The organism is Ruegeria aquimaris (genome assembly GCF_025751555.1).
Lineage (GTDB): Bacteria > Pseudomonadota > Alphaproteobacteria > Rhodobacterales > Rhodobacteraceae > Ruegeria_B > Ruegeria_B aquimaris.
Genome location: NZ_JAOWLB010000015.1, coordinates 1 through 57,671, shown reverse-complemented (window position 1 = coordinate 57,671; position 57,671 = coordinate 1). Strand labels below are relative to the sequence as shown.

General features: G+C 63.9%; 46 protein-coding genes and 1 pseudogene (1 of these 47 running past the window's edge). 23 read left to right on the top strand and 24 right to left on the bottom strand.

Translation table 11 applies throughout. The annotated features are described in order from the left end of the window. The 4 genes from OE747_RS17745 to OE747_RS17730 form a co-directional block, all read right to left on the bottom strand. Positions 1-994: the 5' portion of an acetyl-CoA carboxylase biotin carboxylase subunit gene (locus OE747_RS17745; protein WP_263829887.1), read on the bottom strand. Its footprint begins 953 nt before the window's first position; only the first 994 of its 1,947 coding nucleotides appear in the window; it begins with the start codon at positions 992-994; its stop codon lies off the left edge, out of view. After that, on the bottom strand, positions 995-1,966 hold the full coding sequence (locus OE747_RS17740; protein WP_263829886.1) for an NAD(P)H-dependent flavin oxidoreductase: 972 nt from the start codon (positions 1,964-1,966) through the stop codon (positions 995-997). It abuts the gene before it with no gap. 115 nt (positions 1,967-2,081) lie between these two features. After that, positions 2,082-3,686 carry a carboxyl transferase domain-containing protein gene (locus tag OE747_RS17735; protein ID WP_263829885.1) on the bottom strand — a complete coding sequence of 535 codons (1,605 nt, stop codon included), beginning with the start codon at positions 3,684-3,686 and terminating at the stop codon, positions 2,082-2,084. Next, on the bottom strand, positions 3,683-5,146 hold the full coding sequence (locus tag OE747_RS17730) for an AMP-binding protein (protein WP_318527322.1): 1,464 nt from the start codon (positions 5,144-5,146) through the stop codon (positions 3,683-3,685). The genes OE747_RS17735 and OE747_RS17730 overlap by 4 nt, the downstream gene beginning before the upstream one ends. Positions 5,147-5,382: 236 nt before the next feature. On the opposite strand from OE747_RS17730, the gene OE747_RS17725 reads away from it, so the two are divergent. Continuing rightward, positions 5,383-5,988, top strand: a complete 606-nt coding sequence (locus OE747_RS17725) for an OmpW/AlkL family protein (RefSeq protein ID WP_263829884.1) — start codon at positions 5,383-5,385, stop codon at positions 5,986-5,988. Between the two features lie 60 nt (positions 5,989-6,048). Here OE747_RS17725 and OE747_RS17720 read toward each other — a convergent pair whose 3' ends face one another. The 3 genes from OE747_RS17720 to OE747_RS17710 form a co-directional block, all read right to left on the bottom strand. After that, the gene (locus OE747_RS17720; RefSeq protein ID WP_263829883.1) at positions 6,049-7,212 is read right to left on the bottom strand and encodes an isovaleryl-CoA dehydrogenase; all 1,164 of its coding nucleotides are present in this window, start codon (positions 7,210-7,212) and stop codon (positions 6,049-6,051) included. Positions 7,213-7,360: 148 nt separating this feature from the next. Beyond that, a complete protein-coding gene (locus OE747_RS17715) occupies positions 7,361-8,551 on the bottom strand; it encodes a DegT/DnrJ/EryC1/StrS family aminotransferase (RefSeq protein ID WP_263829882.1) in 1,191 nt (396 codons plus the stop codon). Positions 8,552-8,624: 73 nt separating this feature from the next. After that, positions 8,625-9,287, bottom strand: coding sequence for an HAD-IA family hydrolase (locus OE747_RS17710; protein WP_263829881.1), 663 nt, complete (start codon positions 9,285-9,287; stop codon positions 8,625-8,627). Between the two features lie 129 nt (positions 9,288-9,416). Here OE747_RS17710 and glmU point away from each other — a divergent pair, with 129 nt between their 5' ends. Genes glmU through OE747_RS17690 form a run of 4 tightly spaced genes read left to right on the top strand, consistent with a single transcriptional unit; the run spans position 9,417 to position 13,843 of the window. After that, positions 9,417-10,769 (top strand): bifunctional UDP-N-acetylglucosamine diphosphorylase/glucosamine-1-phosphate N-acetyltransferase GlmU, encoded by a 1,353-nt coding sequence (gene glmU / locus OE747_RS17705; RefSeq protein WP_263829880.1) that lies wholly within the window; start codon positions 9,417-9,419, stop codon positions 10,767-10,769. 2 nt (positions 10,770-10,771) lie between these two features. After that, positions 10,772-12,586 (top strand): glutamine--fructose-6-phosphate transaminase (isomerizing), encoded by a 1,815-nt coding sequence (gene glmS / locus OE747_RS17700; protein ID WP_263829879.1) that lies wholly within the window; start codon positions 10,772-10,774, stop codon positions 12,584-12,586. A gap of 4 nt (positions 12,587-12,590) precedes the next feature. Next, complete coding sequence (locus OE747_RS17695; RefSeq protein WP_263829878.1) at positions 12,591-13,133, top strand: pyridoxamine 5'-phosphate oxidase family protein; 543 nt, start codon at positions 12,591-12,593, stop codon at positions 13,131-13,133. Between the two features lie 23 nt (positions 13,134-13,156). After that, complete coding sequence (locus OE747_RS17690) at positions 13,157-13,843, top strand: DNA alkylation repair protein (RefSeq protein ID WP_263829877.1); 687 nt, start codon at positions 13,157-13,159, stop codon at positions 13,841-13,843. Here OE747_RS17690 and OE747_RS17685 read toward each other — a convergent pair. After that, positions 13,831-14,283 carry a hypothetical protein gene (locus tag OE747_RS17685; protein WP_263829876.1) on the bottom strand — a complete coding sequence of 151 codons (453 nt, stop codon included), beginning with the start codon at positions 14,281-14,283 and terminating at the stop codon, positions 13,831-13,833. The two genes, OE747_RS17690 and OE747_RS17685, sit on opposite strands and share 13 nt — an antisense overlap. 92 nt (positions 14,284-14,375) lie before the next feature. Here OE747_RS17685 and moaA point away from each other — a divergent pair, with 92 nt between their 5' ends. Genes moaA through OE747_RS17670 form a run of 3 tightly spaced genes read left to right on the top strand, consistent with a single transcriptional unit; the run spans position 14,376 to position 17,727 of the window. Further along, positions 14,376-15,383, top strand: coding sequence for a GTP 3',8-cyclase MoaA (moaA, locus tag OE747_RS17680; protein ID WP_263829875.1), 1,008 nt, complete (start codon positions 14,376-14,378; stop codon positions 15,381-15,383). Between the two features lie 2 nt (positions 15,384-15,385). Beyond that, the gene (locus OE747_RS17675) at positions 15,386-16,684 is read left to right on the top strand and encodes a 3-deoxy-D-manno-octulosonic acid transferase (RefSeq protein ID WP_263829874.1); all 1,299 of its coding nucleotides are present in this window, start codon (positions 15,386-15,388) and stop codon (positions 16,682-16,684) included. Further along, positions 16,684-17,727, top strand: coding sequence for a glycosyltransferase family 4 protein (locus OE747_RS17670; protein ID WP_263829873.1), 1,044 nt, complete (start codon positions 16,684-16,686; stop codon positions 17,725-17,727). The genes OE747_RS17675 and OE747_RS17670 overlap by 1 nt, the downstream gene beginning before the upstream one ends. Before the next feature lie 87 nt (positions 17,728-17,814). Here OE747_RS17670 and OE747_RS17665 read toward each other — a convergent pair whose 3' ends face one another. From OE747_RS17665 to OE747_RS17640, 6 genes are read right to left on the bottom strand one after another with little or no spacing between them, the layout of a single operon-like run. Beyond that, complete coding sequence (locus OE747_RS17665; protein WP_263829872.1) at positions 17,815-18,978, bottom strand: M20 aminoacylase family protein; 1,164 nt, start codon at positions 18,976-18,978, stop codon at positions 17,815-17,817. A gap of 21 nt (positions 18,979-18,999) precedes the next feature. After that, positions 19,000-20,169: an amidohydrolase gene (locus tag OE747_RS17660; RefSeq protein ID WP_263829871.1), complete on the bottom strand. Its 1,170-nt coding sequence runs from the start codon at positions 20,167-20,169 to the stop codon at positions 19,000-19,002. A 13-nt stretch (positions 20,170-20,182) separates the two neighbouring features. Next, the gene (locus OE747_RS17655; RefSeq protein ID WP_263829870.1) at positions 20,183-21,346 is read right to left on the bottom strand and encodes a M20 aminoacylase family protein; all 1,164 of its coding nucleotides are present in this window, start codon (positions 21,344-21,346) and stop codon (positions 20,183-20,185) included. 28 nt (positions 21,347-21,374) lie between these two features. Then, complete coding sequence (locus OE747_RS17650; protein WP_263829869.1) at positions 21,375-22,541, bottom strand: M20 aminoacylase family protein; 1,167 nt, start codon at positions 22,539-22,541, stop codon at positions 21,375-21,377. A gap of 31 nt (positions 22,542-22,572) precedes the next feature. Further along, on the bottom strand, positions 22,573-23,739 hold the full coding sequence (gene argE / locus OE747_RS17645; RefSeq protein ID WP_263829868.1) for an acetylornithine deacetylase: 1,167 nt from the start codon (positions 23,737-23,739) through the stop codon (positions 22,573-22,575). 13 nt (positions 23,740-23,752) lie between these two features. Then, positions 23,753-25,573 (bottom strand): ABC transporter ATP-binding protein, encoded by a 1,821-nt coding sequence (locus OE747_RS17640; RefSeq protein WP_263829867.1) that lies wholly within the window; start codon positions 25,571-25,573, stop codon positions 23,753-23,755. Positions 25,574-25,858: 285 nt separating this feature from the next. Between OE747_RS17640 and OE747_RS17635 the strand changes: the two genes are divergently transcribed. From OE747_RS17635 to OE747_RS17620, 4 genes are all read left to right on the top strand, one after another. Continuing rightward, positions 25,859-27,559 (top strand): peptide ABC transporter substrate-binding protein, encoded by a 1,701-nt coding sequence (locus OE747_RS17635; protein WP_263829866.1) that lies wholly within the window; start codon positions 25,859-25,861, stop codon positions 27,557-27,559. Between the two features lie 95 nt (positions 27,560-27,654). Next, positions 27,655-28,662 (top strand): ABC transporter permease, encoded by a 1,008-nt coding sequence (locus OE747_RS17630; protein WP_263829865.1) that lies wholly within the window; start codon positions 27,655-27,657, stop codon positions 28,660-28,662. Continuing rightward, complete coding sequence (locus tag OE747_RS17625; protein ID WP_263829864.1) at positions 28,655-29,566, top strand: ABC transporter permease; 912 nt, start codon at positions 28,655-28,657, stop codon at positions 29,564-29,566. The genes OE747_RS17630 and OE747_RS17625 overlap by 8 nt, the downstream gene beginning before the upstream one ends. Positions 29,567-29,775: 209 nt before the next feature. Further along, a complete protein-coding gene (locus OE747_RS17620) occupies positions 29,776-30,846 on the top strand; it encodes a YeeE/YedE family protein (RefSeq protein ID WP_263829863.1) in 1,071 nt (356 codons plus the stop codon). Here the strand turns inward: OE747_RS17620 and OE747_RS17615 are convergent. The 5 genes from OE747_RS17615 to OE747_RS17595 all read right to left on the bottom strand — a co-directional run bounded on the left by OE747_RS17615 (position 30,782) and on the right by OE747_RS17595 (position 36,984). After that, on the bottom strand, positions 30,782-32,059 hold the full coding sequence (locus tag OE747_RS17615) for a DUF3422 family protein (RefSeq protein WP_263829862.1): 1,278 nt from the start codon (positions 32,057-32,059) through the stop codon (positions 30,782-30,784). The genes OE747_RS17620 and OE747_RS17615 overlap by 65 nt on opposite strands. Positions 32,060-32,249: 190 nt before the next feature. After that, a complete protein-coding gene (locus OE747_RS17610) occupies positions 32,250-33,683 on the bottom strand; it encodes an NAD(P)(+) transhydrogenase (Re/Si-specific) subunit beta (protein ID WP_263829861.1) in 1,434 nt (477 codons plus the stop codon). A 13-nt stretch (positions 33,684-33,696) separates the two neighbouring features. Next, positions 33,697-35,268: a Re/Si-specific NAD(P)(+) transhydrogenase subunit alpha gene (locus tag OE747_RS17605; protein ID WP_263829860.1), complete on the bottom strand. Its 1,572-nt coding sequence runs from the start codon at positions 35,266-35,268 to the stop codon at positions 33,697-33,699. A gap of 130 nt (positions 35,269-35,398) precedes the next feature. After that, positions 35,399-35,848 (bottom strand): methyltransferase family protein, encoded by a 450-nt coding sequence (locus tag OE747_RS17600; RefSeq protein WP_263829859.1) that lies wholly within the window; start codon positions 35,846-35,848, stop codon positions 35,399-35,401. A gap of 188 nt (positions 35,849-36,036) precedes the next feature. Beyond that, complete coding sequence (locus OE747_RS17595) at positions 36,037-36,984, bottom strand: MBL fold metallo-hydrolase (RefSeq protein ID WP_263829858.1); 948 nt, start codon at positions 36,982-36,984, stop codon at positions 36,037-36,039. A 119-nt stretch (positions 36,985-37,103) separates the two neighbouring features. On the opposite strand from OE747_RS17595, the gene OE747_RS17590 reads away from it, so the two are divergent. Beyond that, on the top strand, positions 37,104-37,856 hold the full coding sequence (locus tag OE747_RS17590) for an SDR family NAD(P)-dependent oxidoreductase (RefSeq protein WP_263829857.1): 753 nt from the start codon (positions 37,104-37,106) through the stop codon (positions 37,854-37,856). Between the two features lie 222 nt (positions 37,857-38,078). After that, positions 38,079-39,272 carry a kynureninase gene (gene kynU / locus OE747_RS17585; RefSeq protein ID WP_263829856.1) on the top strand — a complete coding sequence of 398 codons (1,194 nt, stop codon included), beginning with the start codon at positions 38,079-38,081 and terminating at the stop codon, positions 39,270-39,272. Here kynU and OE747_RS17580 read toward each other — a convergent pair. Then, the gene (locus tag OE747_RS17580) at positions 39,269-39,844 is read right to left on the bottom strand and encodes a TetR/AcrR family transcriptional regulator (RefSeq protein ID WP_263829855.1); all 576 of its coding nucleotides are present in this window, start codon (positions 39,842-39,844) and stop codon (positions 39,269-39,271) included. The two genes, kynU and OE747_RS17580, sit on opposite strands and share 4 nt — an antisense overlap. Before the next feature lie 95 nt (positions 39,845-39,939). On the opposite strand from OE747_RS17580, the gene OE747_RS17575 reads away from it, so the two are divergent. The 3 genes from OE747_RS17575 to OE747_RS17565 all read left to right on the top strand — a co-directional run bounded on the left by OE747_RS17575 (position 39,940) and on the right by OE747_RS17565 (position 44,934). Continuing rightward, a complete protein-coding gene (locus OE747_RS17575; RefSeq protein WP_263829854.1) occupies positions 39,940-40,404 on the top strand; it encodes a (2Fe-2S)-binding protein in 465 nt (154 codons plus the stop codon). Positions 40,405-40,407: 3 nt separating this feature from the next. Beyond that, positions 40,408-42,648, top strand: coding sequence for a xanthine dehydrogenase family protein molybdopterin-binding subunit (locus OE747_RS17570; RefSeq protein WP_263829853.1), 2,241 nt, complete (start codon positions 40,408-40,410; stop codon positions 42,646-42,648). A 207-nt stretch (positions 42,649-42,855) separates the two neighbouring features. Beyond that, positions 42,856-44,934, top strand: a complete 2,079-nt coding sequence (locus OE747_RS17565; RefSeq protein ID WP_263829852.1) for a Hint domain-containing protein — start codon at positions 42,856-42,858, stop codon at positions 44,932-44,934. 9 nt (positions 44,935-44,943) lie between these two features. On the opposite strand, the gene OE747_RS17560 is transcribed toward OE747_RS17565, so the two are convergent. The 3 genes from OE747_RS17560 to OE747_RS17550 all read right to left on the bottom strand — a co-directional run bounded on the left by OE747_RS17560 (position 44,944) and on the right by OE747_RS17550 (position 48,504). Then, positions 44,944-45,723 carry a gamma-glutamyl-gamma-aminobutyrate hydrolase family protein gene (locus OE747_RS17560; RefSeq protein ID WP_263829851.1) on the bottom strand — a complete coding sequence of 260 codons (780 nt, stop codon included), beginning with the start codon at positions 45,721-45,723 and terminating at the stop codon, positions 44,944-44,946. 122 nt (positions 45,724-45,845) lie between these two features. Beyond that, entirely contained in the window at positions 45,846-46,271 is a 426-nt protein-coding gene (locus OE747_RS17555; RefSeq protein ID WP_263829850.1) for a GlcG/HbpS family heme-binding protein, read from the bottom strand. An 85-nt stretch (positions 46,272-46,356) separates the two neighbouring features. After that, complete coding sequence (locus OE747_RS17550) at positions 46,357-48,504, bottom strand: malate synthase G (protein WP_263829849.1); 2,148 nt, start codon at positions 48,502-48,504, stop codon at positions 46,357-46,359. A 461-nt stretch (positions 48,505-48,965) separates the two neighbouring features. On the opposite strand from OE747_RS17550, the pseudogene OE747_RS17545 reads away from it, so the two are divergent. From OE747_RS17545 to OE747_RS17525, 5 genes and pseudogenes are all read left to right on the top strand, one after another. Further along, a pseudogene (locus OE747_RS17545) lies at positions 48,966-49,541 on the top strand (GGDEF domain-containing protein). A gap of 143 nt (positions 49,542-49,684) precedes the next feature. Next, the gene (gene pepN / locus OE747_RS17540) at positions 49,685-52,243 is read left to right on the top strand and encodes an aminopeptidase N (RefSeq protein WP_263829848.1); all 2,559 of its coding nucleotides are present in this window, start codon (positions 49,685-49,687) and stop codon (positions 52,241-52,243) included. Positions 52,244-52,246: 3 nt separating this feature from the next. Next, the gene (locus OE747_RS17535) at positions 52,247-52,987 is read left to right on the top strand and encodes an SDR family oxidoreductase (RefSeq protein WP_263829847.1); all 741 of its coding nucleotides are present in this window, start codon (positions 52,247-52,249) and stop codon (positions 52,985-52,987) included. 53 nt (positions 52,988-53,040) lie between these two features. Further along, entirely contained in the window at positions 53,041-53,415 is a 375-nt protein-coding gene (locus OE747_RS17530; protein ID WP_263829846.1) for a hypothetical protein, read from the top strand. Positions 53,416-53,554: 139 nt separating this feature from the next. Beyond that, a complete protein-coding gene (locus OE747_RS17525) occupies positions 53,555-54,820 on the top strand; it encodes a hypothetical protein (RefSeq protein ID WP_263829845.1) in 1,266 nt (421 codons plus the stop codon). 12 nt (positions 54,821-54,832) lie between these two features. Here OE747_RS17525 and OE747_RS17520 read toward each other — a convergent pair whose 3' ends face one another. Continuing rightward, complete coding sequence (locus tag OE747_RS17520; protein WP_263829844.1) at positions 54,833-55,675, bottom strand: NAD-dependent epimerase/dehydratase family protein; 843 nt, start codon at positions 55,673-55,675, stop codon at positions 54,833-54,835. Between the two features lie 141 nt (positions 55,676-55,816). Here OE747_RS17520 and gatB point away from each other — a divergent pair, with 141 nt between their 5' ends. After that, the gene (gatB, locus tag OE747_RS17515; protein ID WP_263829843.1) at positions 55,817-57,328 is read left to right on the top strand and encodes an Asp-tRNA(Asn)/Glu-tRNA(Gln) amidotransferase subunit GatB; all 1,512 of its coding nucleotides are present in this window, start codon (positions 55,817-55,819) and stop codon (positions 57,326-57,328) included. Positions 57,329-57,671: the final 343 nt, after the last annotated feature.

Below are 57,671 nucleotides of genomic sequence, written 5' to 3'. Positions count from 1 at the left end.
AATCCTCTTGCCGGGCAGGCAGGCTCTCGCCGGCCGCCACCCGCAACTGCCATTCCACCAGATCAACGCCGGTGATCGCCTCGGTCACCGGATGTTCAACCTGAAGCCGGGTGTTCATTTCCATGAACCAGAACCGGTCAGCCCGCAGCCCGTCCGAGGCGTCGACGATAAACTCGACCGTACCGGCGCCCTTGTACCCGATGGCCTCGGCGGCGCGCACGCCTGCCTGGCCCATCGCGGCACGCATCTCCTCGGTCATACCGGGCGCGGGCGCCTCCTCGATCACCTTCTGATGACGCCGTTGCAGCGAGCAATCGCGTTCGAACAGATGCACCGCATGGGTGCCGTCGCCAAAGACCTGCACCTCGATATGCCGGGGCTTCGAGACATATTTCTCGATCAGCACGGCATCGTTACCAAAGGCGGTCTTCGCCTCGCCCCGCGCGCTGTCGAGCGCGGCGGCAAAGTCCTGCGGACGTTCGACCAGACGCATGCCCTTGCCGCCGCCGCCCGCGACTGCCTTGATCAGTACCGGATAGCCGATGGTATCAGCCGCCCCCGACAGGTGCTCGGGGTCCTGGTTGGCGCCGTGATAGCCGGGCACCACGGGAACGCCCGCCTCCTGCATCAGCGCCTTGGCCGCGTCTTTCAGACCCATGGCGCGGATCGCCTTGGCCGACGGGCCGATAAAGGTCAGGCCCGCCGCCTCGACCGCATCCACGAAACCGGGGTTCTCAGACAGGAACCCATATCCGGGGTGGATGGCCTGCGCACCGGTATCCAGCGCCGCCTGAATGATCACGTCGCCCTTCAGATAGCTGTCCGCCGGGGCCGCGCCGCCGATATGGACAGCCTGGTCCGCCATCGCCACATGCTTGGCCCCGGCATCGGCATCAGAGTAAACCGCAACACAGGCGACACCCAGGCGCTGCGCCGTTTCCATCACTCGGCAGGCGATCTCGCCCCGGTTCGCAATCAGGATCTTGTCGAACATCTAGCTCTTCCTTCTGTCCCAGCCGCCCGCAAGCAGGGCCTCGGCCTCGTGGGCCATCTGTTTCATGATTTCCGCCGCGGGGGCGCTGCCCTTGACCAGCCCGATGCCCTCGCCCAGCACCGGATTGGCGACCGACGGGTCACCCGCCGCCAGCGCTTCGGCCCAGGTCGCGTGCTGCGCGGGATCGGCGCGAAGCCCGTCCAGATCCCCCTGCCAGCGCGCGGTGAATGCATTGTCGAGAACGCGGATACGAAAGCGCTCGGGCCAGTCATAACCGCGCACGATATCGACCACCTTGGTGGCAACGGTCTGATCCCCGCTGGCCGCAATACCCGCCTGCTGAAACTGCGGCGGGATCAGCGCCTCGTCGCTCAGACAGAACCGCGTCCCCACCAGCACCCCGTCCGCGCCCAGCATCAAGGCCGCAGCCAGGCCCCGCCCGTCGGCTATCCCCCCCGCCGCCAGCAGCAGTGTTCCAGGAGCAGCCGAACGCAGGAAATCCGCCACTTCGGGCACCAGCGTCAGGGTCGCCCGGTTGGCGCCATGACCACCTGCCTCGCCACCCTGAGCGACGATCACCCGCGCCCCGGCCTCGACCGCCTGGCGCGCATCACCCAGTGTCTGTACCTGACAGATCAGCGCCGCCCCGGCCGCATGGATCCGTTCAGCAAAGGGCCGAGGGTCGCCAAAGGATAGAAACACCGCCCGCGGCCCATGATCCAGCGCCGCATCCAGCACCTGCGGCGCCTCTGCCAACCGCCAGGTGATGAAACCGCAACCAACGGCGGTATTCCCGGCATTTGCGAATTCGGTCTCGATCCAGTCGGCCTCGCAATAGCCGCCGCCGATCAGACCCAGACCGCCCGCCCGCGACACCGCCGCTGCCAGCCGCCCACCGGCCACCTTGGCCATCGGGGCCGATACGATCGGATAGTCCAATCCGAAGGTCTCGGTAAGCCTTGTTCGTATCATGGCAAATCCCTCTTCTCGGTCTTGCCCGCATCGACCCCGGTGGCCCCACGACAGGCGACCGTCGCGCCGGGGGCTCTGCCCCCGGACCCCCGGAGTATTTTTCGCGAAATGAAGTTCACATCCGGAACACGCCGAAACGTGTCTCCTCGATGGGCGCGTTCAGCGCGGCGCTCAGCGACAGGGCCAGCACGTCGCGGCTCTTGCGGGGGTCGATGATGCCATCATCCCAAAGCCGGGCGCTGGCATAGAGCGGGTGCGACTGGCGCTCGAACATCTCCAGCGTCGGGCGTTTGAACTCGGCCTCTTCCTCAGCCGACCAACTGCCGCCTGCCCGCTCGATCCCGTCCCGCTTGACGGTGGCCAGAACCCCCGCCGCCTGTTCGCCGCCCATCACCGAGATGCGGCTGTTGGGCCAGGTCCACAGGAAGCGCGGCTGATAGGCGCGGCCCGCCATGCCATAGTTGCCCGCGCCAAACGAGCCGCCCACCAGCATGGTGATCTTGGGTACGCTGGTGGTGGCGACCGCCGTCACCATCTTGGCGCCGTGGCGCGCAATACCTTCGTTCTCGTATTTGCGGCCTACCATGAAACCGGTGATGTTTTGCAGGAACACCAGCGGGATCTTGCGCTGGCTGCACAGTTCCACGAAATGCGCCGCCTTCTGCGCCGCCTCGCTGAAGATCACGCCATTATTGGCGATGATGCCGATCGGGCAACCCTTGAGATGGGCAAAACCGCAGACGATGGTCTCGCCAAAGCGCGGCTTGAACTCGTCAAAGCGCGAACCATCGACCAGCCGCGCGATCACCTCGCGGATGTCATAGGGGGTTTTCAGGTCGGCGGGCACCACGCCCAGGATTTCCTCGGGATCGTATGCCGGTTCCTCGGGGCTGGCCCAGTCCACCGTCAGCGGCTTGCGGCGGTTGAGCGAACGCACCGCGCGGCGCGCCAGCGCCAGCGCGTGGGCGTCATCCTCGGCCAGGTAATCGGCCACGCCCGATAAGCGCGTGTGCACGTCACCGCCGCCGAGGTCTTCGGCGCTGACCACCTCTCCCGTGGCCGCCTTGACCAGCGGCGGGCCAGCGAGAAAGATGGTGCCCTGTTCCTTGACGATGATGGTGACGTCGGACATGGCCGGAACATAAGCGCCGCCTGCGGTGCAGGAGCCCATCACAACCGCGATCTGCGGGATGCCCTTCGCACTCATCCGCGCCTGGTTATAGAAGATGCGGCCAAAGTGATCGCGGTCCGGGAACACCTCGTCCTGGTTGGGCAGGTTGGCGCCACCGCTGTCCACCAGATAGATGCAAGGCAGGTTGTTTTCCTCGGCGATCTCCTGCGCGCGCAGGTGTTTCTTGACCGTCATCGGGTAATAGGTGCCGCCCTTTACCGTGGCGTCGTTGCAGACGACCATGACTTCCTGCCCCTCGACCCGGCCGATCCCGGCGACGACACCGGCGGCGGGAGCCGCGTTGTCATACATGTCATGGGCTGCGGTGGCGCCGATTTCCAGAAAGGGCGAGCCCGGATCGAGCAGGTTGGCCACCCGGCGGCGCGGCAGCATCTTGCCCCGGCTTTCGTGGCGGGCCCGCGATTTTTCACCGCCGCCCAGACGCGCGGCCTCGGCCGCCGCCCCGATCTGCGCCAGCGCCTCCAGATGCGCGGCGCGGTTCGCCTTGAAGCCCTCGGAGGCGGGCATGGCCTTGGATGTGAGTTTCATGGATTGGCCTCCAGTTCTGCCGCTGCGCGGCGCTTCAATTCCTTGCGGATCACTTTACCTGTCACCGTCATCGGCAGCGCGTCCAGAAACGCCACCTCGCGCGGGTAAGAATATTGGGCGAGCCGGTCCTTGACCCAGGCTTGCAGTTCTTCGGCGCTGGCCCGGGCGCCCGGTTTCAGCACCACATAGGCCTTGACGATCTCGGTCCTGAGCGGGTCGGGCTTGCCGACCACGCCCACGGTCGCAACGCCCGGATGGGTCAGCAGGCAATCCTCGATCTCTGCCGGGCCGATGCGGTAGCCGGCCGAGGTGATCACGTCATCCTCGCGCCCCACGAAACGGAGGTACTCGCCCTCCCACACGCCCCGGTCGCCGGTCACCAGCCAATCGCCCCGGAACTTCTCGGCGGTGGCTGCCGGGTTGCGCCAGTATTCCAGCAGCATCGAGGCCGAGCCGCGCCGCACGGCGACATCGCCCTCGCCCTTTGTGGGCTGACCCGCATCGTCGATCACCGCAACCTCATGCCCCGGCACCGGCTGGCCGATACAGCCCGGACGCACCGGGAAATCGGCGGCACAGGAGGACACGGTCATGTTGCACTCGGTCTGGCCGTAGAATTCATTGATCGTCAGGCCAAAGGCACCCTCGCCCCAGGCCAGCATCTCGGCACCCAGCGGCTCGCCGCCCGAGGCGACCGAGCGCAGGCCGGGAATGGCCTGATCCGCCGCCTTGAGCATGCGGAGCGCGGTGGGCGGAAAGAACACGTTGCGGACCCCGCCCCGCGCGATCACATCGGTGCAGGCATTGGCGCTGAACTTGTCCAGCCGCGCGGCCACCACCGGAATGCCCAGCGCCAGCCCCGGCATCAGCACGTCGAACAGACCGCCAATCCAGGCCCAGTCGGCGGGCGTCCACAGGCAATCGCCCGGGCGCAGGTGATTGTGGCTGATCGAGACGCCCGGCAAATGGCCGGTCAGCACCCGGTGGCCATGCAGCGCGCCCTTGGCCCGGCCCGTGGTGCCCGAAGTATAGATCAGCACCGCCGGATCCTCGGGCCGCGTATCGGCTTGCGGCACCGGCTCGCCCGGCATCCCGATCTCGGCCGCCATCAGCGGGGTCGCCAGATCGCCCAGCAGGGTCGCGCCCTCGGCATCGGTCAGCACCAGCCGGGCGCCGGAATCCTCCAGACGGCTGCGCAGCGCGTCCCGCTGGAACAGCTTGAACAGCGGCACGGAAATGGCACCGATATGCCAGAGCGCCAGATGCGCCGCCGCGCACCAGGGCGACTGGCTGAGCAGCACGCCGACCCGGTCGCCCGGCGCCACGCGCGGCAGCAGCGCCCGCGCCAGCCCCTGCACCATGCCTGTCAGTTCGCCATGGGTGATGTCGCGCCGCGCGGGTCCGGTCAGGTCGATGATCGCCAGCGCGTCGGCAGGTTGCGACAGGCATTGCCGCGCCATGTTCAGACGCTCGGGCAAATCCCAGCCCCCATCAGGACGCAAACCCGGTATGCGCGCCGCAAATGTCACTGGAACACCCTGCCGAAAGGCCCTTGTCCAGAAGGCGTTTCAAACGTGTTTTCCAAATAAACATAATTGGTTACGCGGCGGAACTTCATCGGAAGTTGATCCAAATCAGAGAATCCGCATATGTCCGGGAGCAGAACCGGGGCGTCAACTAAACCAAAGGTACTCTCATGACACGTATGGCTGCTGCCCTGGCGCTTTCCACTGCCCTTGCCACTCTGGCCGGACCGCTCGCGGCTCAATCTCAGGGCGACTGGACCGTCGGTGTCGGTGTGGGTTATGTGAACCCCAAATCCAACAATGGCACCATGGCCGGTGGCATTGCCACGGTGGACGACAACACCCAACCTATCTTTACCGTCGAGTACTTCATCCGCGACAATCTGGGCATCGAGCTGCTGGCCGCAACGCCGTTCAAGCATGACGTTTCGATCAGCGGCATCGGCTATGCCGGTACTGTCAAACACCTGCCGCCGACCCTGTCGCTGAACTATCACTTCCCGACCAACTCGGCCTGGAAACCCTATGTCGGCCTCGGTGTGAACTACACCACGTTCTTCGAGGAAAGCTCGCCGCTCGGCACCCTGAAACTGGATGACAGCTTTGGTGTCGCCGTGAACGCGGGCCTCGACTATCAGATCAGCGACCGCGGCGCGCTGCGTCTGAACGCGCGCTGGATCAACATCGAAACCGACGCCACCCTGAACGGTGCCGCAATCGGCACGGCCGAGATCGACCCGCTGGTGATCGGCGTCCAGTACGTGCATCGGTTCTGATCCCTCCCCGGCAAGACAGGCGGCCCGCAAGTTCCCTCGGCTTGCGGGCCGTTTGCGTTTTCAGAGCACCGTATTCATCAGCTCGCGGCCGATCAGCATGCGGCGGATCTCCGAGGTGCCGGCGCCGATCTCCATCAGCTTGGCATCGCGGAAGATACGGCTGACTGCGCTGTCCGACAGGAACCCGGCACCGCCCATCGCCTGCACCGCCTGATGCGCCTGCACCATCGCCTGTTCACTGGCATAAAGACAGCAGGCGGCGGCGTCCTGACGGGTCACGTCGCCCCGGTCACAGGCCTTGGCCACCTCATAGATATAGGCGCGGGCTGAATTCATCGCCGTGTACATGTCGGCGATCTTGCCTTGCATCAGCTGGAAGGTTCCGATCGGTTTGCCGAACTGCTTGCGCTCGGCCATATACGGCATGATCTCGTCCAGACAGGCGGCCATGATGCCGGTGCCGATGCCCGCAAGCACCACGCGTTCGTAATCGAGACCCGACATCAGCACGGCAACGCCGCGCCCCTCTTGACCCAGCACGTTCTCAAACGGCACTTCGACATCCTCGAATACCAGTTCGGCGGTGTTCGAGCCGCGCATGCCCATCTTGTCGAAATGCTTGGAGGTCGAGAACCCCTTCATCGACTTCTCGATCAGAAAGGCGGTGATGCCCTTGCTGCCGGCCTCGGGATCGGTCTTGGCATAAACCACCAGCGTATCGGCGTCGGGGCCGTTGGTGATCCAGTACTTGTTGCCGTTCAGGCGATAGTGGTCGTTGCGCTTTTCGGCGCGCAGCTTCATCGACACCACGTCCGATCCGGCGCCCGCCTCGGACATGGCCAGCGCGCCCACATGCTCACCCGAGACCAGGCCCGGCAGGTATTTGCGCTTTTGCTCGTCATTGCCGTTCAGCTTGATCTGGTTGACGCAGAGGTTGGAATGCGCGCCATAGCTGAGGCTGACCGAGGCGCTGGCGCGCGCGATCTCTTCGACCGCGACCACATGCGCCAGGTACGACATGCCCGCGCCGCCGAACTCCTCGGGCACCGTGATGCCCAACAGGCCCAGATCGCCCATCTCGCGCCACAGCTGGTTGGGAAACTCGTTGGTCTGGTCGATCTCGGCGGCCATCGGGCGGACCCGCTCCTGCGCCCAGCGATGCACCATGTCGCGCAGCGCGTTCACGTCCTCGCCCAGATCGAATTGCATGGTAGCTGCGAACATCGCGCTCTCCTCTCCGCATTAATGAACAACCGTTCAATAAAGGCGTTACCAGCGTTTTTCCCACCCGTCAACGATTCCTGCATCTGAGTCGCAAAGGCGCCGCCCCTTGCGGAACGGCGCCTTTGCGGCCTCGCGGCGTTTCACGATGTCAGGACTGGTGGACCGCCCCCACCTCGGCCCGGATGATGCGCGCGATCAGATCGCAATCCTCGAGGCTGAAGGTCAGCGGCACCCGCATATCGATGATCCCGGCCAGCACCCGGTCGCTGGCAGGCATCGGCGCGCTCTCGGCATAGCGCCAGCTGTCATAGCGCGAGGTAAATCCAACGGGTTCAGGCGTGCCGAACCATTTCAGCTCGACCCCGCGCGCCGCACAGCGGCGCAGCGCCTCCTGCACCTTGTCCGCCGCCCAGTCGAGTAGCAGGAACTGGATGGATGAGCCGACATAGGTCTCGGCCTCGGGCCGTTCGATCACGGTGAGGCCCGGCGTGCCGCGCAAGCCCGCCTCGATCCGCTGATAGCGTTCGTTCCAGCGCGTCACCTGTGTGTCTAGCGCGCGCAGCTGCGGCCGCAGGATCGCGGCGCGCAGATTGTCCATCCGGCCCGAGATATTGGGGGTGTGATACTTGATCCGCTCGAACACCTCAGGCCCCGGCGCCGCCAGGTGACGTTCATAGAGCATGTAAGAGCCCGACAGCATTACCGCCCGCGCCGCGATCTCCTCGTCATCGGTGACCAGCAGCCCCCCCTCGCCCGAGTTCACGTGCTTGTAGGTCTGGCAAGAGTAGCAGCCCACAGCGCCCTGCCGCCCCGAGGGCACGCCGTTCCACGCCGCGCCCATCGTATGGGCGCAATCCTCGATCACGGTGATCCCGGCATCGTCGCAGATCTGCATCAGCCGGTCCATGTCGCACAGATGCCCGCGCATATGGCTCAGCATCAGCACCCGCGCCGCGCCCGCCTTGGCGGCCAGATCGTCGAGGTCGATGGTCAGGCTTTCGGTCACGCCCACAAATACGGGCCGCGCGCCCACCGAGGCGATCGCGCCAGGGACCGGCGCAAGCGTAAAGGCATTGGTCAGCACCGCATCGCCGGGCCCCACCCCCACAGCGCGCAGCGCGGTGGCCAGCGCATAGCCGCCTGAGGCCACCGCCAGGCAATAGCGCGCGCCGGTCTGTGCTGCGAATTCCTGTTCCAGCAGGGCCGTTTCGCCCAGCTCGCCCTTGGCAAGGTTATAGCGATGCAGCCGACCATGGCGCAGCACGGCCAGTGCCGCCTCTATCGCCTCGTCCGGAATGGGTTCCTGCTGGGTGAAACTACCCGAGAATGTCTCTGTCATGACGATGTTTCTGAGGTCGGTCCGCCCGCCGGTCAAGAGGTCGCTTGCCGATTTTGAAAATCGAAACCCAACCTCATCCGATCAGGTGATTCACGATCCCTGGCAGGTCTTCGAAACGATCCAGCAGCGCCTCGGGTTCCAGCGCGGCCATGTCGGCGCCCGAGGGGCCGAACGTAACCAGGATCGAAGGCACCCCTGCCGCCCGCGCCGTATTGCGGTCGGTATCGCTGTCGCCCACCAGCACACAGGCCGCCGGATCGCCCCCCGCCGCCCGCGCCGCCGCGCGCAACGGCTCGGGGTCGGGCTTGCGTACCGGCAGCGTATCGGCCCCGATCATCGACGCAAACGCCCCCCGCACCCCCAGGCGCTGCAACAGCAATTCGGCCAGGGCCTCGGGCTTGTTGGTGCAGATCCCCACGCCATAGCCTTGCGTCCGCAACGCCTCTACCGCATCCATCGCACCGGGATAGACAAAGGTGTGTTGGTCGATCGCCCCTCGATAAGCCTCCAGCAGGACGGGATAGTAGCGGTCGACGGTGGCATCCTCATAGGCCCCCACCCGCTCCAGCCCGCGCCGCAGCATCATGCGCCCGCCCCGCAAGGCGATGCCCGCATCTTGTCCGGGCACCAGGACATCGCCATAGCCCATCTCTCGAAAACAGTGATTTGCCGCCGCCAACAGATCGCCGGACGTATCCGCCAATGTCCCATCAAGATCGAAAATCACCGTTCGCATGCTGCCTCCTTCGGCGGCTTTCCGCCTTGGCCTGTTGCAAGCCGCAATCTAGTTTGATCGCGCTAACGCTTGCGCCTTTGTTTCCAGCGGATAAAACGGGCGGCAGCAAAACAAAAGAGAAAACGCCATATGAGCACCGCATTGATCATCCTGGCCGCAGGCAAGGGCACACGGATGAACTCGGACATTCCCAAGGTTCTGCATCCAATCGCGCAGGTCCCGATGCTGGTCCATGCCATGCGGACCGGGGCTGCGCTGGCGCCCGAACGCACGGTGGTGGTCGCGGGGCACGGCGCAGATGCCGTGCGGGCGGCGGCGCTGGACGAAGACGAAACCGCCACTGTCGTTCTGCAAGAGGAACAGCTGGGCACCGCCCATGCGGTCGATCAGGCCCGGCAGGCCTTGCAGGGCTTTCCCGGCGATGCAGTGGTTCTCTATGCCGATACGCCGTTTCTGCAACCGGCCACGCTGGAGCGGATGGTCGAGGCCCGCGCCAAGTACGACCTTGTCATCCTCGGGTTCCACGCCGCCGATCCGGCGCGCTACGGCCGCCTGGTGATGCAGGGCGACAGCCTTGAGAAGATCGTCGAGTTCAAGGATGCCAATGACACCGAACGCGCAATTTCCTTTTGCAATTCGGGCCTTCTGGCCTGCAAGGCCGAAACCCTCTTTTCCCTGATCGCCGACGTGGGTAACGCAAATGCCGCCGGTGAATACTATCTGACCGATGTCGTCGAGATTGCCCGCAAACGCGGTCTCAAGGTCACTGCCGTCTCCTGCGACGAAAGCGAGACACTGGGCGTGAATTCGCGGGCCGATCTGGCCGCGGCCGATGCCGTGTTCCAGACCCGCGCCCGGGCCGAGCTGCTCGATCTGGGCGTCACCCTGATGGCACCCGAGACGGTCTATCTGGCTGCCGATACCGTGATCGGGCGCGATACGGTGATCGAGCCGAACGTGGTCTTCGGCCCCGGTGTCACCGTGGAAAGCGGCGCGACCATCCGCGCCTTCTCGCATCTCGAAGGCTGCCATGTCAGCCAGGGATCGGTGGTCGGCCCCTATGCAAGGCTGCGCCCGGGCACGGAGCTGGCCGAGAACACCCGCATCGGCAATTTTGTCGAGATCAAGAACGCCGAGATCGGCGAGGGCGCCAAGGTCAACCACCTATCCTATATCGGCGATGCCAGCGTCGGCGCCGAGACCAATATCGGGGCGGGAACCATCACCTGCAACTATGACGGCGTGATGAAACACCGCACGACCATTGGCGCCAATGTCTTTGTCGGGTCGAACACGATGCTGGTGGCGCCGGTCTCTCTGGGCGACGGGTCCATGACGGCAACCGGAACGGTTGTCACCCGCGATGTGGACCCCGACGCGCTGGCGGTTGGACGCGCCGCGCAGGAAAACAAGCCGGGCTATGCGCGCAAGCTGTTCCAGATGTTGCGCGCCAAGAAGGCCCGAAAGCAAAAGGAAACCTGAGCATGTGCGGCATAGTCGGCGTTCTGGGCGACCACGAGGTTGCCCCAATCCTGGTCGAAGCCCTCAAAAGGCTCGAATACCGCGGCTATGACAGCGCGGGCATCGCCACGGTCAACAACGGCGTGCTGGATCGCCGCCGGGCCGTGGGCAAGCTGGTCAACCTCAGCGACCTTCTGGTGCACGAACCGCTTGCCGGCAAATCCGGCATCGGCCACACCCGCTGGGCCACCCATGGCGCGCCCACGGTGAACAACGCCCACCCGCACCGCGCCGGGGCCGTTTCGGTGGTCCATAACGGGATCATCGAGAACTATCGCGAGTTGCGCGCCGAACTGGCCGAACGCGGGCTGACCCCGGAAACCGACACCGACACCGAAACCATCGCGATGCTGACCCGCGCCTATCTGAACGAGGGCATGACACCGCGCGACGCGACCGAGGCCACGCTCAAGCACCTCGAAGGTGCCTTTGCACTGCTCTTCCTCTTCGATGGCGAGGAGGATCTTATGATCGCCGCGCGCAAAGGCTCCCCCCTGGCCATCGGCCACGGAAACGGCGAGATGTTCGTGGGCTCCGACGCCATCGCGCTGGCGCCGCTGACCGATCGCATCACCTATCTCGAAGAGGGTGACTGGGCGGTGGTGACCCGCGCCGGGGTCGAGATCTTCGATGCCGAAGGGCGCCGCGCCAACCGCGAGGTGACCCCGATCCGACAGGATTCGGTGCGCATCGACAAGGCGGGCTACAAGCACTTCATGGCCAAGGAAATCGCCGAACAGCCGGTGGTGCTGGCCGATGCCCTGCGCCACTATACCCGGAGCGGCGCGTTGAACCTGCCGGACGGGCTGGATTTCACCGGGATAGAGCGGATCACCATGGTGGCCTGTGGCACCGCCTATTACGCCTGTCTGGTGGCAAAATACTGGTTCGAACAGATCGCCCGCCTGCCGGTCGAGGTCGATGTCGCGTCAGAGTTCCGCTATCGCGAACCGCCGATCCCCGGCGGCACCGCATCGCTGTTCGTCAGCCAGTCGGGCGAAACCGCCGACACGCTGGCGGCGCTGCGCTATTGCCGGGACAAGGCCGACAGGGTCTGGTCGCTGGTGAACGTGCCGACATCCTCGATTGCCCGCGAAGCTGACCTGGCGCTGCCGATCCTGGCAGGTGTCGAAGTGTCCGTCGCCTCGACCAAGGCCTTTACCAACCAGCTGTTGCTGTTGGCGCTGATGGCCCTGAAAGCCGCGTCGCAGCGCGGGCATCTGGACGCCGCTGGTCTGGCGCAGGCGCTGGACGACATGCGCCGCCTGCCCGGCCTGATGAACCAGGTCCTGACAAACGAGGCAAGGATCGAACGCCTGGGCGACCGTCTGGCCGAGGCACAGGACGTGCTGTTCCTCGGGCGCGGCGCGCTCTATCCGCTCGCGCTCGAAGGCGCGCTGAAACTCAAGGAACTCAGCTACATTCACGCCGAAGGCTACGCCTCGGGCGAATTGAAACACGGCCCCATCGCCCTGATCGACCGTAACGTCCCGGTCGTGGTCTTTGCGCCGCATGACGGCCTGTTCGAAAAGACGGTGTCGAACATGCAAGAGGTGATGGCCCGCCACGGTCAGGTGATCCTTGTCACCGACCCCGAAGGCGCCCGGCTGGCACAGGAGGGCACCGCCGCCACCCTCATCCTGCCCGAGGCGCCGTCGTTGCTGGCACCGATCCTCTACGCGGTTCCGGCGCAATTGCTGGCCTATCACACCGCCGTGGCCAAGGGGACCGACGTGGACCAGCCCCGCAACCTGGCAAAATCGGTGACGGTGGAGTGATCCCATGGCCAAGCAGTTTCCGCAGATAGACGATACACACCGCAAGTTCATCGAAGAGCAGCACATGTTCTTTACCGGTTCGGCCGGTCCCGAGGGGCGCGTCAACATCTCGCCCAAGGGGATGGATTCGCTGCGGGTGCTCGGCCCCAATCGCATCGTCTGGATGAACATCACCGGCAGCGGGAATGAAACCGCCGGGCATCTGCTGGAAAACAACCGGATGACCCTGATGTGGTGTTCCTTCACCACACGGCCCTTGATCCTGCGCTGCTATGGAACCGCACGCACCCTGCATGTCGGCGATCCGGGCTGGGACAGCCTTGCCCCGCTCTTCCCCGCCCACCGCAGCGCGCGCCAGGTCTTCGATGTCTCGGTCGATCTGGTGCAGACCTCCTGCGGCTATGCCGTACCGTTCATGGAGTATAGATCCGAGCGCGACACGATGCAGAAATGGGTCGATGCCAAATCGGATGACGACATCCGCGCCTATTGGGTCGAAAAGAACCAGACGACCATCGACGGCAAACCCACCGGCGTACCGGTCTGAGACCGGCACCAAAGGACACCCTGATGCTCGCACACTATCTGGACCAGATCGGCGCCCATGCCGACCCGGAGCGTGCCACCGAAATGGCCGCCTATCACAAGGTTCCGCGCCGGTATCTGGGGGTCTCGAACCCCGTGCTGAACGACCTGACCAAAGCCTGGCGGCAGGATCTCGACGTGCCGGAACGTGTCGCCCTGGCCGACGCGCTCTGGCAGACCGACATTCACGAGGCCCGCCTGGCCGCGGCAAAACTCCTGACTCAGGCGCGGATCAGGCCGGATGCCGAGGTCTGGGCACTGCTCACCTCCTGGCTGCCCGATTTCGACGCATGGGCGGTGGCAGATCACGCCGCGATGGCGATGCAGAAACGCCTGGTGGCCGACCCGTCCCGCCTTGACGAGGTCGAAGACTGGACCCGGTCGGATCACATTTGGACCCGGCGCGCGGCGCTGGTGGCCACCCTGCCCTGGGCCAAGATGAGCAATCCCAAACCCGCCGATACCGCCGCACGCGACCGCATCCTGGGCTGGGCGGCAAGCTATGTGCCCGACCGCGACTGGTTCATGCAAAAGGTCGTCGCCTGGTGGCTGCGCGACCATTCCAAACATGACCCCGAAGCGGTGCGCGCCTTTCTCGCCGAACATGGCCCGGCGATGAAAGCCTTTGCCCGCAAGGAAGCGGGCAAATACCTGAACGGTCAGTTGGAATAGACGTCGAGTTCGACCAACTCGTCGATCGGCGCCAGGAGCGCGCGCATCGCCTCCAGCGACAACCGGCTGCCCGCCCCCGGATCACCCGCGACCGGGATCAGCGTGACATGGGCCGTCGCCCCAGTCTTGCGCACCACCACGCGCCCGTTGCGTTCCTGACTGACCAGAGATGTCTCCAGCCACCGCCCCGGAATCGTGGGATCGCCCAACCCCGCGATGGTCTGCCTTGCGCCGACCCAACCGGGCTGAATATCGGCCGCCTCCTGAACCGGCTCGGCGACCGCCTCGGGTTCTTCCGGCGCTTCGGTTTCGGATGCCTCGGTTGCCGGTACTTCGGTCTGTGCGACCGGTTCGGACCGGTTGAGCAGCTTGTCGGTGGTCGAGCGGACCCGGTCGCAACCGGCCACAAGGATCAGGGAAATCAGCAGAACGTATCTCATACCGCTACCCTAGTCCTTGGCACAGGTGACTCGCCAGCCCTAACCCATAAGGACACTTGCCGCAGGCGGTGCGCCGCTTTACCTATGTGGCCATGACAGCTCCACTGATCGACCCATTCGCGCGCGCCATCACTTATCTGCGTGTCTCCGTCACGGACCGCTGCGATTTCCGCTGCGTCTATTGCATGTCGGAAAACATGACCTTTCTGCCCAAGAAAGATCTGCTGACGCTGGAAGAACTGGACCGCATGTGCTCGACCTTTGTCCGCATGGGGGTGGAGAAGCTGCGCATCACCGGTGGCGAGCCGCTGGTGCGCCGCGATATCATGACCTTTTTCAACGGCATGACCCGGCATCTGGACAGCGGCGCGCTGAAAGAGCTGACACTGACCACCAATGGTTCGCAGCTGGAGCGCTTTGCCGATCAGCTTTATGCCGCGGGCGTGCGCCGGGTGAATGTCTCGCTTGATACGCTGGACGATCAGAAATTCGCCGATATCACCCGCTGGGGCCGCCTGCCGCAAGTGCTGCGCGGCATCGACGCGGCCCAGCGCGCGGGCCTCAGGATCAAGATCAACGCGGTGGCGCTCAAGGGCTTCAACGAGGAAGAACTGCCGCGCATCACCGAATGGTGCGCCGAGCGCGACATGGACCTGACCTGGATCGAGGTCATGCCGATGGGCGATATCGGCAACGAGAACCGGCTGGACCAGTACTGGTCGCTCAAGGACGTGCGCGCCGAGTACGAGAAACACTATCAGGTCACCGATCTGGCCGAACGCAGCGGCGGCCCCGCCCGCTATGTGCGGCTGGAAGAGACCGGGCAAAAGATCGGCTTCATCACCCCGCTCAGCCATAATTTCTGCGAAAGCTGCAACCGGGTGCGGCTGACCTGCACCGGCGAGCTCTACATGTGCCTCGGGCAAGAGGATATGGCCGACCTGCGCAAGCCGCTACGCGATCACCCGGGCAGCGAGGAACCGCTGGAACAGGCGATCCGCGCCGCCATCGGGCTGAAACCCAAGGGCCATGATTTCGACTATTCCCGCCAGCAGGTCGATGGCAGGATGTCGCGGCATATGAGCCACACGGGCGGCTGAGCATGTCCGGCCCCGGCCTGTCGCCGACCCCGCTCTATCACCTGTATCGCGCGGCATCCTCGGTGCTGGTTCCGTTTGCATGGCGCGCGGTCCGCAAGAAGCTGAGCCGCGCCGATGTGCCGCTGGAAAGGCAACACGAGCGGCTGGGCCATGCCAGCCAACCGCGCCCCGCCGGGCGACTTGTGTGGTTCCATGCCGCCAGTGTGGGTGAAAGCCTGTCAGTGCTGCGCCTGATCACCCGCATGGGCGAGCGGATGCCAAACCTCGAATTCCTGATCACCTCGGGCACGCCCACCTCGGCCGATCTGATCGCGCGGCGGATGCCGCCGCGCTGCCGCCACCAGTTCGCGCCGCTCGACGGGCCGGGCCCGGTGGCGCGCTTCTATCGCCACTGGCGCCCGGACGCGGCGGTGTTCGTCGAAAGCGAGCTTTGGCCGCGCATGATCGTCGAAGGTGCCCGAGCAGGCGTGCCGCTTGCCCTCTTGAATGCCCGCCTGTCGGAAAAATCGGTACGCGGCTGGCAACGCTTCCCGGATACCGCGCGTTTTCTGCTGGACCGCTTTCGCCTGTTCCTGACCCAGAACCAGCAGACCGCCGACAACCTGATTGCCATGGGCGCCGACCCGGCGCGGGTCACGCCCGGCACCAACCTCAAGGCAATGGCCGGACCGCTGCCGGTCGATGCCCCCCTGCTGACAGAGATGCGCGCCGCCATCGGCCCCCGCCCGGTCTGGGTCGCCAGTTCCACCCATCCGGGCGAGGAAGAGGTGGTGCTGGAAGCCCATCGCCAATTGCTGGCCGACCATCCCGACCTGTTGCTCTTGCTGATCCCGAGACACCCCGAGCGGGGAACCGAGGTGTCGGCACTGATAACAGGTGCCGGGCTCACCTCCGCCCGCCGCAGCAGCGGCGAGCGGATCACCCCCACGACACAGGTATATCTGGCCGACACGCTGGGCGAGACCGGCACCTGGTACGCGCTTTGCCCGCTGGTTTTCCTCGGCGGCTCGCTGCGCGAGATCGGTGGCCACAACCCGTTCGAACCGGCCCAGGCGGGCGCGGCGGTGATCACCGGGCCGGGCTATTTCAACTTTGCCGAAACCTATCAGCCTCTGATCGCCAGTGGCGGCGCCGTCGAGGTGACGGGCGCCACGCCCCTGGCCCGCGCCGTCCGCCACTGGCTGGACGACAAGGCGGCATTCGGCACCGCCCGCACCCAGGCCCGCGCGCTGGTCGCCGCACAGGAAACCGCGCTGGAGGGTGTCATCGACACCCTGACAACCCGGCTGGAGCTGGATTGATGCCCGATCTCTTCGTCACCAATTTCAACCGCAACTTCACCGGCGTCTCGGCCACGGCGGCAAATGTGATCCGCCAGCAGGTCACGACCCACGATCTGGCGCTGGTGGGCCACGCCCTGCCCGGCTGCCCCACACCGATCAGCGCACGCGCCGCCCGCGCGCTCTCACGCACGCCACCGTCGGGCAAGCCCTTTGCCATCTGGCACGTGCGCCGCAACCCCGAGATGCAGACCGCGCTCTGGGCGCGTGACGTGCTGCGCCTGCCGATCCGCATCGTCTTTACCTCGGCCGCGATCCGGCGGCATTCGGCCTTTCCGCGCTGGCTGATCAGCCGCATGGACGCGGTGGTGGCCACCTCGGACGCGGCTGCAAGCTTTGTCCCGCATGTGCGCGCGGTGGTGCCGCATGGCGTCGATACCGACCGCTTCACCCCCGCCCCCGACCGCCCCGCCGCCTGGGCGGCGCAGGGCTATGGCGGCGACTTCGGCATCGCCACCATCGGGCGGGTGCGCCCGGAAAAGGGCACCGACCTGTTTGTCGAGGCGATGCTGCACCTTTTGCCCGAGATGCCGGGCGCGGTGGCGCTGGTGGTGGGCCGCGCCACCAAGGAACACCAGAAATTCGCCCTGACCCTCAAGGACAAGGTGCAGCGCGCCGGCATGATCGACCGCATCCGTTTCATCGACGAGGTTGCGCCCGACCGCCTGCCCAACCTGATGCGCGCCCTGTCGCTGGTGGTGCAACTGCCGCGATACGAGGGTTACGGCATGGTCCCGCTCGAGGCGATGGCCTCGGGCGTACCCTTTGTCGGCTCGGATACCGGCTTCTTTCGCGAGTTCTCGGCCCAGGGCCGCACCGGGCGCGTGGTACCGCTGGAAAACGCGGCCCAGGGGGCCGAGGCCGCCCGCGCCCTGCTGGTTGACGAGGATGTCCACGGTGCCGCCGCCCTTGCCGCCCGTGAGATCGCGGTCGAGAGTTTCAGCGCCGCGCGCGAGGCCGCAGGAATCGAAGCGGTCTACCAGCACCTCTGGTCACTGGGTTGATTGCCGCTTCTTTCTGGTCACAAGTACTCTCAGGGGTGAATTGGCCTCAAAGGCCAAGAGGGGGCAGACGCCCCCTCCTCCTCTTCCTCAGGCCGCCGGCATCCGCTGTTCGACGATCCCGGCCCACCAGCTGCATCCCGCCGGAATGGCCTCGTCGTTGAAGTTGTATTCGGGGTGATGCACCATCGCCGTGTCGCCATTGCCGACCAGGATATAGGCCCCCGGGCGCTCTTCGAGCATATAGGCGAAATCCTCGCCCCCCATGACCAGTGCCGCCTCCTCGCAGCCCCCCGAGACGTCGCGCGCCACCTTGGCGGCGAACTCGGTCTGCTCGTCCGAGTTCACCATCACCGGATAACCCCGGATATAGCGTATATCGGCAGAGCCACCGAAGGTGGCCGCGATGCCCGAACAGATCTCGTGAATGCGCTTTTCGGCCAGGTCGCGCATCCCCTTGGACATGGTGCGCACGGTGCCCTTGATCTGCACCCGCTGCGGGATCACGTTGAACGCCTTGGACGAGGTTTCGAACGAGGTGACCGAGACTACCACCTGGTCGATCGGGTCGGCGTTGCGGCTGGCGATGGTTTGCAGCGCCAGCACCGCCTGCGCGGTCATCACCGTGGTATCGACCGTCTCATGCGGCTTGGCCGCATGGCCGCCACGCCCTTCGAAGGTGATGTCGAACTGGTCGGTGGCGGCAAAAAACGCGCCGGGACGGATTGCGAAACTGCCCACGGGCGCGCCGGGCCAGTTGTGCATGCCGTAGACCTCCTGGATGTTCCAGCGGTCCATCATGCCATCCTCGCACATCTCGCGGCCACCGCCGCCGCCCTCTTCGGCGGGCTGAAAGATCACCACCACGGTACCGTCGAAATTGCGGGTCTCGGCCAGATACTTGGCCGCGCCCAAGAGCATAGCGGTATGGCCGTCATGGCCACAGGCATGCATGGCATTCGGCGTCTTCGAGGCATATTCGAGCCCGGTCTGCTCATGGATCGGCAGCGCGTCCATATCGGCGCGCAGCCCGATCACCTTGCCCTTGCTGTCGCTCTTGCCCTTGATCACCCCGACCACGCCGGTGCGGCCGATGCCGGTCACCACCTCGTCACAGCCGAACTCTTGCAGCTTTTCGGCTACCAGCGCGCTTGTCCGGTGGGTTTCGAACAGGATTTCCGGGTTTTCATGGATATCCCGGCGCCATTCGGTGATCTCGGATTGCAATTCTGCAAAGCGATTCTTGACGGGCATAATGTTTCCTCTTGCGTCACATCAGGGGTTAAGCGGCATTCGCTGCTCGGCCAGCGTGGCGAACCAGCTGCACCCGGCGGGAATGGCCGCGTCGTTGAATTCATAGGCGGGATGGTGCAGATCGGCGCTGTCGCCATTGCCCAGAAAGATAAAGGCGCCAGGGCGCTCGGCCAGCATGTCGGCGAAATCCTCGCCGCCCATCACCGGGTCGATGTCGATCGGGGGCTGGCCGGTCACCGCCCGCGCCGCTTCGGCGGCATGGGCCGCACCGGGGGCCGGGTTGCTGGTGACCGGCACCAGCTGCATATAGTTCAGCTCGGCCGTTGCGCCATGTGCCTCTGCGGTGGCACGGGTTACCTCGGTCATGCGGGCGCGGATCAGCGCCTGCACTTCGGGGTGCAGGTAGCGCACGGTTCCCTTGATCATGGCGCTGTCGGCGATCACGTTATGGGCGTTGCTGTCGGTGCGCAGCGAACACACCGACAGGACCGCCGGTTTCATCGGATCGACATTGCGCGCCACCACTTGTTGCAGGGCCACGGTCAGCTGCGCGGCAGCCAGCGTGGCATCGGCGGTCAGATGCGGCATGGCCCCATGCCCACCCCGGCCCTGAACCTTGATTTCAAAGAAATCCACGGCCCCCATCATCGGCCCTTCGCGTAAGCCGAACTGGCCCACCGGCAGGCCCGGCCAGTTGTGCAGGCCATAGACCTCGTTCACGCCGTAGCGGTCCATCACCCCATCGGCCAGCATCGCCTTGGCGCCACCGCCGCCCTCTTCGGCGGGCTGGAACAGCAGCACCACGGTACCGTCGAAATTGCGGGTCTCGGCCAGGTATTGCGCCGCCCCCAGCAGCATCGCGGTATGGCCGTCATGACCGCAGGCATGCATCTTGCCCGCATGGGTCGAGGCATGCGGCAGCCCGGTCGCCTCTATGATCGGCAGCGCATCCATATCAGCGCGAAAGGCCATCACCCGGCCCGAGCCGTTTTCCCGGCCATGGATGACACCCACAACCCCGGTCTGTCCGACCCCGGTCTCCACGGCATCACAGCCAAAGGCGCGCAACTGATCGGCCACCAGCGCACTGGTGCGGTGTTCCTCGAACCTTATCTCGGGATGCGCATGGATATCGCGCCGCCATTCGGCGATCTGATTCTGCAATTCGGCAAACCTGTTCTTGACCGGCATCGCCTGTCCTCCTCTATGCCGCCGGCATCCGGCGCTCGATCATCTCGGCGAACCAGGAACAGCCCGCTGGTATGATCTCGTCATTGAAGTTGTATTCCGGGTGGTGCAGCCCGGCGCTTGGCCCGTTGCCGATCATGATGAAGGCCCCCGGGCGCGCCTCCAGCATGAAGGAGAAGTCCTCGCCTCCCATCACCATGGCGGCCTCGCCGCAGCCGCCCGAAACCCGTTCCGCCACCTCTGCGGCATGGCGGGTCTGTTCCTCGGCATTCACCGTCACCGGCACGCCGCGCTCGTAATTCACCTCGGCCTTGCCGCCAAAGGTGGCGGCAATCCCCTGAACCACCTCGCCAAGACGCCGTTCGATCAAATCGCGCATCTCCCCCGAATGGGTGCGCACAGTCCCCCTCAGCGTGGCCGCCTGCGGGATCACGTTGAACGCCTTCGACGAGGTCTCGACCGAGGTCACCGACAGCACCGCTTGCAGGATCGGGTCGGTATTGCGCGACACCACCGTTTGCAGCGCCACGATCATCTGCGACAACATCACCGTGGTATCGACCGTGTCGTGTGGCTTGGCCGCATGGCCCCCGTGCCCTTCGAGATGGATCTCGAACGTATCGGCGGCGGCCAGCAGCGGCCCGGGCCGGATCTTGAACTGACCGGCGGCCAGGCCCGGATGATTGTGCATGGCATAGACCTCCTGCACCCCGAACCGGTCCATCATGCCGTCCTTGACCATCGCCTCGGCACCATTGCCGCCCTCTTCTGCGGGCTGGAAGATCACGATCGCCGTGCCGTCGAAGTTCCTGGTCTCGGCCAGATACTTGGCCGCGCCCAAGAGCATCGCGGTATGGCCGTCATGGCCACAGGCATGCATGGCGCCGGGAATGTCCGAGGCATAATCGAGCCCCGTCTGCTCCTGCATCGGCAGTGCGTCCATATCGGCGCGCAATCCCACGACGCGGCCCGCCGTGTCGCTCTTGCCCCGGATCACACCGACAACGCCGGTACGCCCGATGCCGGTCACCACCTCGTCACAGCCAAACGACCGCAGCTTGTCCGCCACCATGGCAGAGGTCCGGTGGGTTTCGTACAGGATCTCCGGGTGCCTGTGGATGTCGCGCCGCCATTCGGTGATTTCGGCATGCATTTCGGCAAGGCGGTTCTTGATCGGCATCCTGTGTCTTCCTGTCCGTTCGGCCCGCTCAGGCGGCGGGCATGCGTCGTTCGACGATCTCGGCAAACCAGCTGCATCCGACCGGGATCGCCTCGTCATCGAAGTTATAGGCCGGGTGATGGCATTGTGCGGTGTCACCATTACCAAGGAACATATAGGCGCCGGGCCGCTCTTCCAGCATGTAGGAGAAATCTTCGCTGGGCATGATCGGCGGCGTGTCCTCATCCACGTTGCCGGACACCGCGCGCGCGGCCTCGATTGCGTGTTGGGTTTCGGCCTCCGAATTTATCGTCACCGGATAACCGGGTGCCCAGTTCACCTCGGCCGTTGCCCCATAGGCGCTGGCGATATCGGTCGCCACACGGCGCACCCGGTCCTCGGCAATGGCGCGGTATGCGCTGTCCAGCGTCCGCACCGTGCCCGTCATCCGGACCGTATGCGCAATGATGTTCGACGCGTCGCTATCGGTCTTGAACGTCCCCACGGTCAGAACCACCGATTTCAACGGGTCGATATTGCGCGACACGATGGAATGCAGCGATACCACGATCTGCGAGGCGACAAGCGTCGTGTCAATCGCATCATGCGGCGAGGCGGCATGCCCGCCCTTGCCCGTCACCACGATCTCGAAATCATCGGACGAGGCCATCAGCGGCCCGGGCCGGATGGCGAAAGTCCCCACAGGAATTCCGGGCGCGTTATGCATGCCATAGACTTCCTGGATGCCCCAACGGTCCATCAACCCGTCGTCGCACATCGCCTTGCCGCCCGCGCCGCCCTCTTCGGCGGGCTGAAAGATCAGCACGACCGTGCCATCGAAATTGCGCGTCTCGGCCAAGTATTTTGCCGCGCCCAAGAGCATCGCCGTATGCCCGTCATGGCCGCAGGCATGCATCTTGCCCGGTACGGTCGAGGCATAGTCGAGCCCGGTGATCTCGGTGATCGGCAGTGCATCCATGTCGGCGCGCAGGCCGATCACCCGCCCCTTGCTGTCGCTCTTGCCCTTGATCGTCGCGACCACGCCGGTCTTGCCGACCCCAGTGGTGATGTCGTCGATCCCGAACTCCTTCAGACGTTCGGCAACGAAACCCGCGGTCTCATGCACATCGTACATAAGCTCGGGGTGCGCATGCAGATGACGGCGCCAACCGGTGATCTCGGAATGCAGATCGGCAAGTCGGTTCTTTATCGGCATATCTGTCTCTCCTGCTGTTCCACGACCGGCATCAGGCGGCCAACCGGTCAACCAGGCGGCGCATGAACCCGTGCCCGGCCTCGAACTGCGCTACGGATATGAACTCGTTCGCCTGATGCGCCTGGGCGATGTCGCCTGGCCCACAGACCACGGCGGAATATCCCGCTTCCTGAAACTGGCCCGCCTCGGTACCGTAACTGACCACGTGGCTGGCATTGTCACCGGTCAGCGCGCGGGCAAGCGCCTCGGCCTCGCCCTCTTGCTCAGGCACCAGCCCCGGCACGCCAAACCGGGTTTCCACATCAATGCGGGCCTCCGGGTGAACGGCCTGCATCGCCTGCTCCACCTCGGCGATGCGGCCCAGGATGCGGCTCCGCCAGTCTTCATGCGGCTGGTCGGGGACCGCCCGGAACCCCAGGTCAAACCGGCACTGTCGCGCCGTGATGTTCTGCGCGGTGCCGCCCTCGATCAGCCCCGTATGCAGGGTGGTGAACGGTGGATCGAACATCGCCGCCACATCAGACGGCGCGCGTGCCGCTTCCGCCGCGTTGACCTCGTTGGCCCATTGGATCACCCGCGCGGCCTCCATCACCGCGCTGACGCCAGTATGCATGATCGAGCTGTGAACCTCGTGCCCCCAGACCTCGATCCGAAAGGTCTGCCCGCCCTTGTGACCGGTCACCGCCTGCATCATCGACGGCTCGCCCACAATGACCGCGCTGCCCTTGGGCAGCAGCTTCTGCATCTCGGCAATCATCGGCGGCGCCCCGGTGCAGCCAAGCTCCTCGTCGAAACTCAGCGCCAGCTGCAACGGGCGCTTCAACCCGCGATGGTGCCCCTCGACCAGCGCCCAGATCGCCAGCGCGTCGAACCCCTTCATGTCGCAGGTGCCACGCCCGAAATACTTGCCGTCCCGCTCGACCACGGCGAACGGGTCGCTGTCCCAGTCCTGACCGTCAACAGGCACCACGTCGCTATGCCCCGACAGCACAACCGCCCCCTCGACACGGGGACCGGCATGCGCCATCAGCGCGGCCTTGTGCGGCTGCTCGGGGTCAATCCAGCGATGGGTCTCGATCCCATGGCCCGTAAGATAGTCCTCAAGCCAATCCACCAGCGGCAGGTTGGTATCTCGACTGACGGTCGGGAAAGACACAAGCTTGGTCATGATCGCCAGCGGTGATAATCGCGCGGCCATTTTCTTCACCCAATCAGTAACCGCTGTCCGTGGTCAGCACATAGTGACCCGGCTCGACCTCGTCATAGCGCGACGGTTCCGGCACATAACCAATCGGATGGATCGGGGACGGGATCGGCTTGAAGTTCAGATCCTTCTCCGACTTCCGCATTCTGGGATCGGCAATCGGAACCGCCTTCATCAAGGCCTGCGTATAGGGGTGCTGCGGGTTCTCGAACACCTTCTCACGCGTGCCAAGTTCGACAATCCGGCCCAGATACATGACGCCCACATTGTGGCTGACCCGTTCGACCACCGCCATGTCATGGCTGATGAACAGATAGCTCAGGCCAAGATCGGCCTGCAATTCCATCATCAGGTTCAGCACCTGTGCCTGCACCGACACGTCCAGCGCCGAGACCGCCTCATCCGCGACGATCAGCTTGGGGTTCAGCGCCAGCGCCCGGGCGATTGCGATCCGCTGCCGCTGACCGCCGGACATCTCATGTGGGTAGCGGCGCATGAAGCTGCGCGGCAGTTGCACCCGGTCGAACAGCGAGGCAACCCGGTCCACCAGTTCGGACCCGCTCGCAACACCATAGTTGCGCATCGGTTCGGCCACCTGCTCCAGCAACTGCATCTGCGGATTGAGCGAGGCGAACGGGTCCTGAAAGATCATCTGCATGTCGAGCCGCGCCTTGCGCAACCCCGACTGGTCGAGTTGCATCACATCGACGCCGTCCAGATTGATCTCGCCCGCCATCGGTTCGACAAGCCGCAAGATGGATCGCCCTGCGGATGATTTGCCACAGCCCGATTCGCCCACAAGGCTCAGCGTCTGCCCCTTGTTGAGGGTAAAGGAGACATCCTCGACCGCATGCACATTGGCGACCGTGCGACGAAAAAACCCGCCCTTGACTGCAAATCTGGTGGTCAGCCCCTTGACCCGCAGCAGGGGCTTGTCAGTGCCCATGATCGGCTCGATCTTCTGATCCGCGACCCCCATCAGCTTCATCGGCTCGGGCGCGGCCTTGCCGCGCATTTCGCCCAGCTTCGGCACCGCCGCCAGCAGCGCCTTGGTATATGCATGCTGCGGGTTCTCGAAGATTTCCTCGACCGTGCCCTCTTCGACCTTGTTGCCCCGGAACATGACGACCACGCGGTCGGCCATCTGGGCCACCACCGCCATGTCATGGGTGATGAACATCACCGCCGTCCCGGTCTCGCGCTTGAGCCGATCCATCAGCGCCAGGATCTCGGCCTGGATGGTCACGTCCAGCGCGGTCGTGGGTTCATCCGCGATCAGAAGGCGTGGCTGGCAAGCCATCGCCATCGCGATCACCACCCGCTGGCGCATACCACCGCTGAGTTCGTGCGGGTATTGCTTCAGGCGCCGCTCGGGTTCCGGGATGCGGACCTGGCGCAACAATTCCAGCGCCCGCTTCTCGGCCTCCGCCTGGCTGAGACCGCGATGCACCCGCAGCCCCTCGGTCAACTGCCGGCCCACTGTGAACACCGGGTTCAGCGCCGTCATCGGCTCCTGAAAGATCATTCCGATCTCGTTGCCCCGAATATCGCGCATCTGGTCCTGATCGACCTTGGCCAGATCCAGCTCTCCGCCCTTGCCACGGTCGAACAAAAGCTGTCCACCGGCGATGTCACCCCCGCCGAATTCGACAAGCCGCATCAGCGACAGCGACGAGACGGACTTGCCGGACCCTGATTCGCCGACGATGCACACGGTTTCGCCGGGACGCACCTCGAACGACACGTCTTCGACCCCCACAACCGGGCCATCCTTGGTCTGAAACTCGACTCTCAGTTTTCTGATCTGGGCAATAGGCTGATCCAGCACGCGCGCGCTCCCTTTGGTCGCCTTATGTTTTTGTTTGCCAAACGCTACGGCTGTCGCTGGCAAAGAGTCAAACGCATTGACCGTTTTCCCGACGGCAAGGCTTGCATTTTTTCAAAACTCTGTTTCGATACGCGACGTAACCGTTGTGGGGGAAGTGATAGGCACTCGCGTAACGCGAGTGGTTTTTGGAATAAGTTTCAACGTCTTGCGCCCAAAACGGCAACACTAGAACCGCAGATCATGCGGAATAATCATGACACATCCGTGTCCAACAAGGAGTGTAAAATGAAGATCAAAACCCTACTTATGGGTGCGATTGCCTGCACCGCATTGGCCCCCGCGGCCTTTGCCGAGCGCGGCGCCGACGGCAATGTCAGCATCATCTACTGGCAGGCCCCCTCGATCCTGAACCCGTTCCTGTCAGGCGGCACCAAGGACGTTGAATCCGCGTCGCTGATCATCGAACCGCTGGCCCGTTACGACGAAAACGGCGGCATGGTACCCTTCCTGGCCTCCGAGATTCCGACCGTCGAGAATGGCGGCGTCAGCGCCGATCTGACCTCGATCACCTGGAAGATCGCGCCGGGCATCAAGTGGTCGGATGGCAGCGCCTTTACCGCCCATGACGTGAAATTCACCGCCGACTACTGCATGCATCCCGAAGGCGGCTGCGCGCAGCTCACCAAGTTCGAGGGCGTAACCTCGGTCGAGGCGCTCGATGACATGACCGTCAAGGTCACCTTCGACAAGCCGACCCCGTTCCCCTATGGCCCCTTCGTGGGTGGCGAAAGCCCGATCATCCAGAAGGCCCAGTTCGAGAACTGCATGGGCGCCAAGGCCCCCGAATGCACCACCGAGAACTTTGGCCCGATCGGCACCGGCCCCTTTGTCGTCACCGAGTTCAAGCCGAACGACGTGATCACCATGAAGGCCAACGACAACTATCGTGACCCGAACAAACCGGCCTTTGCCACGCTGACTTTCAAGGGCGGCGGCGATGCCACCGCGGCCGGTCGCGCCGTGATGGAAACCGGCGAGTTCGACTATGCCTGGAACCTTCAGCTGGCGCCCGAGGTGATCCAGCAGATGCAGGCGGGCGGCAAGGGTACCCCGGTCGCGGGCTTTGGTCCGCTGGTCGAGCGTATCATGCTGAACCAGACCAACCCCTCGCCCGACCTGCCCGAAGGCGAACGCTCGACCGCCAAGCACCCGCATCCCTTCCTTAAGGATCCGGCTGTCTACAAGGCGATGTCGATGGCCATCGACCGGCCGCTGCTGGTTGAGATCGGCTATGGTCAGGCCGGCAAGGTCACCTGCAACTGGGTCCCGGCGCCTGCGGCCGTGAACTCGGACACATTCACCTGCGACACTCAGGACATCGAAGGCGCCAAGAAGCTGCTGGATGATGCCGGCATCGTCGACAGCGACGGCGACGGCGTCCGCGAAAAGGACGGCGTGCCGCTGAAAGTGGTCTACCAGACCTCGACCAACGCCGTGCGTCAGGACTTTCAGGCTCTGATCAAGGAGTGGTGGGCCGAGATCGGTATCGAATCCGAACTGCGCAACATCAACGCATCGGTGTTCTTCGGTGGTGACCCGGGCTCGCCCGACACCTTCCAGAAGTTCTATGCCGACGTGGAAATGTACGCCAACACCTTCAACGGCACCGACCCGCAGTCCTATCTGGCCAACGGCCTGTGCGACAAGGCGCCCAAGCCCGAAAGCCAGTGGCAGGGTGAGAACATCAGCCGCTTCTGCAACGAAGAATACGATGCGCTGCATGCCGAACTGACCAAGACTGCCGGTGCCGATGCACGCGCGGAAATTGCCAAGCGCCTGAACGACATCATGGTCGAAAACGGCGGCATGATCCCGCTGGTGCACCGTGGCCGTCTGTCGGCTCATTCCAACACGCTGGGCGGCGTCGTCCTGAACGTGTGGGACAGCGAGCTGTGGAACGTAGCCGACTGGTACCGCATCAAGTAAGGCCAACACATTCCTGCCGCGTCCCGATCCATGATCGGGGCGCGGCAATTGGCATCTGACCCAACAAAAAGACTCGTAAACAAAGGCGCACCCGAATGCTGACCTTCACCATCCGCCGTCTGGTTCTGGCAATTCCGACGCTTTTGTTCATCAGTCTTGTCATCTTCCTGCTGCTGGAACTGGCCCCGGGCGATCCCATGGCACAGGTGCCGCTGACGGTTCCGCCCGAGGTCAAGGAAAAGATGCGCGAGGCGCTGGGTCTCGGCCAGCCGGTGCATATCCGGTTCTGGAAATGGATCGTGCAGTTCTTCTGGATCGAACCGCAGGTGCTGATCGACCATTACTTCGGCACCGCCTTTTCCGAGGGCAAGCTGCGGGTGATCTCTTGGCAGACCCGTTCGCCGGTGATGGATATCGTGGTGCAGCGTATCCCGCAGACCCTGTGGGTGGTCGGCACCGCCTATGTGGTGGCCATCATTATCGCCCTGCCCATCGGCATCTATTCCGCCTACCGGCAATACAGCTGGTTCGACCAGCTCGGGACCTTTGTCTCGATGGTGGGCTTCTCGGTGCCCCCCTTCTTCTCGGGCGTGCTGGTGATCGTGATCTTCTCGGTGCAGCTTGGCTGGTTCCCGTCGATCTATGACACCACACATGTGGTCAACAGTTGGGACAGTTTCGTCTATCAGCTCAAACAGATGATCATGCCGGTAATGGTGCTGGCGCTCCAGATCACCGCACAGCTTTCCCGTTTCATGCGCGCCTCGATGCTGGACAACCTGAACCAGGATTACGTCCGCACCGCCCGCGCCAAGGGGCTCAGCGAATATGTCGTCGTGATGGTCCACGTGCTGCGGAACTCGATGATCCCGGTGGTGACCGTGATCGCGCTGGGCATTCCCTCGATCTTTGGCGGCGCCATCATCACCGAGCAGGTGTTCAAGGTGAACGGCATCGGCCAGCTGCTGATCGGTGCGCTTCAGGCCAACGACCTGCCGATGGTGCAGACCCTGACCTTTATCTTTGCCGTGCTGATCGTACTCTTCAACCTGATCGCCGACGTCCTGTATGGCATCCTTGACCCGCGGATCCGCTATGACTGAGTTGAGCCAACCCCAGCCCACCAAACCGCCGCGCAGCCAATGGTATGACGTGTGGGACCAGTTCCGTCAGCACAAGGGCGCGATGATGGGGGCGACCCTGTTCTTCCTGATCGTGGCCGCTGTCTATCTGGGCCCGTATCTTTGGGATATCGACCCGACCAAGACCGCCATCCGCGAGCGCAACCAGGGGCCCAGCCTGGCGCATCCCTTTGGCACCGACCAATTGGGCCGCGACCTGCTGGCCCGGATGATGGCAGGCGGCGCGACCTCGGTTTCGGTTGGCATCACCGCGATGATGCTGTCGCTGATCCTCGGGTCATTCGTCGGTGTGCTGGCCGGGTTCTTCCGCAAACTCGACGGGCCGCTGATGCGGCTCACCGACCTGTTCCTCGCCCTGCCCCTGCTGCCGCTGCTGCTGGTGATGATGCTGCTGTTCCGCGAGCCGCTGAACGCCGCCTTCGGGCTCGAGCGGGGGATCTTCATCCTCATCGTGTCGGCCATCGGCATTACTTCATGGATGCCCACCGCGCGGATCGTGCGCGGCGATGTGCTGGCGCTGAAGGAACGCGAATTCGTGCTGGCGGCCCGCTCGATCGGCACCACGAACACGCGGCTGATCACCCGGCATATCCTGCCCAACGTGTTGTCGCCGATCATGGTGTCAGCCACCCTTGGTATCGCCACCGCGATCATCACCGAAAGCGCGCTCAGTTTCCTGGGTCTCGGTTTCCCGCCCGACTTCCCGACCTGGGGGCGGCTGTTGTTCGATGGCGTCGACTATCTGCAACAATTCCCCGAACGGGTGATCTGGCCCGGTCTGGCGATCTCGCTCACCGTGCTCAGCGTCAACTATCTGGGCGACGGCCTGCGCGACGCGCTCGACCCGCGCATCCGGGGCCGCTGAGGTCAAATAAGAACAAAGAACAGGCCGCTCCGATCCCGGGCGGCCTTTTTGTTTCGCCCAACCAGAAAGGCCGGGACAGCATTTTCAATACATCCTTCTGCACAGGACAATATCCCACTTCTGAACACCAGAACACATTCGGATACGCTTGATTGTCGCCGCTTACCGCTTCATCTGGGAAATTATTCTCAATTCCCCGTGAGGCTGCCATGTTCGAGTCCCTTGGTTTCGAAGAGACCACCGCAAAAGAGATCAGTGTTCTTCTGGGCCTGACCCTGGGCGTTCTGTTCGGCCTGTTAGCCGAACGGACGCGGTTCTGTTTCCGCCGCGCCGTGGTGGGCGAGGATGCGCGCCAGGCCGCCGGTGTCTGGTTCACCGCGCTCGCCGTCGCGATCCTGGGTACCCAGGCCGCCGTGGCGGTCGGGCTGATCAGCTTTGCCGACCATCGCCTTCTCGTCTCGGACCTGCCGGTGCTGGCGGTGGTGCTGGGCGGGCTGATGTTCGGCGCCGGCATGGTGCTGACACGCGGCTGTATCTCACGGCTCACCGTGCTGGGCGGCACCGGCAACCTGCGGGCGCTGACCGTACTCGTGGTCTTTGCCATTGTGGCCCATGCGATGCTGAAAGGCGTGCTTGCACCGCTGCGCACCACGCTTGGCACTTTCACCATTGACCTGGGCGAGACCGTATCGCTGGCCACCCTGCCCGGAGGTGCTACGCTCTGGTCCGCCGCGTTGGCGCTGGCCGCGCTGTTGGTCGCCGCGCGCTCGGGCAATCGGGCGCTCCCCTTGCTGGGCGCGGCCCTGATCGGCCTGCTGGTGCCGCTGGGCTGGGTCGGCACCGGCTATGTCCTGTTTGACGAGTTTGACCCTATCGCGATGGAGAGCCTCTCCTTCACCGCCCCTGCCGCCGATACGCTGTTCTACACCATCGCCTCGACCTCGATCACCCCCGGTTTCGGCACCGGGCTGGTGGGCGGCGTGCTGCTGGGCGCGCTGGCCGCGGCGCTGCTCTTTGGCAGCTTCCGCTGGCAGAGCTTTGAAAGCCCGCGCCAGACCGGTCGCTATCTGGCCGGAGCCGCGTTGATGGGCATGGGTGGCGTGCTGGCGGGCGGCTGCACCCTGGGCGCCGGCCTGGCCGGTGTCCCCACGCTCAGCCTTGCCGCAATCCTTGCGCTCGCCTCCGTCGCACTCGGGGCCAGGCTGACCGATGCAATCATTCGAGACGGCGCCGGATTCGCCGCACCGACCACCACACGCCCGCCACAACCGGCAGAGTGACAGCAGCGGTCAGCATCCCCTTGCTGACCCCCAAGCCGGTCAAGGGATAGAGCAGGTACCCCGCCAGCGACACCGCGTAATAGCTGATCGCCACCACCGACAGCCCCTCGACCGTGTGTTGCAGCCGCAGCGCCATATCGGCACGGCGGTCCATGCTCTCCAAGAGCGCCTGGTTCTGGGCGCTGCGTTCCACATCGACCCGGGTGCGCAGCAGGTCGCCTGCCCGGATCGCCCGGTCCGACAGCCGCTTCAACCGCTGTTCGGTGGATTTCACCGTCCGCATGGCGGGCTCGTATCGGCGCAGCATGAAATCGGCGAAGGTCTGGCGCCCGCCAAACCGCTCCTCGCGCAGCGACTGGATACGCTGCCCGACAATCGCCTCATAAGCCCCGGTCGCGCCAAAGCGGAACTCGGACCGCGCCGCCATGGTTTCCAGTTCGGCCGAGGTGGACAGGAGCTGTGGCAAAAGCTCTTCGGCCCGGTGGTTGTCGTCCGACATCTCAACCGTCAGCTCGGTCAGCCGCGCGTCAAGCTGGCCCAGCTGCGGCGCCAGATCCTTGATCCGGGCAAACCCCAGCATCGACATCGCCTTATAGGTCTCGATCTCGCACAACCGCTGGATCACCCGCCCGATCCGGCGTTCGCCGGTCTCCGGCGCAACGAAGATGGCAAAGCGCATATGCCCCGCCGGATCGATGCGAAAATCGCCCGCCGCAACCGCCGCGCGGTCCAGAACATGCGCCACGGCCAGGCTTTCGGGCACGAACCAGTCAGCCAGATGCTCGCGGATCTCATCCTCCGATGGCCGCTCGACCACCCGCAACAGGGCCGATGTCACCCGCTGCCCCGGTGCGGCATGCAGCCAGTCGGGCGGAAACACCTCGAAGTCCACAGGGTTGAAGGCCCGCTCGCTGACCCCCGTGGCAAAGGCGGTATAGGTCACGAACTCGGTATGGCTTTCCCATTTCAGCCAGTGCCGCCCGATCTGCCCGGCATAATGGGTCGCATCGGGCTGCGGGTGCGGCGCACCATGACGGTCCAGCAGGTCGATCAGATGCGCCCGATCCAAGCTGCGATCCCGCGCGGCGGCAACGCCCGGTTGCTTGATGGCCAGATAAGCCACGGTGCAGGGCGCGTCCGAGACGGGAAAGGGGCGTGCATGCAGCTCGTTGGCCAGCGCAAAGCGCAAGGGGTGGTCCTGAATGGGCGTCATAGGGGGGCTCCGGTTTCCGGGCACTATATCCACTCAGCATCCAACAGCAAATATTTATTTATTTCAGTCAGTTACGGGATACATTGGCATACATCCCGCCGCTCGGGTGCAAAACCCGCACCGCAACGAGGCCCGGAAACGAAAAGGGGCGCCCGCATGGACGCCCCTTTCCTCAATTGTTTCAGCCGGATCAGTCGATCATCGGCAGCAGCTTGTCCAGCGACTGCTTTGCGTCGCCATAGAACATGCGCGTGTTCTCCTTGTAGAACAGCGGGTTCTCGATGCCTGAATAGCCGGTGCCCTGCCCGCGCTTGGAGACAAACACCTGTTTCGCCTTCCAGCATTCCAGAACCGGCATGCCGGCGATGGGGCTGTTGGGGTCTTCCTGTGCGGCCGGGTTCACGATGTCGTTCGAGCCGATCACGATGGCCACATCGGTATCGGGGAAGTCCTCGTTGATCTCGTCCATCTCCAGCACGATGTCATAGGGCACCTTGGCCTCGGCCAGCAGCACGTTCATGTGCCCGGGCAGACGGCCCGCCACCGGGTGGATGGCGAAACGCACGTTCTTGCCCTTGGCGCGCAGCTTGCGGGTCAGTTCGCTGACCGATTGCTGCGCCTGCGCCACCGCCATGCCATAGCCGGGGATGATGACGACACTGTCGGCATCGTTCAGCGCCGCGGCCACGCCCTCGGCGTCGATGGCGATCTGTTCGCCCTCGACCTCCATCGCCGGGCCCGTGGTGCCGCCAAAGCCGCCCAGGATCACCGAGATGAACGAGCGGTTCATCGCCTTGCACATGATATAGGACAGGATCGCACCGGACGAACCCACCAACGCGCCGACCACGATCAGCAGGTCGTTACCAAGGCTGAAACCGATGGCCGCCGCCGCCCAGCCCGAATAGCTGTTCAGCATCGACACCACCACCGGCATGTCGGCGCCGCCAATGCCCATGATCAGGTGATAGCCGATGAAGAAAGCCGCCAGCGTCATGATCAGGAGCGGCAGGAAACCACCCGAGTTGAAGTACCAGATCAGACAGATCAGCGACAGCGCCGCCGCACCGGCGTTCAGCATATGACCGCCCGGCAGCTTGGTCGCGGCCGAGGTGACCTTGCCCGCCAGCTTGCCATAGGCGACCACCGACCCGGTAAAGGTCACCGCCCCGATGAACACGCCCAGGAACAGCTCGACCCGCAGGATGTTCTGTTCGATCGGGGTCTTGTGCGCCAGAAGCGCGGCAAAGCCCTCCAGCCCGTGACGGGCCTCTTCGGTCATCGACAGGACATTGCCCAGCTCGAAATGCGCGTTATAGCCGACGAACACGGCGGCCAGACCGACGAGGCTGTGCATCGCGGCGACCAGCTGCGGCATCTCGGTCATCTGCACGCGCTTGGCGACATAGGTGCCGATGATGCCGCCCGCCGCGATCAGGATCAGCGACAGCAGCCACAGGCCCGCACCGGGGCCGATGAGCGTGGCGAACACCGCCAGAGCCATGCCCGCAATGCCGTACCAGACAGCGCGCTTGGCGCTTTCCTGGCCCGACAGGCCGCCCAGCGAGAGGATGAAGAGAACAGCCGCAACGACATAGGCGGCAGTGGTGAATCCGAATTCCATTGCCCTCTACTCCTTACGATTTCTGGAACATGGCGAGCATGCGCCGAGTGACGAGGAAGCCGCCGAAGATGTTGATCCCGGCCATAAAGACCGACAGGCCGGCCAGCAGGATCACCAGGAACGACCCCGACCCGATCTGCATCAGCGCACCCAGGATGATGATCGACGAAATGGCGTTGGTCACGGCCATCAGCGGCGTGTGCAGCGAGTGCGAGACGTTCCAGATCACCTGGAAGCCCACGAACACCGCCAGCACGAAGACGATGAAATGCTGCATGAAGCTCGCCGGGGCCACCAGCCCCACCAGCAGCAGCAACAGGCCGCCCACGGTCAGCAGCGTCACCTGGTTCTTGGTCTGCGCCTTGAAGGCCGCAACCTCGTTCGCACGCTTCTCCTCGGGGGTCAGTTCCTTGGGCTTTTCCTTGGACTTGGCCGCAATCGCCTGAACCTTTGGCGGCGGCGGCGGGAAGGTGATGTCCCCCTCAAACGTCACCGTGGCGCCCCGGATCACGTCGTCTTCCATGTTGTGGTTGATCTGGCCGTCCTTTTCGGGGGTCAGATCGGTCATCATGTGACGGATATTGGTGGCATAAAGCGTCGAGGCCTGCGCCGCCATGCGGCTGGGGAAATCGGTATACCCGATGATGGTGACACCGTTCTCGGTAACGATCTTCTCGTCCTTGACGGTCAGCTTGCAGTTGCCGCCCTTTTCCGCCGCAAGGTCCACGATGACCGAGCCGGGCTTCATCGCCGCGACCATGTCCTCGGTCCACAGCTCCGGCGCCTCGCGGTTGGGGATCAGCGCGGTGGTGATGACGATATCCATCTCGGGCGCCAGCTCGCGGAACTTGGCCAGCTGCGCCGCGCGGAATTCCGGGGACGAGACCGAGGCATACCCGCCCGTGGCCGCGCCATCCTGCTGCTCTTCCTCGAAATCGAGATAGACGAACTCGGCACCCATCGACTCGACCTGTTCGGCCACTTCGGGCCGCACGTCGAACGCATAGGTGATCGCACCCAGACTGGTCGACGTCCCGATGGCGGCCAGACCGGCCACACCGGCGCCGACGATCAGCACCTTGGCCGGCGGCACCTTGCCCGCCGCCGTCACCTGACCGGTGAAGAAGCGGCCAAAGTTGTTGCCCGCCTCGATCACCGCGCGGTAGCCCGCGATATTGGCCATCGACGACAGCGCGTCCATCTTCTGGGCGCGGCTGATGCGCGGCACCATCTCCATGGCGATCACATTGGCGCCCTTGGACTTGGCCGCCGCCATCCCCTCTTCGTTCCCCGCCGGGTTGAAGAAAGAGATCAGCGTCTTGCCCTTGCTCAGCCGCTTCAGCTCGGTCGCATCGGGCTGGCGCACCTTTGCGACGATATCGACCTCTTTCCACAGCGCCGCCGCGGTCTTGATGATCTGAACGCCCGCCGCCTCATACAGCGCGTCCGAGAAGCCGGCGGCCGCACCGGCCCCGCTCTCGATCGCGCAGTCATAGCCAAGCTTCTGCAACTGCAAAGCGGAATCCGGTGTCATCGCGACGCGGTTCTCGCCCTCGAAAATTTCCTTTGGTGTGCCTATTTTCACCAGTCAGGTCCCCCTATTCGGCCCGGAGATCGGACGCGCCACGGTTAGGTTTGCAAAGCAAAGATGTATCTTGCGCAATTTTATTTCGCAAGCGCAGCATGCGCGACGTTAGGTCCAGTCCTGTCATGTCCTATATCCAGCGTCGCGTTTTCTGCGAATATCGGGCGAAATCCGCCCGGAATTGCCGTCGGAGGCGGTTCTCCTCGGGCACGATGAAGCGTTTTTCCAGCAGCCAGACAAAGACCGGCACCAGAACCAGCGACAGAACCGCGTCGAGATGCAGAATCACACCGGTCAGAATCAGCACGTCACCCAGGTAGATCGGGTTGCGGCTGCGCTTGTAGATGCCGCTCTGCACCATGGCCGACGGCGCCCGATGCGGAATGATGGTGGTGCGGTGGCGGCGGAACTCGGCCGCCGCCAGCAGCAGCAACAAAACCCCGCCCCCGATCAGCAGACCTGCGATCAGGTCGGCGAGGCCGCTGTCCAGCGACAGGCCAAAAGAGAAGTAGCGCTGTTGGGCCCAGGCCATGGCAATGAAGGCCGCCAGCCATATCGGCGGCAGGTCAATGCGGTGCATGGCCGTTCCTTTCCGGGCATCCGCCCGAATATCCCCAAGCGTTCATGGCGCACCTCTACCCGGTTGCGACAGGATTTGCAAAAAAACCGACCGCCCTGCGACAATAAGGGAGAAGGCGGCGGCAGCGGTGCCACAGCCCGGGCGGATATTCCTGTTCTTGCGCCGGATCGGAACGATTGTTCCGCCCCTTACTCCCACTCCATCTCGGCAAAGACACGGCCCGCATTCTTGGTCGCCAGTTCCTCGAACGTGTCCAGGTTGCGCCAGCGCTCCTGATCCACGTAGTAGGCACCCGCCAGGTCGCCGCCCTCTTCGATATGGGCGCCGATCTTTTCGCGCAGGTCGGTCAGATAGTCATAGGTATAGCGCCGCACCTGATCCAGGTTGGTCGGATGGCCATGGCCCGGGATCACATAGGTGGGGGCCAGCGGCTCCATCTTGGTTTCCCAGGTCTCCAGCCAGCAGCTGGTGCAGGTATGCTCAAAGATCGGCAGCATCCGCTCGTGAAAGGCGATGTCGCCCGCGATCAGGATCTTCCATTCGGGGATCCAGACCTGGATATCGCCCGGATCATGCGCCGGGCCCATATGCATGACTTCAATCGCCACACCGCCCAGCGTCAGGTCGTACCGATCCTCGAATGTCACATTCGCATGTTCCACCCGCGTGCCCTCGGCCCGGTCGCCATTGTACCGCTCCATCCCCATCAGGATGAAATCGCCGTTTTGGGTGGTTTCCTCGACCGCATCCACATGGGCCAGAACATCGATCCCAAGGTCGCGCCAATAGCTGTTGCCCAGCATGGCGTGGCCCTGCCCGTTCTCGTTGATGACCAGAACCACGGGCTGGTCGGTGACCTTCTTGATCTCGTCATGCAAGGCGGCGGCCAGCCGAGCCGAGGCCCCGGCATTGATCACCACCACCCCCTCATCCGTCACGATGAAGGACAGGTTGTTGTTGTGCCCGGCATTCTCATAGGTCGGCGGCGCGGTGGCGCCGATGGCCGAGAACACATGCGGGATGACCTCGACCGGTTTCGAATAGAGCTCGGATTGCGGATACTGATCGGCGATATCCTCGCTCGCTGCGGCGGCGCCGGCCGCAAGGATCAACAGCATTCCTGAAATCTTCTGCATGGCAATCTCCTCCGCATGATTCATTCATATTTGTGCATAAGACGAAACGGAACGATACGGAACGTCTTGTCACAGGGCTGCATGGAATTAGTCTGACGTCAAAACAGGGAGAACGCGCAATGAGCTTGCAAGGAAAACACGCGCTGGTCACGGGCGGCGGCACCGGGATCGGTCTGGCGATTGCGCGCGCGCTCGCGGATCAAGGGGCGCTCGTCACGATCACCGGACGGCGCGCCGAGGTGCTGGAACAGGTGGCGGGCGACCGGATGTTCGGCCTGGCAATGGATGTGCGTCAGGAAGAAGAGGTCGTCACCGGCATCGCCCAGGCAGTCGAGGCGCGCGGCCCGGTGCAGATCTGCGTCGCAAATGCCGGGATCGCGGTCGGCAAGACCCTGCAAAAGACTGACATGGCATTCTGGCGCGACATCATGGCGACCAATCTCGACGGCGCCTTTCTGACCATCCGCGAAAGCCTGCGCTCGATGCTGGAAACCGATTGGGGCCGGGTGATCACGGTCGCCTCCATCGCCGGTTTGCGCGGCGCGCCCGGCGCGGGCGCCTATTCCGCCTCGAAACACGGCATGATCGGTCTGACCCGCACCTATTCCGAAGAGTTCATGGGCACCCCTTACACGTTCAACGCGCTTTGCCCGGGTTATGTCGACACACCCATCGTCGAGCGCAACACCGCCTCGATCTCGCAGCGCACCGGCCTGGGGGCCGAGGACGCGTTGAAACTGATGGTGAACCAGAACCGCCACAAACGTCTCATCGACCCCGAAGAGGTCGCCGCAGCCGCCCTCTGGCTGGTCGGCCCCGGCTCGCAAAGCATCAACGGCCAATGCATCGAAATCGCGGGCGGCCAGACCTGACCGGGTTATCAATTATTGTGATGCCGCGCATCGGATTCCCGATAGCAACCGGTGCGCGGCAGCCAAATGTACAAGGAAAACAAGGCCGCCGCAGCCGTGTACAAAACAGTCAATCCCCCTGCTGGCGGGTGTCCAATTTAAACAAAAGCTGGACTTGCGGCGGTACAAGACGTATCTCCTCACGAAGATGCTTTAGGCTTAAAATATCTACGTGAGGCCACCATGACCGACTTTGCCGCGACCAAAGCGATGTTCGACCTGCCCGAGGGTGTTCTGTATCTCGACGGCAATTCCCTGGGCCCCCTGCCCAAGGCCGCTGCCGGCAAGGTCCGCGACATGATGACCGCCGAATGGGGTCAGATGCTGATCACCGGCTGGAACAAGGCCGGATGGATGGGCCTGCCGACCGAGCTGGGCGACCGCATCGGCCGCCTCATCGGCGCGGAACCCGGCCATGTGGTTATGGGCGACACGCTTTCTATCAAGGTTTATCAAGCAGTTGCCTCGGCTTTGGAACTGAACCCCGGACGTAAGGTAGTGCTCTCGGACAACGGCAATTTCCCCACCGATCTCTATATGGTCGACGGGTTGCTGCGTTCGCTGGGCGACAGGTATGAGCTGCGCGTGGTCGACCCCGAAGCCGTCGAGGAGGCCATCACCGAAGAGGTCGCGGTCCTGATGCTGACCGAGGTCGACTATCGCACGGGCCGCAAACACGACATGAAGGCGCTGACCGCCAAGGCCCATGCCAAAGGTGTGCTGACAGTCTGGGACCTCGCCCATTCCGCAGGCGCCCTTCCCGTCGACCTGTCAGGTTGCAACGCCGATTTCGCGGTCGGCTGCACGTACAAATACCTCAACGGCGGCCCCGGCGCCCCCGCCTTCATCTATGTCGCCCCCCGTCACGCAGACACTGCGCGACCGGCACTGTCCGGCTGGCTGGGGCACGAGGCACCCTTTGCCTTTGACCTCGATTACCGTCCGGGCTCAGGGATCGAGCGTATGCGGGTCGGCACTCCGCCAGTGATCCAGTTGACGGCGCTCTCGGCCGCGATGGACATCTGGGACATGGCGGAAATGGCCGATATCCGCAGAAAATCGGTTGAACTGACCGAACTTTTCATCGCCGAGGTCGAAGCCGCCTGCCCCGATCTGACACTGGCCAGCCCGCGTGATGCTGACCTGCGGGGCAGCCAGGTCTCATTCCGCTTTGCCGATGGCTATGCCGCGATGCAGGCCCTGATCGCACGCGGCGTGATCGGCGATTTCCGCGCGCCCGATATCATGCGCTTCGGCTTCACCCCGCTTTACATCGACGAAGGAGACGTGCGCGCTGCTGTCGATATCCTGGCCGACGTGATGAACAACCGGCTTTGGGACCGGCCTGAATACAAGGTTCGCGCCCGTGTCACCTAGGCGGTCAACCCCGCCGCGACCAGCGCCGCCAGTTGTGCGGCGCGCGCGGTATAGCGCGCGTAATCGGGCGCGGTCATCTTGATCCCCTTGAGAGCGGCGGCAATTGTCGCCGCGACCTCTGCCGGATCGTCGGCCAACCGAATACGGCCCGCGTCGCTCTCGCGTTGCAGCCAGTCGGCATAGACCCGTTGCAACCCGGCCTCTCCGGCCTCGACAATATCGGGCGCGGTGGAGGTTCCAGCGTCCAACAGCTCCATCCCATGCGGTGAGTTCAATAAGGTGGCCACACCGTCCCCCTGTGCGGCAACGGCCGCTTGCAACAGGGTTTCCACCGGTGCGTCGGCGTTCAACGCCGCGCTCAGGGCCTGTGTCTTGGTCGTGTAATGCATCTCGACAAGGCTGCGAAAGATCGCCTCTTTGTTCTTGTAATAAAGGTACACCGCCGGACGCGACATCTTTGCGCCGCGCGCTATGTCATCCATCGAGGTCTTGCGAAACCCATAGGTCGCAAAAACCTGCCAGGCCGACTCGAGGATCGCCTTCACCTTTGGATCGATATCCGCGTCTTTCATGTTCATGAACTGACAGAAGCTTCAGATTTTGTCAATTGACATCCTGACAAATAATGACCATTTTGTCATAACCGACATTCAGAAACGAGGCGACCATGGCAACCTCCCTGACGATCAACGGCAAGGCACACCAGGTGGACCTGCCCGACGATGTTCCCCTGCTTTGGGTCCTGCGCGACGAAATCGGGCTGACCGGAACCAAGTTTGGCTGCGGCGTCGCCGCCTGTGGAGCCTGTACCGTTCATATCGACGGCGAGGCGGTGCGCAGCTGCCAGGTCGCGCTTGGCGATGTTTGGGGGTCGGTCACCACGATCGAAGGCCTCGGCACGCCTGAAGCGATGGCCGCGATCCAGCAGGCCTGGGTCGATCATCAGGTGGCGCAATGCGGGTACTGCCAGTCTGGCCAGATCATGCAGGCCGCCGCGCTGCTGAGCACCAACCCGGCGCCGACGGATCAAGAGATCGACGAGGCCATGCAAGGCAATCTGTGCCGCTGTGGAACCTATCCCCGCATCCGCGCCGCCATCCACGCGGCTGCCAGCAAGCTGAAGGAGGCCTGATCCATGGCAAGCATTGGCAAGATCGCCCGCCGCACCTTTCTGATCGGATCTGCCGCAATCGTCGGCGGGGTGGCATTTGGCGCCTATTACGTCTCGCGCCCGGCGCCCAACCCCTTGAAACCGGGACCGGGACAGGCCGCGCTCAACCCCTTTGTGCTGATTGATGCCGAGGGGATCACGCTCTTTGCGCCACGCGCCGAGATGGGTCAGGGGGTACAGACAACCTGGGCCGCCCTGATCGCCGAGGAACTGGATGTCGAACTGGATCAGGTCAGGGTCCTGCATGGTCCGGCAGCGGTGGCGTATTACAACACCGCTCTGATGGGAGAGGCGCTGCCGGGCAAAGGATATGATCAATCCGACTTCATGCATGGCCTGGCGGAAACGCTGGGAGTCGTCGGCAAGCTGATCGGCGCCCAAGTGACGGGTGGCTCAACCTCGATGGTCGACGGGTTCGAGCGGATGCGCGAGGCGGGTGCTGCGGCCCGGGAAACCCTGAAAGAGGCCGCCGCCAAGCGTTTGGGCGTGCCCCGCGACCGGCTCTCGACCAAGGCCGGCAAGGTTATCGCGCCGGATGGAACCGAGATCGCATACACCGAACTTGCCGAAGAGGCCGCCCGGCTCGACCCGGTCGAAGGCGCACTGCGCAACCCGTCCGAATGGCGCCTGCTTGGGCGCACTCAGCCGCGCCTCGACATGGCGGGCAAGGCCACCGGTACCGCCGAGTTCGGGATCGACGTTCGCCTGCCTGGAATGAAATTCGCCAGCCTGCGCATGTCGCCGCGCCTGGGCGCGGGCATGAAATCCTTTGACGACAGTGCAGCGCTTGCCATGCCCGGCGTCGAAAGGATCGTGGACCTCGGCACCGGTGTCGCGGTTGTGGCCAGCAACACCTGGCTGGCGATGCAGGCGCTCGACGCGGTCGAGATCGCGTGGGAAGACGCACCCTATCCGCCCGAGACGGAACAGATCTTCGACACCATCGCCGCCGCGTTCGACGGTGAGGCGAACTCGACCCTCCGGGATGACGGCGACGCCTCTGCCCTGCCCGCCGGGAGCACCGAAGTCGACGCCGAGTACCGCATTCCCTACCTGGCGCATGCAACCATGGAGCCGATGAGCGCGACCGCGCTGTTCACCGGTGACCGGTTGCAGGTTTGGAGCGGCAATCAGGCGCCCGTGTTTGTCCAGAACCATTGCGCAACGGCGGTCGGTCTGGAACCCGAGCAGGTCGAGATCCACACGACCTACATGGGCGGTGGGTTTGGGCGACGCGGCGAAGTGGACTTCTCGGTCCTGGCGGCGCGTGTGGCGCGGGAACTGGAGGGTGTACCGGTTCAGGTGACCTGGTCGCGCGAAGAGGACATGCGCCACGATTTCTACCGCCCCGGCGCAATCGCCCGGTTCCGTGGCGCGGTGCAGGATGGAAAAGCGGTTGTGGTCGATGGCCGCATCGCCGCGCAATCCTGCGCGCAGCAGGGTGTTGGCCGTTGGCTGGGCCTGCCGATGGCCGGTCCGGACAAGGCGACCGTGGATGCGGCGTTCAACGCACCCTACGCAATTCCCAATTTTCGCGTGCGTGGCTATCTGGCCGACATGGCAATCCCGGTCGGGTTCTGGCGGTCTGTCGGCGCCTCCATGAACGGGTTCTTCTTCGACACGTTCATCGACGAAATGGCCCATGCCGCCGGACGGGACCCGCTCGATTTCCGGCTGGAACTGGCGCGCGCCGAATGGGCCCCCGCCGCCGCCGTGCTGGAGGCCGTGCGCGACATGTCCGGCTGGACCGGCAAGACACCCGAAGGTGTCGGGCGCGGCGTGGCCTTCACCTATTCCTTTGGCACGCCGGTCGCGCAGGTTGTCGAGGTGGTGGCCGAAGACGCCGGCATTCGCATCGCCAGAGCATGGATCGCGGCGGATGTGGGTCTTGCGCTGGACCCGGGCACAGTCGAGGCGCAGCTTGTCGGTGGCATGATCTATGGCCTGTCGGCGGCCTGCTTCGGCCAGATCACCTTCTCGGGCGGCGAAGTCGAACAGATGAACTTTCCCGACTATGACGCCATGCGAATGCACAACACGCCTGCGTTCGATGTGCGCATTCTGGAAACAAAGAACCGGCTCAGCGGTGTGGGAGAACCCGGGACGCCTCCGGCGATGCCCGCACTTGGCAACGCCCTGTTCGACCTCACCGGCAAGAGGGCACGCAGCCTGCCGTTATCCGAACACTTCGACCTGTTAGCCTGATCCAGCCCGGCAAAACGGGACACCCGCGCCAACCGGCGCGGGTTTTTTGTTCACAAAGTTAACACAAATGTTTCCACATCGGCCTCAATCCGACCTCTGTCTCGCCAATGTCGCCTTTTATTGAGGATACTGGCGGAACAGGTTCATCCCCTTTCCGTCCCATGAACCGGGAGAAATCAACGCAGAAACGCGTGGAAGGTGGAAACTATGCCCAGCGGTTATCTCGTAACCCTCGGGATCGATCAGGACTTGTCGCTCGCCGCCAGCATCGGCGGCGCCCTGGTCAATTTCACCACCGCCCAGTTGATCGGTTCTGGAGAATGGGCCTGGTCGGGAACTGTTGGCAGCACCACCTACAACAACGAGCTGGAAACTGGTCAGTACTACCTGGCCACCAACGGAAGCCTTTATTTCGTCCCCGACCTGGGGCCGGTCAGCACTCTGTCCGGTGCCGAGACAGTGTCGGCCCCGTATTTCTCGCCATTCAACAAGGTTCAAGGTACCAACAACGACGACCTGATCGACGATGGCTATGTGGACAACAATGGTAGTTCGGTCGATAGCGGCAACGGAACCGGCCCCGGCGGGTTCGGAGATCAGGTCTTTGCCAGCAAGGGGAACGATACCGTCGACTCGGGTCTTGGAGACGACTTGGTCTATGGGGGAAGCGGCGATGACGAAATTCAAGGGGGCGACGGAAACGACCTGCTCTACGGCGATGGGCAGGGTGGTAGCACCGAATCCCTGAACTGGTTTGCCGAAGGCACCGACGGCACCGACCTCTCTGCCGGTTTCACGCAGGCGACCGGCCGCATGAATGTAACAGTCAGTTTCACTGACGACGGCAACAACAATCCCGTCTTCGAGGTCGATACCGGTGAAGAGAGCTATGTTCGCAGCGGCGAGGTTCAATCCGAATACTCCTCCCTTTACCTCGCCGGGCAAGGCCGGGGCGCGACCTCGACGACCCGAATAGAGTTCTCGGCCCGCACCGATTTCGATGTCGAGGACGAAGTCGAGAACGTGATGTTCCGCATCAACGATGTCGACTGGGCCAACCGCAATCATCGCGACATTCTCGAGGTCCGTGCCTTTGACGCAAACGGCAACCCGGTCGCCATCACCCTTACCCCTTCGGGTGCGGGAACCAATCCCGACACGGTGTCCGGCAGTACGATAACGGCCGGGAATCAATCCGACAGCGCGCTGGACGAGTCGGGGTCTGTTCTGGTCGAGATTGCCGGACCGGTTCAGTCGATCGAAATCGTCTACGCCAACGCCCTCAATGGGACACAAGCCGTCTGGATCAGCGACGTCTACTTTGACACTCGCAATCCGCAGGACGGCAACGACACAATCGACGGAGGCAGCGGCGATGACACGCTCTCGGGTCAGGGGGGGGGCGATCTGCTGCTTGGCAATACCGGGGCCGATCAGGTGTTTGGCGGCGATGGAAACGATACCATCGAAGCCGCGCAAGGTGACGCCGTTGAAGGCGGAGCGGGCGATGATCTGTTCATTCTAACTGAACTGGGAGAGGCAGGCAGCGGGACGATATCGATCATCGGGAACGAAGAGGACGAGATCAATGGCGACACCCTCGATCTGGGTGGAGTTGCCGACCGCAACACCCTGAACCTGACCACCAACCTACCTGGCGAACTGGCAGGCACGGTCGAACTGTTCGACGGCACGCTGGTGTCGTTCACCAACATCGAAAACATCATCTGCTTCACCCCCGGCACGTTGATCGCTACCGCCCATGGGCCGCGCCCCATCGAGACACTGCGCCTAGGTGACCTCATCGTGACTCGCGACAACGGGCTGCAACCGTTGCGCTGGATCGGCAGCCGTACCGTCCATGCCCAGGGCAAGCACGCGCCCATCCGGCTGGACCCGGTCCTGCTGCCGGGGGCAACGGCGCCCCTGCTCGTTTCGCCGCAGCACAGGCTGCTGTGGTCCGGGCCGCGGGCCCAGATGTACTTCGGCGAACCCGAGGTCCTGGTCGCGGCGAGTCATCTGCTTGATAATCCGGCCGCTGCCCGGATCGAGGGCGGTGAGGTGACCTATATCCACCTCATGTTGGATCGGCACGAAGTCATCTATGCCAACGATGCCGCCACCGAGAGCTTTTATCCCGGCGATGAAGGCCTGGCGGCGCTCAGCGATTGCGCGCGGGACGAGATGTTTCTTCTTTTCCCGGAGCTGCGGAGCCACAAGGGCGCTTTTGGCGCCACGGCGCGGCCTTGCCTCAAGGCACATGAAGCCCGAATTCTCGCCGCTTGATCTGCTGGTTTACGCCGACTTCTGCATGACCGGTCGCGACCGGCCATCGGCCCAGGCACGCACCGCGTCACCAAATGCCGTAAACAGCGGCCGCGATACCGGGTCGTTGGCGGCATCCCATTCCGGATGCCATTGCACCGACAGGGTAAAGCCCGGCGCGTCCTTGACATAGATCGCCTCGGGGGTTCCGTCAGGCGCCACACCATCGACAACCACACGGCAGCCCGGGCACTTGATCCCCTGCCCGTGCAGGGTGTTCGTCATAACCTCGCGGGCGCCGAACAGACGGTGGAAAACACCGCCCTCGCTGACGGAGACCACATGCCGAAGCGCGAACTTCTCCTCCAGCGTGCCATCCGGAGGCATCCGGTGGTTCATCCGCCCGGGCAGATCGCGTATCTCCGGGTGCAATGTTCCGCCCAGCGCAACGTTGACTTCCTGAAAACCCCGGCAGATGCCCAGAAAGGGTTGCCCGCGCTCCACACAGGCGCGTACCAAGGGCAGGGTAATGGCATCCCGCGCCCGGTCGAACTGCCCGTGCGCTTCGGTTTCATCCTCGCCATATTCCTCGGGGTGCACGTTCGGCCGCCCCCCGGTCAGCAGGAAGCCGTCGCAGGTTTCCAGCAACTCCTCCACCGAGACAAACCGGGGATCCGCCGGGATCAACAAAGGCAGGCAGCCCGCTACGTTCGCCACAGCGTCCGAGTTCATCGTACCGCCAGCATGGGTAGGATACTGGTCGTTCAAAAGATAGGAATTTCCGATGATCCCAACGACAGGCCGCGCCATGTTTCCCCTCTTGTCACATGCCTGATACAGAGGTTATCTCGCCATCTGAGGCCCCGCAACAGCTACAGCGGCCCGACAGGGGCGCAAGCCCCTGTTCAAATGCGCACAATTGCCGCGCTGCCTCAGATTTCACCAGCCAGACCGGCGGCCTCGATCCCGGCCATCGCCGCAATCGCGTCATTGTCCGAGGTATCGCCGGTCACGCCCACCGCCCCGATCACCGCGCCCTTCTTGTCCCGCACCAGCACGCCGCCCGGCACCGGGATCACCTTGCCGCCATAGACGCCGTTAACCGCCGCCATGAAATAGGCCTGCGCCTCGGCCCGCGCCATCTGCGCGGTGCCCGCCATGCCCAGCATGACCGATCCATACGCCTTGCCCTGGGCAATGCCGAACCGACCCGGCGCCGCGCCATCCTCGCGCTCGAACGCGATCACATGCCCGCCCGCGTCCAGCACAACCACCGACAGTGGCTTGAGCTGCATCTCGCGCCCCTTCTCCAGCGCCTTGCGGATGATCACCCGCGCACGCCGCAAACTGATTGCCATCTTTCCGCTCCCTGTTTCTTTCTGGTTGAAAATACTCTCGGGGTAGCGCGAGAGGGCAGACAGCCCCCTCGCTCCGCCCTCTCAATCACGCACCAAGGTCGGCCTTCAGTTCCAGCCGCCGGGCATGCAGCACCGGCTCGGTGTAGCCCGAGGGCTGCACCCGCCCCTTGAACACCAGATCGCAGGCCGCCTGAAAGGCGATGCCGTCAAACCCCGGCGCCATTGGGCGATAGGCCGGATCACTGGCGTTCTGGCCATCCACCACCTCGGCCATCTTGCGCATCGCCGCCATCACCTCTTGCGCGTCCACAACGCCATGATGCAGCCAGTTGGCGATGTGCTGGGCCGAGATTCGGCAGGTGGCACGGTCCTCCATCAGGCCGACGTTGTTGATGTCCGGCACCTTGGAACAGCCGACGCCCTGATCGACCCAGCGCACCACATAGCCCAGGATGCCCTGCGCGTTGTTCTCGACCTCGCGGCGGATCTGCTCGGGCGACCATTTGCGGAAACTGGCCAGCGGGATTTCCAGGATCCCGTCCACATGCGCCCGCCGCCCCCCGGCCTTGAGCGCCTTTTGCACCGCAAAGACATCGACCTTGTGATAATGCAGCGCATGCAGGGTGGCGGCCGTCGGGCTGGGCACCCAGGCGCAGTTGGCACCGGCCTTGGGATGTTCGATCTTGGTCTCGATCATCGCCGCCATCTTGTCGGGCATCGCCCACATGCCCTTGCCGATCTGGGCCTTGCCAGACAAACCGCATTCCAGACCGATATCGACATTGAGGTTCTCGTAGGCGGTGATCCAGGACTTGCGCTTGATGAAATCCTTGCGGCTGAACGGCCCCGCCTCCATCGAGGTATGGATCTCGTCGCCGGTCCGGTCGAGGAATCCGGTGTTGATGAAGCAGACCCGCGATCTGGCGGCGCGGATACATTCCTTGAGATTGACGCTGGTGCGCCGCTCCTCGTCCATGATGCCGATCTTGACCGTGTTACGCGGCAGGCCGAGGATATCCTCGACCATGTCAAAGATCTCGACGGCAAAACCCACCTCTTCCGGCCCGTGCATCTTGGGCTTGACCACATAGACCGAACCTGAGACGGAGTTGCCGCCGTCCCGTTTCAGGTCATGCATGGCGATCAGCGTGGTGCAAAGGGCATCCATCAGACCCTCGCCGATCTCGCCGCCCTCGGCGTCCAGAACCGCCGGGTTGGTCATCAGGTGACCGACATTGCGCACCAGCATCAGCGCCCGGCCCTTGACCGTCAGGTCGGTGCCGTCCGGCGCGGTATAGCTGCGGTCGGCGTTCAGCGCTCGGGTGAACGTCCCGCCGCCCTTGCTGACCTCCTCCGTCAGGTCGCCGCGCATCAGGCCCAGCCAGTTGGAATAGGCCAGCACCTTGTCCTCGGCATCGACGCAGGCGACCGAATCCTCGCAGTCCATAATGGCCGATACGGCGCTTTCCATGACCACGTCAGCCAGCCCCGCCTGATCGCGACTGCCGACCGGATGCGTCCGGTCGAACACCAGTTCCACATGCAGACCGTTATTGCGCAGCAAGACCGCCGACGGCGCCTTGGGATGGCCGCGGAAGCCGACAAATTTCTCGGGGTGCGTCAACGGCTGGTCATCGACCAGCAATGCCCCGTCATGCACGTGATAGCGGCGCGCGTCGGCATGGCTGGTCCCCTTGATCGGAAACGCCTCGTCCAGGAACACCCGCGCCCGGGCCACGACCCTTGCGCCGCGACCCCGGTCGTATCCGCCAGCCGGAGCCGGACCGCCCATGGCGTCGGTGCCGTAAAACGCGTCGTACAGGCTACCCCAGCGGGCATTGGCCGCGTTCAGCGCATAGCGCGCGTTGGTGATCGGTACCACCAGCTGCGGGCCGGGAACGGTTGCGATCTCGGGATCGACATTCGCGGTCTCGATCTCGAACGCCTCGCCCTCGGGCAAGAGGTAGCCGATGTCGCTCAGGAACGCCTTGTAAGCCTCATGATCGTGCGGCTGATCGCGATGTGCGATATGCCAGGCGTCGATGCGGGCCTGAAGGTCCTCGCGTTTGGCCAGGAGCGCCCGGTTCTTCGGCCCCAGTTCCGCCACCATCCGCGCCAGGCCTGTCCAAAAGGTCTCCGCCGACACGCCGGTACCGGGCAATGCCCGATCTTCCACAAAGGCGGCCAGTTCCCCCGCCACCTGCAACCCGCTCCGATCAACCCTGCCCGCCATGCGCAGCCCTCCAGCCTCAAAATTCGTGTGCAACCGTATGCCGGTTCCAATTAGAACGAAAGTTTCCGATAGGCAACATTTCGGTAAATTTAATTGACCAGTTTTCAGGGCGTATTTCCTGACCCGCTCACAGTGCAACGCAAGCCGACCCAGCGCCGCTAAGTCAGAACACGAAACTTCACCTGTTCTTCGGAAAGCCACATCGAGAGCGGCTCGCCTGAAACCGGAATTGAGTAAACTTGCCCGAAACTGGCATGTCGCAATTAAGGAGCTGTCAAGCAAGCCGTGCAGAATAGGTACGAAACTGGTCGTAGGGCTGCATTGACGTGAGAATAAACACCCGCCGCAAGAAATGGGCCGCGGTGGCCATTGTTACCCTGGTTTCGGTGATTGCATCGGTGATCGTCACCGTGATCGTGGTCGGCGCGCTCGACCCCCAGGCCCTGCGCCCCGCGATCATCATGCCATTGCTGGTGGCGCCGCTGGTCACGCATTGGGGCGCCGATCGCCTGCTCGAAATCGACAGGCTCAACCAGCAACTGGCGCACCTCAACCGCATCGACCAGATGACCCAGCTCTACAACCGCGCCTGCCTGATGGAAAAGCTGGAACAGGAGCCGGAAGAAGGCGGAATGATCCTGATCGCCGATATCGACCACTTCAAACAGATCAACGATACCTACGGTCACGACGTCGGCGATCTCGTCATCATCGAGGTCGCCCGTGTCCTGCAAAGGTCGAGCTTGCCCGAAGGTATCGCCGCCCGCTTTGGCGGTGAGGAATTCGTGATCTATGTGCCACGTCTCGACCTCTAAGCGGCCGAATTCCGCGCCGAGGCGGTTCGCCAGGCGGTCGAGGCTCAGTCCGTCATGATCGACGGGCGCAAGCTGTCCTGCACAATCTCCATCGGTATCGAGATAAGGCAGATGCGCCAGAATGTGGGCGATGTTCTGAAGCGCGCCGATGAGGCGCTTTATCGTGCCAAAGCCCAAGGTCGCAATCAGGTGGTCGCCGCAAAACGGGTCGCAAGCGCGTAAGTGCCCCGGACAATGGCCCAGCCGCGGCACGCACCCGGCGCAAGCCAGGCGCGCAATCTCACACGCGGGATGCCTGAGCGCCGCTTGCACCCCCGGCGCGTTCTTCCTAACGTCTCGGCAAAGCGACAGCAGCCGAGGTTCCCATGCGCGACGCCGCCCCCGCCACCATCTATCTCAAGGACTATGTACCGTTCGGGTATCTCGTGGACGAGGTACACCTGACCTTTGACCTTGCCCCCAACGCCACCCTCGTCACCTCGCGCATCGCCTTTCGTCCCAACCCCGATACCGACAATCGTGATTTCCGCCTGAATGGCGAGGGGCTGTCTCTGCGATGGGCCAAGATCGACGGGCAGGATTGGAAACCGCATGTCCGCGATGGCATCCTGTCCGCCACCCCGCCCAACCCCGAGACCCCCTTCGTCTGGGAGGCTCAGGTCGAGATCAATCCGGAGGCCAATACCGCGCTCGAAGGGCTCTATCTATCAAACGGCATGTATTGCACCCAGTGCGAGGCCGAGGGCTTCCGCAAGATCACCTATTACCCCGACCGCCCCGATGTGATGAGCACGTTCACCGTGCGCATCAACGGGCCACACCCGGTGCTGCTGTCCAACGGCAACCCAGGGGCAAGCGGCGAGGGCTTTGCAGAATGGCATGATCCCTGGCCGAAACCGGCCTATCTCTTTGCGCTGGTGGCCGGAGACCTGGTGGCCCATTCCGACAGGTTCACCACCGTCTCGGGCCGCGAGGTCGACCTGAACCTCTGGGTCCGCCCCGGGGACGAAGGCAAATGCGCCTTTGGCATGGAGGCGCTGAAGAAATCCATGCGCTGGGACGAAGAGGTCTATGGCCGCGAATACGATCTGGACGCGTTCAACATCGTCGCGGTCGACGATTTCAACATGGGCGCGATGGAGAACAAGGGGCTCAACATCTTCAACTCGGCCGCCGTGCTGGCCAGCCCGGAAACCTCGACCGATGACAATTTCGAACGAATCGAGGCGATCATCGCGCATGAGTATTTCCACAACTGGACCGGCAACCGCATCACCTGCCGCGACTGGTTCCAGCTCTGCCTCAAGGAAGGGCTGACCGTGTTCCGCGACGCGCAGTTCACCTCGGACCTGCGCAGCGCGCCGGTCAAGCGCATCCGCGACGTGATCGAGTTGCGCGCCCGCCAGTTCCCCGAGGATCAGGGCCCACTCAGCCATCCTGTGCGACCCGAGAGTTTTCAGGAGATCAACAACTTCTACACCGCCACCGTCTACGAGAAAGGCGCCGAGGTCATCGGCATGCTGAAACGCCTGGTGGGCGATGCCGCCTATGCCGAGGCGCTGGATCTCTACTTCGCGCGCCATGACGGACAGGCCTGCACTATCGAGGACTGGCTCAAGGTGTTCGAGGATGTCACGGGGCGCGACCTTGCCCAGTTCAAGCGCTGGTACAGCCAGGCCGGAACGCCACGCGTCAAGGTCGAAGAAGACTGGCAGGACGGCACCTATACCCTGACCCTGTCGCAGGTGACCCCGCCCACCCCCGGCCAGCCCGACAAGCTGCCACAGGTGATCCCGATCGCGCTGGGCCTGTTGGGGCCAAACGGCGACGAAGTGCAGCCAACCCAGATATTGGAGTTCACCCGCGCACAGCAGAGTTTCACCTTCGAAGGGCTGGCTGCCCGTCCGGTACCGTCGATCCTGCGCGAGTTCTCGGCCCCGGTGGTGCTGGAGCGCGAGACCTCCCCGGCCGAGCGCGCCTTTCTGCTGGCGCATGACACCGATCCGTTCAACCGCTGGGAAGCGGGCCGCACCCTGGCCGAAGAATGCCTGCTGACGATGATCACCGAAGGGGCGGCACCCGATGCCGATTACCTGAACGGTCTGCTGGCAGTCTTGCGGGACGAGACGCTCGACCCGGCCTATCGCGCGCTGATGCTTGGGCTTCCCAGCCAGTCCGAACTGGCCGCAACCCTGCACCGGCGCGGTGTGACCCCGAACCCGCAGGCGATCTGGGACGCGACCGAGACGCTGCGACAGTCCACGGCCCAGCACTTGCACGACCTGCTGCCGCGCCTGCGTGCCGAAACCCAGGTGGATCAGCCCTTTGCCCCGGATGCCGCGCAATCTGGCAAGCGCGCGCTTGGTGGCGCGGCGCTGGCCCTGCTCACGCGGCTCGACGGCGGCGCGCAGGCAACAGATGACTATGGCCGCGCAGATAACATGACCCTGCAGCTTTCGGCCCTGTCCTGCCTGCTCAAGGCGGGCAAGGGACAGGCGGAACTGGCAGCCTTCTATGACCAATGGCGGCACGACCGGCTGGTGATCGACAAATGGTTCGGCTTGCAGGTCGGGTTGGCCTCCCCCGACAAGGTGGTGGAAACCGCCCGCGCCCTGACCGGGCACCCGGATTTCAACTGGAAGAACCCCAACCGTTTCCGCGCCCTGTTTGGCCCGCTGGCCATGCATCACGCGGGGTTCCATTTTGCCGGTGGTGCCGCCTACGAACTGCTGGCCGATTGGCTGATCCGGCTCGACCCTGTGAACCCGCAGACCACGGCGCGCATGTGCTCTGCCTTCCAGACCTGGCGGCGCTATGACGCGGATCGGCAGGCGCTGATCGCAGTCCAGCTGGACCGCATCCTTGCCCAACCCGGTCTGAGCCGCGACACGACCGAAATGCTGACCCGCATCAAAGGAGCCTGAGCCATGCGAAAGACCCTTCTCATCACCGGTGCCAGCGCCGGTATCGGCGCCGCGACCGCCCGTCTGGCCGCTGCCCGCGGCTATGATCTGGCGCTGAACTATCGCAGTGATCAGGCCGGGGCCGAGGCCGTGGCCGAAGCCGCCCGCGCCGCCGGCGCGCAGGTCATCCTCTGCCCCGCCGATGTCGCCGACCCCGAGCAGATCGAACAGATGTACGCCGCCATTGATGCAGCCTTTCCGCGTCTCGACGCGCTGGTCAACAACGCCGGGATCGTAGACAGGACGGCCAAGGTCACCGACCTGACCCATGCCCGCCTGCGGCGCATGTTCGACGTCAACGTGATCGGTGCCATTCTGGTCGCCAAAGAGGCGGTGCTGCGGATGCAGGCCCATGGTCAGGGCGGTGCCATCGTCAACATCTCCTCGGCCGCCGCGCGGCTGGGTTCGGCAAACCAATACGTGGATTATGCCGCCTCCAAGGCCGCAATCGACACGTTCACCAAGGGATTGGGCGACGAGGTCGCGGGTCAGAACATCCGGGTGAACGCCATCCGGCCCGGCCTGATCGAGACCGGGTTGCACGGCAAGGGCGGCGAGCCGGACCGCGCGCAACGCCTGGCGCATATGGTGCCGATGAAACGCACCGGATCGGCCGAGGAAGTGGCCGAGGCCATCTTGTACCTCTTGTCTGATGCAGCCTCTTACGTCACCTCGACGACACTCGACGTCACCGGCGGACGGTGAGTGCGCCGATCCGATACGTCCGCCACGCCCGCAGCCCGCGCAATATCGCAATCGTGAGCGCAGTCTGGGCGGGCCTGGCGGCCTTGATCGTGATGTTTGACGCCGCCTGGTGGCTGATGGCGCTTTGCACCCTACCGAGCCTGCCCCTGATCTGGGAAATCGCCACCGACCGCCAATCGGGGCTCGAGATGGACGACACCCATCTCAACTGGTTCTCCGGCCGCATGAGCGGCACCGCCAAACTGGCCGAGATCGACTGGGTTCGCATGGACACCCGCTGGGATTTCTCGGTTCGCACTACGCTTTGCCTCAGATCGGGCAAGCGCGTGCGCCTGCCACAGGAATGCACCCCGCCACATCGCGCGTTCGAAGAGGTGCTGACAAGCCGGGGCTTGACCGTCATTCGGCACCATTTCGCGCGCTTCTAGAGAATTGGTGCCGAGACAGCGGCAATCCCCGGCAGTGCCGCAAAACTTGTCCCGAAACACCCTGACTGAGCCATGTTTGTGCCGCAAATCAGCGTCACCCTGAGCATATCAACAACACTAAGGCTGGTCGTTAACAAGTATGCTGCATCTCGCTCGCACGTTTCTGAGTACATTGCCGAAACTGGCCGCGCGCCGTTCTCGCCGCGCGGCCAATTTTCCGGCATTGTCGGCAGCATCTCAGGCAGGTCGTCTCGAAGACTCGCTTTCCATCCCCATCGCCGATCACAGCCGGGATGAGAAGGAATGCCGCGAGGCCCGCATGCGCGGTCAGTTCATGGCCCGACAGGACCGCTGGTCAGAACTGAGCGCCGAAATCCGCGCCGCCGATTCAGAACGCGCGCGCACCAGCGGCGGAACCCCGATCGCCGATCTTCTGGCCTTTGGCGCGCGCAGCGATGTGGTCGGCGCGCTCGAAGAGGCGTTGGAAGACAGCAGCCGCAAATCGGATCTTCCCCTGACCGCCGGCATTCGTGGGCTCGAATTCGTGCTTCAGGATCATCCCGACGACCCCTATATCTCGCTGATCGTCGCCCTTGCCCATATCGACATGGCATGGATCTGGAGGGGAACAGTCCGCGACACGATCATTCCCAAGCTGAACAAACAGAAATGCGCCGCTCATTTCGATCGCGCTGGCGCCATACTTGCCCGCTGGTGCAGTCTTGAACTGAACAGTCCGATCCTTCAGGCGGCCTGCTGCTCGATGCTGGCGGGTCGCAGAGCGCAGGACCGGAACGTAGCCGACTGCTACGAAGATCTCATCGACCTCGATCCGCGAAACCCTCGTCACATGCGCGCGCTCGGCAACCACCTGCTGCCGCGTTGGTTCGGATCGTATCAGGAGCTGGAACTTGAGGCCCGGCGCACCGCCGCGCGTACCCAGGATATCTGGGGTGCGGGCGGTTATACCTGGGTCTGTTTCGACGCCATCGCATTGGACGAAAACGCCTGTGCGCGGGTCGATGTCGATTTCTTTATCGACGGGTTGCGCGATATCGTCGCCGCCCGCCCCGACCAAGAGACGGTGAATCTCCTGGCCAGCTATTGCGCCGTTACGCTGCGCGCGGGGTTCGGCCTGAGCGAGGACGCCGATATGCCCCGAATCCGGATCTGCCAGGCGACCGAATGGCTCGTCCGCGACCATCTGACAGAGGTACATCCCCTGATCTGGGCTCATGCAGCCGACGGTTTCGCAAACAACATGAGAGTGAGTTCTCCCGGTCGCTTCGCGGCGCGGGGACGGGCCGACGCACTGCACGTGATCGCCGACCTGTTCCGCGACGAGATCCGGCGCGGCAACCGCGTGGTGTTTACCCCGGACGGCCCGCAACTTCACGGGATCTGAACGCCAGCAGTCTCATAGGCATTGCGTGAAATCGCGGTAGGCAGGCCGCCAGCCCAGCGCGGTCACCCGACGCGCCGCAAGTCTCTGATCCAGCATCGGTCCGAATGCGCTGTCGCCGTGGCGCGCCAGGGCCTCGGCCCGATCCAGCACCCGGATCTGCGCATCCGGCCCGGCAACGACGCGCGCGATCTCGCCCACCGGGCGGCCCGGTTCGGCTGTGGCCAGGAAATGACCGCCCTGCCCCGGCAACCCGGCCAGCAGCAGATAGGCCTGTGCCAGGTCATCGGCATGCACCAGCGGCCAGCGGATTGCCGGGTCGCCCAGGATCTCGACCTCTGGTGCGTGGAACCGTTCCAGCATGCCACCCGCGGTGCTGTCATAGACCGCGCCGGGATGCAGCACTGCCAGATCGGTGGCATCGCTCGCTTCCAGCATCGCCACGGCGTCAAGCATCCAACCCCAGGGCGTGGCAGGGTCAAAGGGCGCGGTTTCATCCCTGATCTGCCCGCCGGTATCGCCGTAAAGCCATATACCGCCTGTATAAATCAGGCGCGGGCGCTGTCCGGTGTCACGCGCCGCCATGACCAGCGCCTCCATCGCAGCACGGTCAACGTCGCCCATATCCGGGCCGAATGTGGCAGCGGCATGGATCACGGCATCCGCCGCCACCGCCTCTGCCGCCCAGACCTCGGGTTGACGCAGATCACCGCGACAGACCTGCGCCCCGTCGCCCCTGACCTGCTCCGCCGCTTGGTCGGACCGGGCCAGCCCGGTCACCTGATGCCCCGCCGCGACGCCCGCGCGCAGAACCGCACTCCCTACCAACCCGCTAGCCCCTGTCACAAACAGCCTCATTTCCGTGCCTCCCATCTGGATTCGTCCCAACCTGCCGCCTCAACCATGGTTGAGATCAAGCCCCTTTCCCCGTGCCCCCTTGCCCAACGCCGCACACGCGCCTAGAAGGCGGTTTGTACCAAGCGGACAAGAGGCACACCCATGCTGGACCTGACCTTCGAGACCCCCAAACCCAAGACCATCGCCGGTGCCAAGCACGACTGGGAACTGGTGATCGGCATGGAGGTGCATGCTCAGGTCGCGTCGCAGGCGAAACTGTTCTCGGGCGCCTCGACCGCCTTTGGCGCCGAACCCAATTCCAACGTCTCTTTCGTGGATGCGGCGATGCCGGGCATGCTGCCGGTGATCAACGAGTTCTGCGTCGAACAGGCGGTGCGCACCGGGCTGGGGCTGAAGGCCGAGATCAACCTGAAATCGGCCTTCGACCGCAAAAACTATTTTTATCCCGACCTGCCGCAGGGATACCAGATTTCCCAGCTTTATCAACCGATTGTGGGCGAAGGCGAAGTGCTGGTCGAGATGGGCGACGGCACCGCGCGCCGGGTCCGGATCGAACGTATCCACATGGAACAGGACGCGGGCAAGTCGATCCATGACATGGATCCGAACATGTCCTTTGTCGACCTGAACCGGACCGGCGTCTGCCTGATGGAGATCGTCAGCCGCCCCGACATCCGCGGCCCCGAAGAGGCCGCCGCCTATATCGCCAAGCTGCGCCAGATCCTGCGCTATCTGGGCACCTGCGACGGCAACATGCAGAACGGCAACCTGCGGGCCGATGTGAACGTGTCGATCTGCCGCCCGGGTGCCTATGAGAAGTATCAGGAAACACAGGACTTTTCGCATCTGGGCACGCGCTGCGAGATCAAGAACATGAACTCGATGCGGTTCATCCAGGCGGCCATCGAATATGAGGCGCGGCGCCAGATCGCCATTGTCGAGGCGGGCGGCAAGGTGGATCAGGAAACCCGGCTCTATGACCCGGACAAGAACGAGACCCGTTCGATGCGCTCCAAGGAAGAAGCGCATGACTATCGCTACTTCCCCGATCCCGACCTGTTGCCGCTTGAGATCGAGCAGGCCTGGGTCGACGATATCGCGGCCAGCCTGCCGGAACTGCCGGACGACAAAAAGGCGCGCTTTATCAACGACTTCGGCCTGACCGACTATGACGCCTCGGTGCTGACGGCCGAGGTGGAATCGGCCACCTATTTCGAGGAAGTGGCCAAGGGGCGCAACGGCAAGCTGGCGGCCAACTGGGTCATCAACGAGCTGTTCGGGCGGCTGAAGAAGGAAGACCACGACATCACCGACAGCCCGGTCAGCCCGAGCCAGCTGGGCGGCATCATCGACCTGATCGCATCCGACGCGATCTCGGGCAAGATCGCCAAGGACCTGTTCGAAATCGTCTATGCCGAAGGCGGCGATCCTGCTGAAATCGTTGAGAAACGTGGCATGAAACAGGTCACCGACACCGGCGCCATCGAGGCCGCGCTGGACGAGATCATCGCCGCCAACCCGGCGCAGGTCGAAAAGGCCAAGGTGAACCCGAAACTGGCGGGCTGGTTCGTGGGTCAGGTGATGAAGGCAACCGGTGGCAAGGCCAATCCGGGCGTTGTCAACCAGATGGTTTCGAAGAAACTGAATGGCTGACACACCCGCGCGGCAGCATGATCCAAGGGATCGTGCGAGCGCGCGCCAAGGCGGTCAACGATCTGGTCGCGGCCAGGCCGGGCCTGTGATCTGTACAGGGTTTTGACCTTTTTGTACGCGGTCCAAACCTCGGATTGACCGTTTTGTACCGGAGTTCAAGGGCGCCTTCGGGCGCCCTTTTCTCTTCTAAGTTTAAAATCATGTTGTCGCAGCACCTGCCGCTCTTTAGCATCAGATCAAAACATTCAGTTTGTTTTGAAAGGGACCTAGGCCGTGTTGACAAAAGGGATTCACAGGCAGCGCTGAACGTGATTCAAGCTGGTATCTGCGATGGAGACCAGCT

Coding starts and splice junctions, on each gene's coding strand:
- OE747_RS17735 (WP_263829885.1), bottom strand. CDS start 3,686: ATGAAACTCACATCCAAGGCCATGCCCGCCTCCGAGGGCTTCAAGGCG.
- OE747_RS17650 (WP_263829869.1), bottom strand. CDS start 22,541: ATGCCGATAAAGAACCGACTTGCCGATCTGCATTCCGAGATCACCGGT.
- OE747_RS17555 (WP_263829850.1), bottom strand. CDS start 46,271: ATGGCAATCAGTTTGCGGCGTGCGCGGGTGATCATCCGCAAGGCGCTG.
- OE747_RS17620 (WP_263829863.1), top strand. CDS start 29,776: ATGTTCGAGTCCCTTGGTTTCGAAGAGACCACCGCAAAAGAGATCAGT.
- OE747_RS17655 (WP_263829870.1), bottom strand. CDS start 21,346: ATGCCGATCAAGAACCGCCTTGCCGAAATGCATGCCGAAATCACCGAA.
- pepN (WP_263829848.1), top strand. CDS start 49,685: ATGCGCGACGCCGCCCCCGCCACCATCTATCTCAAGGACTATGTACCG.
- moaA (WP_263829875.1), top strand. CDS start 14,376: ATGACAGCTCCACTGATCGACCCATTCGCGCGCGCCATCACTTATCTG.
- OE747_RS17625 (WP_263829864.1), top strand. CDS start 28,655: ATGACTGAGTTGAGCCAACCCCAGCCCACCAAACCGCCGCGCAGCCAA.
- OE747_RS17670 (WP_263829873.1), top strand. CDS start 16,684: ATGCCCGATCTCTTCGTCACCAATTTCAACCGCAACTTCACCGGCGTC.
- OE747_RS17690 (WP_263829877.1), top strand. CDS start 13,157: ATGCTCGCACACTATCTGGACCAGATCGGCGCCCATGCCGACCCGGAG.
- OE747_RS17715 (WP_263829882.1), bottom strand. CDS start 8,551: ATGACAGAGACATTCTCGGGTAGTTTCACCCAGCAGGAACCCATTCCG.
- glmU (WP_263829880.1), top strand. CDS start 9,417: ATGAGCACCGCATTGATCATCCTGGCCGCAGGCAAGGGCACACGGATG.
- OE747_RS17520 (WP_263829844.1), bottom strand. CDS start 55,675: ATGAGGCTGTTTGTGACAGGGGCTAGCGGGTTGGTAGGGAGTGCGGTT.
- OE747_RS17665 (WP_263829872.1), bottom strand. CDS start 18,978: ATGCCCGTCAAGAATCGCTTTGCAGAATTGCAATCCGAGATCACCGAA.
- OE747_RS17630 (WP_263829865.1), top strand. CDS start 27,655: ATGCTGACCTTCACCATCCGCCGTCTGGTTCTGGCAATTCCGACGCTT.
- OE747_RS17525 (WP_263829845.1), top strand. CDS start 53,555: ATGCTGCATCTCGCTCGCACGTTTCTGAGTACATTGCCGAAACTGGCC.
- OE747_RS17575 (WP_263829854.1), top strand. CDS start 39,940: ATGGCAACCTCCCTGACGATCAACGGCAAGGCACACCAGGTGGACCTG.
- OE747_RS17580 (WP_263829855.1), bottom strand. CDS start 39,844: ATGAAAGACGCGGATATCGATCCAAAGGTGAAGGCGATCCTCGAGTCG.
- OE747_RS17550 (WP_263829849.1), bottom strand. CDS start 48,504: ATGGCGGGCAGGGTTGATCGGAGCGGGTTGCAGGTGGCGGGGGAACTG.
- OE747_RS17595 (WP_263829858.1), bottom strand. CDS start 36,984: ATGCAGAAGATTTCAGGAATGCTGTTGATCCTTGCGGCCGGCGCCGCC.
- OE747_RS17660 (WP_263829871.1), bottom strand. CDS start 20,169: ATGCCGGTCAAGAACAGGTTTGCCGAATTGCAGAATCAGATCGCCGAA.
- OE747_RS17685 (WP_263829876.1), bottom strand. CDS start 14,283: ATGAGATACGTTCTGCTGATTTCCCTGATCCTTGTGGCCGGTTGCGAC.
- OE747_RS17725 (WP_263829884.1), top strand. CDS start 5,383: ATGACACGTATGGCTGCTGCCCTGGCGCTTTCCACTGCCCTTGCCACT.
- gatB (WP_263829843.1), top strand. CDS start 55,817: ATGCTGGACCTGACCTTCGAGACCCCCAAACCCAAGACCATCGCCGGT.
- OE747_RS17710 (WP_263829881.1), bottom strand. CDS start 9,287: ATGCGAACGGTGATTTTCGATCTTGATGGGACATTGGCGGATACGTCC.
- OE747_RS17675 (WP_263829874.1), top strand. CDS start 15,386: ATGTCCGGCCCCGGCCTGTCGCCGACCCCGCTCTATCACCTGTATCGC.
- OE747_RS17610 (WP_263829861.1), bottom strand. CDS start 33,683: ATGGAATTCGGATTCACCACTGCCGCCTATGTCGTTGCGGCTGTTCTC.
- OE747_RS17720 (WP_263829883.1), bottom strand. CDS start 7,212: ATGTTCGCAGCTACCATGCAATTCGATCTGGGCGAGGACGTGAACGCG.
- glmS (WP_263829879.1), top strand. CDS start 10,772: ATGTGCGGCATAGTCGGCGTTCTGGGCGACCACGAGGTTGCCCCAATC.
- OE747_RS17570 (WP_263829853.1), top strand. CDS start 40,408: ATGGCAAGCATTGGCAAGATCGCCCGCCGCACCTTTCTGATCGGATCT.
- OE747_RS17565 (WP_263829852.1), top strand. CDS start 42,856: ATGCCCAGCGGTTATCTCGTAACCCTCGGGATCGATCAGGACTTGTCG.
- OE747_RS17635 (WP_263829866.1), top strand. CDS start 25,859: ATGAAGATCAAAACCCTACTTATGGGTGCGATTGCCTGCACCGCATTG.
- kynU (WP_263829856.1), top strand. CDS start 38,079: ATGACCGACTTTGCCGCGACCAAAGCGATGTTCGACCTGCCCGAGGGT.
- OE747_RS17740 (WP_263829886.1), bottom strand. CDS start 1,966: ATGATACGAACAAGGCTTACCGAGACCTTCGGATTGGACTATCCGATC.
- OE747_RS17695 (WP_263829878.1), top strand. CDS start 12,591: ATGGCCAAGCAGTTTCCGCAGATAGACGATACACACCGCAAGTTCATC.
- OE747_RS17590 (WP_263829857.1), top strand. CDS start 37,104: ATGAGCTTGCAAGGAAAACACGCGCTGGTCACGGGCGGCGGCACCGGG.
- OE747_RS17600 (WP_263829859.1), bottom strand. CDS start 35,848: ATGCACCGCATTGACCTGCCGCCGATATGGCTGGCGGCCTTCATTGCC.
- argE (WP_263829868.1), bottom strand. CDS start 23,739: ATGGCCGCGCGATTATCACCGCTGGCGATCATGACCAAGCTTGTGTCT.
- OE747_RS17560 (WP_263829851.1), bottom strand. CDS start 45,723: ATGGCGCGGCCTGTCGTTGGGATCATCGGAAATTCCTATCTTTTGAAC.
- OE747_RS17730 (WP_318527322.1), bottom strand. CDS start 5,146: ATGGCGCGGCAATGCCTGTCGCAACCTGCCGACGCGCTGGCGATCATC.
- OE747_RS17615 (WP_263829862.1), bottom strand. CDS start 32,059: ATGACGCCCATTCAGGACCACCCCTTGCGCTTTGCGCTGGCCAACGAG.
- OE747_RS17535 (WP_263829847.1), top strand. CDS start 52,247: ATGCGAAAGACCCTTCTCATCACCGGTGCCAGCGCCGGTATCGGCGCC.